Consider the following 57671-nt stretch of genomic DNA (forward strand, 5'->3'; position numbering starts at 1 on the left):
CCGTCCGGGACCCAGCGGATCAACCATGGCGGGAAGCTAGCAGAAACTGCTCCTGACCTGCCAAAACACAGGAGTTAGTTCAGTCAACGGGCCCCTCACCCGGGCGACGTTCTCGTGCACGATGGTGCGTTCGTCGTCGCCGAGCTGGCGGTCGCGCAGGCCCGGGACGACGCGGCCGGACGCCGCGACGAACGCGTGGCAGGCGGTGACCAGGTCCAGGAACTCCACCGACCGGTCGATGTTGCGGATCGCCGGGGCGACGGGGCTGGTCTCCTCGAAGTGCTCGCGGGCCTGCCGCCCGCGTTCGACCTGGGCGTGGTTGACCTGGTGGCGGGCGGTGGCGTCCGACATCGCCCGGAAGGCGACGTCCGGGCGCCGGAGCAGGCCGGTGGTCACCTCGGCGGCGACGTGCTCGTCGCGGGTCAGTTCCTCGACGACCCTCACCTTGTCCGCCTTGGCGACGCGGGCGACGACCGCGGGGCGGCGCAGGAAGTCCGGAGCGACAGCCGCCGCCACCTTGTCCTCCCGGGTCAGTTCCTCCACCGCCCGGACCTTGTCCTCGTCCTTGACCTGCGCGACCACGTCCGGGCGCCGCAGCAGATCACCGGTGACGGTGGCGGCGACCTCCTCGTCCTGGGCCAGGGTGTGGATCGCGCTGACCTTCTCCTGCGGGGTCACGGGCTTGACGACCTGCCGGCCGACCCGCCGGTTCGCCTCGTCCGGCGTCCACCGGGACTTGCCTTCGGGCGGGTTGAGGATCGCGGTGAACCGTTCCTCCTCCTCGGCGATGGACGCCAGGATGACGTGGACCGTGAACGACACGCCCGTCACCCGCCGGTCCTTCGGCCACTTCGATGCGGTCCACCGGGCCTTGTCCACCGTCTTGTAGGACAGCCCGATGTCCTCGGCCAGGCGGAACAGCGACTCCTTGACCGTGAACAGCGAGTCGCTCCGCTCCTGCCCGCCGGCCTCGCGCATCGGCTCGACCTCGAGCGCGTAGTCGCCGACCGTGAACTGGATGCGGCTGGCGGTCTCCACCAGCTTCCGCAGCTCGGCCACGATCTCCGCGTACCGGTTCGCGCTGACACTGCCGACCTTGTCGGTGTCGTTGATCTCTTCAGTCATGGGCTTCTCACCCTCAACCACGGGCCGTGGCACGGCACTTGGGACCGTGGCAAGACGCAGCCCGCCTCTCGACCGAGAGTCGGACCGGAAATCCTAAGATCACAACGATCGACCGAAAATGACCGGCCTCTGATCGAAGATGTGATTCGGGTGCGTTCGCGTTGCGGTCACTGTGACCGTTCGCCGAACGATTCCTTTCGGGCCCGCCAGGCCCTCGTGACGCATCGCCGTGAACAGAAGACCGCGTTCGAACGGCGATCCACCCCCGCGACCCAAGTGCTCCCGCACTCGGGGCACTCGGCTCTGCCGGCGCCACCCAGTTCGGCAGCCACCCGCTTACGCAACCGCAGGTCACGACGCCACCGCCTGGCACGACACGCCGTGGAACAGAACCTTGCCCGAGGCTGAGCGTCCGGCCTCAGCCGACTCCCACACCCCTCGCACGCACGCTCCACAGCCTGCCTGACGCCCTCGGACACTCAGCCAGCCTAGGGCACAAAGCTACTCAAAACCTGGGATCGAAAACAGGCACTCACCCTGCCCGCCCCCGCGGATCCGGCACCGGACAGCCCGCCGATGCCGTCGCCGAGCTCCTCGCCGCGATCACCCGCCGCCAGCGCGAGCACCGCCAGCTCACCGCCGACCGCCTCACCGCCGTCCTCGACACCGGTCTGCTGCCCGCCGAGCTGACCGAGATGGCCCTGTACTACCGGGCCAAGGCCCACAAGGACCTCAGCCAGAACGACGCCGCCCGTACCGGCATGCAGCAGGTCGTCGAAGCCGACGGCCGTCTCGCGCTCAAGGCCCGCCGGGGCCTTGCCAACCTGGCGAGGCTGGCCGGTGACTTCCCCACCGCCTTGGCCGCCGTCCCCACTCTCGGTTGGAAGGGCCGCCACCACCGCGTCCTCGGCGACGTCCACTGGTCCCACGCGGACACCGCCCAGGCCGTAGCCGCCTTCGAAGCCGGCCGAGCCGAAGCCGAGCAGCACGAAGCCGCCGGCGAGCGCGCGATGACGCAGGTCCGCCTTGCCCTCGCGCTGTCCTTCGCCGACCCCGACCGCGCCGATGACGAGCTCGCACTCGCCCACCAGCTCCTCGACGGTCTCGACCAGCGCTCCAACGCCCTCCTCGCCCAAGTCGTTCCGCAGCCGACTTCCCGGTCTCCGCCACGATCCGTACCGCCCCCGCGCGGAACTCCGCGTCGTACGAGCGCCTCTTCCCCGCCATGACCCTCAACTTCCCCTCTGGTCACGACTCCACGCTACGAGGAGAAGGTCACGCCCGATCTCACCTTCGAGCGCACGCGGGTGATCGACTCCCCGACCGTCACCCGCGTGAAGCACCGCGTCCTCCCCGTCGTGGCGTGAACCCCCGCCGGAGGGGGCCTCCTTGGTTCCGGCTTTCGCCGATCACGGGCAACGGTTCCCCCACCCACAGGGAGTGTCACGGGACTTATTGCTCATATACGAATAGAGCGACACGAGCTGTTGCGGCTATTGTGCAGTGGCAACGTCCATAAGGTGATCTTCGAGTCATCGCAGATGATCTCGGCGCCACGGTGGACCCGGGCGCCAGTCTTCGTGGACGCGGAGGTCTCCGTGCTCGAACATTGCGGTTTTCAGCCGGGAGTGGGTGACCGCCCCGAAGGGCGGCCTGGGAGAGGGTTCGGACGGCGAAGGAGGGGGGCCGTACCGGCCAGGCGGCGAGGCATGGTGGGCCTGATCGCGCTGGCGTCGCTGGCCCTGTCCATGGTGGCTGTGCCTCCTGCGGCCGCCGACCCGTCGGACTTTCTCTATGTGGCCAATTCCGATGACGGCACCGTCTCGGTGATCGACACCACCAGCGACATCGTCAGCGCCACGCCCATCACTGTCGGCACGGCTCCGACATGGGTGGCGATGTTTCCCAACGGGACCAAGGCCTATGTCACGAACAGCGGCTCCGACGACATGTCGGTGATCAACACTGCCACCAACACCGTCAGCGCGACCATCGCCGTCGGTGACGAACCCCGAGGGGTGGCCGTCACCCCTGACGGCACGAAGGCCTACGTGGTCAATACCCTCGACGGCACTGTCTCGGTGATCGACACCGCCACCGACAGTGTCAGCACCACCATCACTGTCGGCAACACTCCCATCGGGGTGGCCGTGACTCCCAACGGTGCCAAGGCCTACGTTGCCAACCTCAATGCCAACAGCGTGTCGGTGATCGACACCACCACGGACAGCGTCAGCTCCACCATTGCTGTCGGCGCGAATCCCTCCACGGTGGCAGTGACCCCCAATGGCGCCAAGGCCTACGTCACGAACAACACGTCGAACGACGTGTCGGTGATCAACACGGCCACCGACGCCGTCAGCTCCACCATCACGGTCGGCACTGCCCCCCGAGGGGTGGCCGTGGCTCCCAACGGTGGCAAGGCCTACGTCGTGAACTACGGCTCGAACAGCGTTTCGGTGATCAACACCACCACCGACGCCGTCTCCTCCACCATCACCACCAACATCGGTACCAGCCCGAGCGGGGTGGCCTTCACGGGGGACGGGACCAAGGCCTACATCACCAATACCGGCTCAGACAACGTGTCGGTGATCAACACCGCCACCGACACGGCCAGCCCCACTCTCCTCACCGTCGGCGGCGGACCGCTGGGAGAGGCGGCCTCCCCGGACCAGGGGGACACGGGGGTCACCTTCGAGGTCAGCGCCACCGACGGCCTGACCGTCGCCGTTCCCACATCGGCCACCCTGAGCACGGTCACTCCGGGCGGCACCGCCACCGGACAGCTCGGCCAGGTCACGGTGACGGACGAGCGCTCACTGGCCGACGCCAGCTGGGTGGCCACCGTCTCCCTGACCGACCCCTTCACCACCCCCGGCGGCAGCCCCATCACCGGCAGCGCCGTGACCTACACCCCCGGAGCCGCTATCGACCCGGTCAACGGACCGTTCACCCCGGGAACGGCAGGAACGCTCGCTTCCGCCCGGACCGCGTTCAGCAAGACGAGCGGTTCCGGCAACAACTCGGTCAAGTGGAACCCCACCCTGGACGTCGCCGTGCCCGCAGCCGCGGTCGCCGGCACCTACACCGGGACGGTGACCCATTCTGTGGCGTAACCCCGCGCCCCCACACCGGATCTTCGCTCTGATCGCCGCCGCGGCCCTCGCCGCGGCGGCGATCGCCCTGGGGGCCCTCGCTCCGGCCGGCATCACCTCTGCCGCAGCCGCGGACCCAAAGGGGGACTTCATGGGCATCCGGCTCCTCGAAGCCCCCGTGGCACGGCGCAACGACCCACGCGCGCGGACGTACATCGTCGACCACCTCAAGCCGGGCACCACGATCAAGCGCAAGATCGAGATCTCCAACAAATCGTCCGCCCCCCGCAGCATCGACCTGTATGCAGCCGCCGCCGGCATCAAGAACAACGGGTTCACCTTCGCCCCGAAGCGCACGGCCAACGAGCTGACCCGGTGGATCCGGGTCAGCCCCGCAAGAGCGGACCTGGACCCGCACTCACGGGCCAAGGCCGAGATCACGATCAATGTGCCACGGACCGCGCAGGCCGGAGAACGCTACGCCGTCGTCTGGGCCGAAAGCAGCGCGGCGGCGGACGCCACCCACAACATCGCCAGCGTCACCCGCGTAGGCGTGCGGACCTACCTGGACATCGGGCCCGGCGGAGAGCCCGTCTCCGACTTCAAGATCGAGGAGATGCACGGTACGCGGGACAAACAGGGCCGTCCCGGCGTCACCGCCATCGTCCGAAACCTCGGCAGGCGAGCGGTGGACCTGAACGGGACACTCGACCTTCGTAACGGCCCCGGCGGCATCAGCGCACGCCCCTTCCGTGCACCCTCGGGCGTCACACTCGCCCCGTACAGAAGGGGCACCGTCACCGTCCCCCTTGATCCAGGACTGCCCGACGGCCCATGGAAAGCCAAGCTGACGCTGCGGAGCGGCACAGTGCAACGGACGAGCACAGCAACCGTGACGCTCGCCGGAAAGAAGACCGGACCTCGCACGCTCCTCTACCCCGGTACAGCCGCAGCCGCTGCCTCGGTCGTCGGCGTACTCGCCCTGGCAGGCATCCGACGCCATCGGCGAAACAACCGGTAGGCCGGCTACGCCCACTGCGCTGCATCGCACGGCACGTCGGCGCCCGCTTGAGCGCCTGATCCCCCCACCACTTGCCGCGGCCACAGACACCCTCCCTCAACCTCACGCCCCCGGCGGGCCATGGCCCGCCGGGGGCGTGAGGTTGACGGAATGCAGTGGTGCAGGGTCCGTGAGATCGGCTCAAGACACCGGGACGGCACTGGTCAGCGGTTCCAGATCCCCGTACAGCGCGGCGTGGAGTGCGGCCGCCAGTTCACGGGCCCGTTCCTCGCCCCGCACGCCGTGCATCATGAAGTAGACCGAGCCCGCGTAGGCATCAAAGTCAACCTCGTGTTGTTGAACCAGGCGGGTGATCGCGGCCCGGACAGCAGCGTTCACGACGTCGTCGACAGCGTGGCCAGGGCCCGCGGTGAGCGTGTCCGCCTTCACGGTCCAGCGCACACCTGAAGCTTCCCCTTGATCGTGGACACCTGGAGACTGGGGCCTGAGGTTCCAGAGGAAGTAACACCAGGTGGGAAGCAAGTACACGAAGCGGTACACCGAGGAGTTCAAGGGGGACGCGATCGCGCTCGTCGACTCCTCGGGCAAGACGGTCACCGCGGTCGCCCGGGAACTCAGCATCAGCTCGGAGTCCTTGCGCGGCTGGTACCGCCGGGCCAAGGCCGACCAGGTGAGGGCGCCCCGGGCGAGCTGCCCAGCGCGGAGCGCGAGGAACTGCGGCGGCTGCGCAGGGAGAACCGCGAGCAGCAGCAGACGATCGAGATCCTGAAAAAGCGACCTTAGATTCAACCGGTCAGAGCAACAGTGCAGGTTGAGGGCGGTACAAGTGGCGAGACTGGGTCGGCCGGGGATGTCGGACGAGATGAAGGCCGACCTGTGGCGGCGGTGGAGGTCCGGCGAGTCGATCAGCGTCATTTCGAGAGGGATCGGCAAGCCGCCCGGCTCGGTGTTCACCGTCCTCAAGCACCACGGAGGCTCACGGTCAGGACCTGTGTCCCCGCCGACCCGCAGTCCAAGGGCGGCTCCGAGGCGACGGTGCGGATCGCGAAACGCGACCTGGCGCCCACCGACGTCAACCTCCGGCCGGCGCCGCCGGATTCCTCGTCAAGGACATCTTCCCAGAGGACTTCCTGCACGCCGTACGCGTGGCCGCACGCGGCGACGCCCTCCTCGCACCCTCGATCACCCGCAAGCTGATCAACCGGTACGTCACCCAGTCGCCCCCCACCTCCTGCGGCACTGACAAGCCTCTGGAGGAGCTGACCTGCCGCGAACGCGAGGCCGTCGTCCTGGTCGCGCAGGGCCTGTCCAATGACGAGATCGCGGCCCGCATGGTGATCAGCCCACTGACCGCGAAGACCCATGTCAACCGGGCCATGACCAAACTCCGGGCCCGTGACCGCGCCCAGCTCGTGGTCCTCGCCTACGAATCAGGCCTGGTGACGCCCCACAGCTCCTGACAACCGGCGACGGCTACGTCAAGGTCACCCCCGTGCTCACGCAGACGAACATCCCGCGCGGGCCCTGAGCACCCCGCCGGAGCAGGTCTTCTGGCTACCTGAGCTGGTTCAGGGCCCGAGTCAGATCACGGTTCGCGGACCGAGCGGCGTCGAGCTCGGCCTGCCGCTCCTCCAATGCCTGGGTCAGCTCAACGTTTCGCTCCTGGTTCGTGGGCGGTGGTGCGGAGGGCATCCAGGAGGCCGCGGTGACTGTAGAGGAAGGTGCGGTCGACGCGGGCGGTACGGGCGATGGCCGAGGCGGTCAGTGGGGTTCCGTCGCGTCGGGCGGTGCTGATGGCGGTAGCACGCGGGTGCGGCGGCGTTCGGTGTCGGCCTGCCGACCGTCGTTCATGGCGGTGGTCACGGCTGGCGGGTCCTTGGGCGCCCGCTCCCACGAAGTCTCCGGCCGCCTCCGGTGCCGGGCGGTGTCAGCCTTCGTCTCCGTCGAGCTGGTGGGCATTCAGCTGGATCATGCTGCTGCCTTCGGGGACATTGGCCAGCTGCGTGCCGTCGGCCAGGCTGGAGGCCAGCAGGCTCCAGCCTGACTTCCGGTAGGTGAGGACGTTGCCTTCCACCCGGGCCGGCTTCCAGCCCGCGCGCTCCGATTCGGCCCCCATCTTGGGAAGGGCCTGCTCGGCCTCGCCGGATGTCACGACGGCGATCCAGTCGAGCATGTCCGGGCGTTTCACGCCGTTGGGCGTGGAGGTGGTCATCCCCTTCGCGGGGTCCAGGCCCGCCTTGGTGAGGGCCTTGCGGAAGTCCCCGTCCACTGCGTCCCGGCCGAGGACCGAGCCCCCCTTCCCCGGATCCCCCTTCCTCGGGTCCGCCTTCCCGGAACCCGCGGATCCCGAGGACGAGCCCGGGCCCGCCGGCTTCGGTCCGGCCCCCCGCCCGCAGCGCTGCAACCCGCCAGCGCCAAGACCGCCGCAACGGCCAGCGCCGCAACCGCCGTCGAAGACCTTGCGACTACGCCGACAACACCTGGCCCTCACCGACCCCCAGGCCTTGGGCCTGTCCGGCGGATCATGTGACTACTAGGCTGCGACGATGGATCGCTTGACCGATGTGCCCGAGAGTCTCGCCGAGTCTGCAGATCCGGCCCGAGTGAATGACTACGACAGTTTCGCCGAGGCGTACTCGACGGAGAACGAGAACAGCCTCGTGAACGCGTACTACGAGCGGCCCGGGATGTTGGCCCTCGCCGGAGACGTGGCCGGCCGTCGGATCCTGGACGCCGGCTGTGGCTCAGGCGCCCTGGCCGCTGCACTGCGCGACCGGGGTTCGGTCGTCACCGGCATCGACGCCAGCGCCAGGATGCTGGCGTTGGCAAGACGGCGGCTGGGTGACGACGTGGCCCTGCACGTGGTCGACCTGAGCGACCGTTTGCCGTTCGACGACGGTGCATTCGACGACGTGGTCGCATCGCTGGTGCTGCACTACCTGGAGGACTGGGGGCCGACGCTGGCCGAGTTGCGGCGAGTGGTCAGGCCCGGCGGCCGGCTGATCGCGTCGGTGGACCACCCTTTCGTGGCCTACACGATCCAGGATCCCCGGCCTGACTACTTTGCGACCACCAGCTATGCCTTCGACTGGACGTTCAACGGGCAGTCCGTCCCAATGAGGTTCTGGCGCAGGCCGTTGCACGCGATGACTGATGCCTTCACCACCGCCGGCTTCCGTCTTTCCACCATCAGCGAGCCACAGCCCGACCCAGCCGCCCGTGAGCTGTTCCCCGACGACTTCCATGCCCTTTCGACCGGACCCTGCTTCCTCTTCTTCGTCCTTGAGGTACCGCCGTCGGCTGCGGGCTCGGACGAGTAAGCCAACCGGCGGATCACGAGCGGTGGGTCAGCGGGCGAGGGAGACGGCGAAGGGCTTGAAGCCGTGTCGGCGCAGGATGTGGGGAACCACGAGGATCATGGCCTCGGTGGCGCGGGCTGTGGTGATGTCGCCGAGGTCCTCGATCCATGAGGGTTGCCAGCCCAGGTCGCCGAGCAGGCCGGTGACGGTCTTCTTCGCGTTCTGGTCATCGCCCGAGAGATAGGCGGTCGGTGGGACGGCCAGGGTTTCGGGAGCGGTCATGACCATGAACAGCATGGTGTTGAGGGTCTTGACCACATGGGTGTCGGGGAGGGCGGCCTGGAGTTGCTCGGCGAGGCTGCTGCCGGGATGGCACAGGTCGCCCGGCAGGCCGTCATCGGCGTCGCGGGCGGCGTTGGAGACATCGACGAGGAGTTTTCCGGAGAGCTCGGTGCGCAGGCCTGCCAGGCGGTCCAGGGAGCTCTCGCCGGGCGTCGCGTTGATCACGATGTCCGCGGTGCGGGCGGTGGTGCGCTGGTCGGCGAAGGCGATCTGCGGGGCGAGGCCGGCGGCAAGGGCTGCGGTCCCTTCCGGGTTCCGGACACCGAGGGTGACACGGTGTCCGGCTGCGGAGAGCTTGCCGGCGAGGTTGGTTCCGACGCGGCCGGCGCCCAGGATGCCGATGCTGGTCATGAGGTGGTGCTCCTTGCGGTGTGAGGTGGGCAGAGCGGAGGTGTCGGGTCAGGCGATCGGCGACAGGACCTTGAGGGCGGCGGTGTGGATGCCGGGGGCGGCGGCCAGGAAGTCGCGGCTGCCCGTGTTCCAGGGCTCGCCCGCCAGGTCGGTGACGGCGCCTCCGGCCTCGGAGACCAGCAGGGCGCCGGCGACCAGGCCGGAGCGGACGTCGGAGAACTGCCAGAAGGCGTCCGTGCGTCCGGCCGCGACGTGGATGAGCTGCATCGTGGCGGGAACGGACACGCGTACGACCAGGCCGTTGATGAGCATGGCGGTGACCGAGTCACCGATCCGCCGGAAGGTGCGCTCGTCCTCGCCGGGCCTGGCCTGGCCGGTGCCGACGAGCGCGGCGCCCAGATCGGTCTTGGCGGACACCTTCAGGGGCCGGCCGCCCAGGCGGGCACCGCCGCCGGCGACAGCGGTGTAGGTGTCGCCGGTCAGGGGCAGGTGGACGACTGTGAGCACCGGCTGGTTGTCGCGGACCAGGGTGGCGGTCACGGCCCAGTCCTCCATGCCGTGAACGTGGTTGATGTTGCCCTCGGCGGGGTCGACGACCCACCACTCCCCTGACGGAAGCGCACCGCCTGCCAGCTCGTCCTCGGCCCACTGCGATCCCCGCCGGGCCCGCAGCAGCGGCTCCCGCAGCACGTCCAGCACCGCGTCGTCGTTGGCGTGGATCTCAGCGACGACCTCGTCCAGACTCACGCCCCGGGCGTGCGAGGTGTGGCGCTCGCGCAGCGTGACGCCGGCGGTCTTCACCGCAGCTGTCACGTCGGACAGGAGCGTCGTGTCGGCGGCGAAAGGCATGGCTGTGCTCATGGTGGGCTCCCTGAGTTCGATGTGTGCGGGCGGCTTGTCTCGCGCCTGCACTTCGAAGGTAGGCCCCCCGATCATTAACAACAAGTGCATGCTATTCACTCGTAGAGTTACTGGCATGCAACTGGATCTCAACCTGCTCACGGCCCTGGACGCACTGCTGGAAGAGGGCAGCGTTGCCGGCGCCGCAGCACGCCTCCACGTCACCGCACCGGCGATGAGCCGCTCCCTGGGCCGCATCCGCAAAGCCACCGGCGACCAGATCCTGGTCCGCACCGGCCGCAGCATGGTCCCCACCACCCGCGCACTGGCCATGCGCGCCCAGGTCCACGCCCTCGTACAGCAGGCCCACCAACTCCTGTCCGCGCAGCAAGAACTCGACCTGGCAGCTCTGGACCGGGTGTTCACCGTGCGCTGGCACGACGCCCTGACCGCCGCCTGCGGCACCGCCCTGATCACCGCCGTCCACCGTCAGGCCCCCGGCGTCCGGCTGCGCCTGCCCGCCGAACCCGGCACGGACACCCCCGAGCTGCGCCGGGGTGAGGTCGACCTCGAATCGAGCTCCAGCGCTCCGACGCTCCCCGACATCCGCCACCGCCTCGTCGGCAGCGACCGCCTGGTCGTCGCCGTCCGACCGGGCCACCCCCTCACCGAAGGCCCGCTGAGCATCGAGCGGTACGCGGCCGCCGAACACCTCACCGTTTCGCGACGCGGAAGCCTGCGCGACCCGATCGACGACGCCCTGACCACACGCGGCCTCGAACGACGCGTCGTCGCCGCCGGGCCCACCGCCGCCTTCACACTGCAACTCGCCCTCGACACCGACCTGGTCGTCACCCTCCCCAACGCGGTCACCCGCACGGCTCGGGAACAACTCGGCCTGATCACACTGCCGCCGCCACTCCCGCTGCCCGACGTCCCCCTGTACCTGCTGTGGCACCAGCGCTACGACGACGACCGCGCCCACACCTGGCTGCGAGAGACGGCCACCGAAACCGTCCAGGCGCTGTTTGCACCACCGACCGCCTCACAACAGCCCCTCACCAACCGGACCGTGCAGTGACGGATGTCACCGTGCCAGCCCCTGCTGACCTGGCCCCGGGGGCAGGTGACCGGCCGGCGGTCGAAGTCGATGTGGAAGTCGGACGGAGCACGCCGTGGTGTCGTAGGGGGAGACGACCGGCCGAGGCGGAGGGCGGCAGGCCGCCGTCGGCGGCGGTGCGCCGGCGCAGGCGGCCTGCCGCGTCGCGGCAGTAGTTCAGCACGACGATCTGCCGCAGTGCCTCGGCCTGCGGGCCGGGCCGGTAACCCGGCCCGTGCCGGTGGAGGCGTTCCGGCAGTCGACAGGCGGCAACCGCATCGGTCTTCGAGACAGCCCCGAGCACGCCCGCTGATCACGCCGGCGCACCGGAAAACTCCAAGATCCCCGACGGAGTCAAGCTGAGACGGTCGGGTCGACGGCGGCACTGCTCAGCGCTGCGGTGGGCTCACTGGATCAGGTCGGTGTGCGGATGGTCCGGGGACTCCGGGCAGATGTAGAGCTGCAGGCGGTTGCTCCTGGAGACCTGGACCTCGGGCGGGTTCGCCGCACTGGCGTCGTCGAGCGAGCCGAGGGCTTGGTCCTCGTACGGGACCCAGCCCGTGTTGCTGCTGTCCCATTCGCACGAGGCGATCGTCAGCAGCGGCTCCATCCTGGCGTCGCAGGCGGTGCAGAAGCGGGCGATCGGATCGGTGAGGCCCCACCGGGGCCAGCCGCCGACCTTCCAGCCCGGGGCAACGGACAGCTGGCTCTCGTAGAACGCATCCGGGTAGGGGGCCCAGGAGCTGTCCACGGCGGCTCCGGCCGCCTGCCAGTTGCTCCAGTCCCGCAGCTGCTGCTGCAGTTCCTTGCTCACGTCCATGGGGTACTCGGTGATCTGCTCCGGCGCGAGCACGCACGGCCGCGGTACGTAGCCGTCGTACTCCACGGCGAAAGGGCCGGGCGGCGCGGCGAGGACGTCGGTGACCTCGGCGGAGGACCGCCAGAACAGCGCGGTCGGAGGCTTGTAGTCCGGATCGTGTTCGAAGGGACACCACAGCACCTGGAGCAGGTCGGCCCGGCCGGGCGGCCGCAGCAGGGGTACGTCGCGCACGTACAGCTGGGCCACGGGCACCATGGGGTTCGGACCGTCGTGCCACTCGTGGTCCTCGCCGGCGTACACCCCGTACGCCTCGTACAGGTCGTTCATCTGGTCGTGTGACTCGTCGCAGTGCGGCCACGGCTCGCCGGCGGGCCACAGCAGTGGCCCGCCGACCGAACTGTCGTGCGGTGTCGGAGACCCGGGGCGGGGATGCAACCGGATCGCCGGACGTGCCAGCGGGGCCAGTTGAGGGAAGACCGCGGTGACGTCGACCGGCCGCGGCGGGGTGGTACGGCTCATTCTGGCTCCCGATGGCTCGAATCAGGTGGGGCTAGTTTCCGAGGTTCAGCTGTCCGGTGTTCTTATAGGTGTTGGTGATCTCGACGTCGGGGAACAGCGGCTGGGTCGTTCCGTCCGAACGCTCGATCCTGGCGCTCATCTTGACGCTCTGGGGGATCGTGCTGTCGGCGTTCAGGTAGACGGGCGTCACCTGGTAGAAGATCGCGTCGTTCGGCCCGAGGATGCCACCTTCCTTGACCTCCCTCACCGCCTTCTCGGCCACGGCCTCGTAGGTCCGCATGCTGGGCGATCCGGTGTTCATCCCCACCTGCCAGCAGGGAACGAGATTGCGCAGTCCGCCGTCGCTCTTCTGCCCCTTGCCGCCGAGGACGTTGGGTACCAGATGGCACCGGGCGAGCCCGGCCGTGGACGAGTTGGCCGTACGGAACAGGTCGGCGTCCAGCCAACCGGTGATGTCCTCCTTCGTCGCGTCGGTGCCCTTCTTGGGCGCGATGCCCACACACGTCTGAGCCACGGCTGCCCGCTCACCGGCCGGCCCCGGCGGCCTGGTGTTCTTGTCGATGTGCGCAACCGGATCGGTGGTGTTCTTGATCCACCCGTTGCCCCAGGGGTCCGATCCGGCGGGAGCGTTCTGGCGGCAGACGGCCTGCGGCTCGGCGATCGAACCGGAGATCTCCACCTTGAACTGGTCGTCCTCCACCACTCGCTGGTTCACGAAGCCCTCGGCGAGCTGGGCCTCACCGGCCTGCTTGTCCGCCAACGGGACGTGAGCACGCGCGCAGGGGCTGCCCGGTCCGCCATCCAGCACATCGGTGACCCACCCCCCGCGGGTGCTGTGACGGGGAAGGATCTCGGCGCACTGGGCACCGTCGATTCCTCCTTCGCGGGTGACCGCGAAGGGGAACTCGCCGCAGCTGTCGTCCGCAACGAGGGCCGTGAGGGCCTGGAAGGTTCCGCAGGTCCGAGCCGTCCGGCCGGCCACGTCGCCCTTCGCCCGGGTCAGCGGCTTGTCGCGTCCCCAGCCGCCGAGGTTGGTCTGGGCCCACAGGTAGCCGGCCGCAGCGGCTCCGGCGCCCGCCGGGGTCTGCTGGTCGCTCATCTTGACGACCGGCATGAAACTGGGCACGACGCAGCCGGGCTCGGGCGTGCCCGTGGTGGTCGTGTCCCGGACGGCGTCGTCGCAGCGGATCTTCTCCGGGTTGCTCCAGGAGGCGCTCGGGTCGATGATCTGGGCGCCGGGAGACCACACGAACAACTCGTACGACGTCGTGAAGTCGACCTTGGTACCGGGAGCCGGGGTGGACTCGTAGCCCACGTCGCCGACGAGGACCTGGTCCGGGACTATGAGCTTGTTCGTCCACCGGGGGGACTTGGTGACCTTGCAGCCGGCCGAGCAGGCGGGCTTGAACCGCACGTTCAGGGACTTGACGGCCTTTGTCGCACCGGTCATGGTCACCGTGACGAGTTCGTTCCACGTCGTGCCCTTGGCGGGCAGGACGGCGCTGCTCGACACGTCGAGGGTTCCGGTGCCGACCTCCGTGCCGTTGCTGTCCTTGAGCGTGTACAGCACGGTCAGGCCGCGGACGCAGTAGGTGAAGCGGTTGTAGTACCAGGTCCTGGGGGCTGCGAGTGAGCAGCTGCCCGTGTCGGCGGCGGCAGCCGCGGCCGTCGGCTGCGCTGCGGCGCGGGCCTTCCGCTTGGCCGGGGGCGCCGGCTTGGCGATCGTGGTGACGCAGGCCTGCACGGCCCCCGCCTTGCGCTCCTGGGAGCCGGCGGGCGTGGGCTCGCACTTCTCCCCGGGAGTCATCGTGGCGGGCCGGGTCATGCCGGATGGAACACCGGTCAGGCCGTTCGGGTCGACGCTGCCCGCCTCGCCGGCTGCGCCCGGGGCGGGGACCTGGCCGGCGGCGGCGGTGCCGGTCGCGGTGAGGCTCAATGCGAGGAGGAGACCGGGAAGTATTCGTCTCCAGCGTGGTGAAATCATGTCTTCTCTCGGTGGGAAGCCACCCCGGGCGACATCTGGCCGACTTCGCGATCAGTCGGGCCGAAGTGCCTTCCGTCGCCCGGGGCGATCAATGGAATTGCTGCTGCCGCTGAGGGATCTGATCCCGGAGCGGGTCCGGTACGGCGCTCGCCGGCCCGGGGGGCCGGTCGGCGCGTCGTGCCCGCCGTGTCGGGCCGGCCGACCGACCGGCGGAAACGTTTCATCACAGGCCGAACCACCCCCCGTGGCCCAAGGCCCGAGGCAAACGGGCCGGCGTGACCAGGGGGTGGTCGTGGTGGGTCAGCTGTCAGGCGACGAGGTCGTAGAGCAACTTGGATGCGGCCCCGGCGGCCTTCTCCACGGTTTTGACGACCGGCTTGGCCACAGCGGCGGCTGCGCGTCCGCCGCCGCGGGTGACGAGTCCCAGTGCCGTGCGGCCTGCGGATGAAACGAATTCGCCGCTGGTGAAGCCGTATTCGATACCCGTGGCGATTACGCTGACTCCAGCGGCGACGACAGAGACGCCGAGGCAGACGGCGGCGATGCTGCCGAGAACGGGTGCCGCCGGGAAGAACACGCATGAGACGGTGAAACCTGCTGCCAGGAGTCCTGCGGCCGTGCTCACCTTGTCGGCGGTGTCAGCCCACCACTTGGCGTCGTTCCACCATTCGTCCTTGCCGGGCTGGCTTCCCTTGGGGTTGACCGTGTCGTTGTTCTTCGTGTCGGACGGGTTGCGGTTGGCGTCCCGGTCCTTCTGTGCCTGCTCGGCGGCGACGCGCGCGGCTTCCTTCACTTCTGCCGTCCGCTTGTCCGCGGCGATCTGGCGTGCTTCGGCGGCGGCCGCGGCAGCGGTCTTGGCGTCCCGGCCCGCGGCGAGCTCGGCCTGGTGGGCATTGGCTGCGGATGCCGCGGCGCTGTAGGCGGAGGCCTGTGCGCTGTGGGCCGCGTCGATGGCACGGTTCGCGGAGTTGTTCGCCGCGCGGGAGGCGCTCTGGGCGGTGGCGGCGGCGTCCTTGGCCTTGTTCGCCGAAGCCTGGGCGTCGGCGGCGGACTTGTCCGCCGCGTCCGCGTGCTTGCGGGCCGCGGTCGCGTAGTCGTCGGCCTGCTGCGCCGAGTCCAGCGCCTTCTGTGCCCACTCCTGCGCCTTCTGGCCGGCGTCCCGGGCCACCGCCGCGACCTGGGAGGCGAGTGCCGCGTCCCGCTGCGCCTCCTGGGCGATTTTGGCCGCTGCCGCGATGGCCGCCTGCATGGCGGCGGCGTGGCTGAGGGAGTCGTAGTCGAGCTGGGCGGCCCGGTGCCGGACGGATTCGACGAAGTTCCGGCGCATCCATGCGGGGCCTTCCATGGCCACCTCGGCGTAGGCCTTGGCGTACGCGTCACCGCTGGCCATGACCTTCATGGTCTCGACGGCGTCGTCCTCTTCGACCGCCTTGGCCAGGTCCTCGTCGAAGAACTTCTGGAGGGCTTCCGGCGTGTTCTTGTTGAGCGCGTCGTTGGCGGCCTTGGCGACGACCTTGCCGGGCTTCTCGTGCAGGATCTTCAGGATGTTGACCCTGTTGTCCTCGGCACGTGACCTGATGACGCCGGAGGTGTTGAAGTCCCCTTCCGCGGGGACGCCCCCGGCGAGGGCCTGGACCGCGGCCTTCGCGACGGCCGGCTCGGAGACCTGGGCGATGAAGAGGATGGTCTCGCGGTTGTCCTGGGACTCGGCGAGCCGCCGGTCGATGTCAATCCAGGAGTGGACGTCGTAGTCGGATCCGGCGAGTGCGAAGCGGGCGGCCTGACGGGTCCAGGTGCCCTTGGAGTCCAGCAGTGAGACGGCTGCCTGGCGGCCGAGGGTGGCGGCGACGGCGAGCTCGTCGTTGCCGAGGGCCTGCTCCGCCTTGGCTATGAGGTCCTTGGTGGCCTGTGCGGTCTGCTGTGCCTGCGTGCGCTTGTTCAGGGCGGCCGCGCGTTCGCTCTTGTCCAGCTGGGCGAGCTGCGCGGCTTCCTTCATGCCTTGCAGCTTGTCGGCCGTCAGCATGGCCGCCTCGGCTGCGCGGGCGTTCTTCTCCACATCCAGGGCGTCCGAGACGGCCTGCGTCGCGACGTTGGCCGCCTTGACCGCCTCGTCGGCGTAGGCAGTGGACTTGTTTGCGAAGTCGATGGCCTGGCCGGCGTACTTGACGGCCTCCTCCGCGGCATCGGCGGCCTTCTCGGCGTGTGCGGCGGCGGACTTGGCCGCACTGTTCGCGGCGCGTGCAGCCCGCGCGGCGGCCGAGGCCAGTGCCTGGGCCGTGGAGGCGGCGTTGGTCGCCTGGTTGGCGGCGGAGGAGGCGATCTCAGCCTGGCGCTTGGCCTCGGCCGCCTCGCCCTGCGCGACGCCGGAGGCCTCGGCCGCCTGGGCGGAGGCCTTGGCGGCGGACGCGGCGTCACGAGCCGCGTCGGCGGCGGCCAGGCCGGCGTTCGCGGACTGCTCGGATGCGACGGCCGCGTCGTCGGCCGCCTTGGCAGCGGAATTCGCCTTCGCGGCAGCGTCGCGGGCGGCGACGGCGGCGTTCTTCGCCTCCTCGGTCTTCGTCGCGTCCTTCGACGCGGCGATCGCGGCGTTGTAGGCGCGGGTGGCCGCCGATCCGGCGGCGGCTGCTGCCTGTGAGGCGGCCGTGGCCGCCCAGGACGCCCGCTGCGACGCCTGGACCGCGGCGGAGGAGGCCCGGATGGCCGTCCGGGCGGCGGACGCGGCTCCGCCGGCGGCGGTGGCGGCTTCGCGGGCCGCATCGGCGGACCTCCGGACGTCGTCCCTTGCCTTCTCGGCTTCGGCCGCGGCCGTCTCGGCCTTCTCCTTGGCCTTGCTCGCGGCTGTCGTCGCACGCGCGGAGGCCTCGACGGCAAGGTCGGTCTGCTCCCGGGCGCGTGCGCTCTCACGCTCGACGACGGCGACCAGCTGGGCGATGGTGGCGGCCTCCTGGTCGCGGGCACGTGCGATGTGCTGGCCGGTGTCGAGGTACCACTGCATGTCGTCCGCGGTCCCGCTCAGGGCCCGGTTCGCGTATTTTTTGAGCTCCGGGCCGGCCGTGGCGAGGCTGCGGACGATCTCCACCCGCATGTCCTCCAGCCTGGCGTTGTACTGGCCGGTGAGCAGGAACTGCTCCAGCGCCTGGTCCGTGCCGGCGGTCAGTGCGGCGTTGCCGTCCCGCTTGACGCTCTTTCCGCCGCTGGCCATGACGGAGAGGGTCGATACCCGCATGTCCTCCGTGACCGAGGAACGGAAGCCGTCCTTGACGAACGCGGACACCGCCTCGTCCCCGCCGTTGAGGGCGGCGCTCACGTCCCGTCGGACGCTCTTGCCCCCGTAGCCCAGGTAGGTGAACGCGGCGACACGGTTGTCGATCCGCGTGGCCTTCGGCAACTGCTCGGTGAGGAAGGTCGTGATCTCCCGGTCGGTGCCGGCGAGTGCGTAGGCAGCTGCTTCCTTGGCCGAACGTCCGCCCAGGATCCACGCCTTGACGGCCTTGGCCCGGTCCGTGTCCGGAAGCGCCAGCGCGTCGCCGGCCGGGGCGGCGGCGGCGCGGGTGGCTGCCCGTACGGGTGTGGTGAACAGCAGGGGAGTCGACACGGCGGCGGCACTCGCCGCGAGGGCGGTGGTGAAACGGCGCCGGCTCCAAAACGTTTCCTGCACAGGAGAACCTCTCTGATTCCGATTCCTCGCGGTCGAGGTCGAATCCCGTCCCGGGAATATCTCACCGGAACGGCGATGACCCGACCTTATGCAGCACAAGCGCCCGGAACATACCCGACCGGAACCCGACCGGCACCGTGTCCGAAAGATGGCTGAATCCCGCCCTCAAGTTTTCGAAAAACCGCTGCAACCCTTTCACGGCGTGACACAAGTCACCCCCTCGATGGGGGATATGTCCCGTTATGGAGTTATTTATTCTCTTGGCTGAATGCCGTACGGCTTGGTTTCATTCGAAAGATCGCCAGCCAGTGCGCAACGCCACTGAATTCACATTTCGATGGCGTCAGGCAGCCGTGACCGGGGGGCACGAGAAGCTGGGCGAGCCCCTTCCTTCATTGCGCACTCACGCATGCTCGCGAACACCTTGGATCGACACTAAGGATGAAGATGAAGGCACGTAGTGCAATCCTGCGAATCGTCGGTGCAGCTGCGGCTGCAGGGGCTCTGACCTGGGTCGCAGCCACGGGAGGGGTGACTGGCGGATCCTCCACGGAATCCATCGCCACGAAGGCGGTCGCCGATGAGGGTCCGGGTTATGCCATCGAAGACTTCGCGTACCCGAACGCCGACAAAATCCTCGCCGAACAGAAGATCAAGCTCAAGAGCGGAGACGGGCACATACTCCTCGCCGAATGCACGGGCGCGCCGGAGTTGATGGAGGTCTTCTCGCACAAGAGCGAGAAGGTGTGCTTCCGGGTCACCGGAGACAAGGGCTACCTGAGCTTGGAGATCCCGGCGGTCTTCGGAGTCAAGGGAAACAATTACGCTGCGCGGGTCGAGATGTCTGCCGGCACCGAGCAGAAGACTTTCACCGTCGACAAGAACACCTGGACCGCCGTGGGTGAGACCGCGGACGAGCAGGGCCGCGATTTCATGCTTCTGGAAATCAGGACCTCCAAGTAGCCGTAGGGGCCGCCCCCGGGCATGCCGAGCACGAGTACCCGGCGTCCTCGGCTGCTTTTCCCGGCCCGCATCCTGCGGGCCGACGACTCGCCTGGCCGCCGCCGCCACCCCAGGGCCCGGCCGGGCCCTGATCCCTCGCACACCTAAAAAGGATCTTCATGTCCGTACATGGTTCACGCACCGCGTGGGCTGCCGCCGTGCTTTCCGCCGCTGTGGGCAGCGGACTGGTCGCCGCGGGCCCCGCCGCAGCCCTCGGCGGCAGCGACGCTCCGGGCACCGGCTACGCCTTCGCCGCCAAGCTCAACGTGGGCGACAAGGCGGCCTGTTCGGGCGCGCTGGTCGACGCCCAGTGGGTGATCACCGCCGCGTCCTGTTTCCGCAACGGCTCCGCGCAGGTGCCGGCCGGCAAGCCGGCCCTGAAGACGACCGTCACCGTGGGGCGCACCGACCTCACGCAGTCCACGGGCACCGTGGTCGAGGCCGTGGAACTCGTTCCGCACGCGGACCGTGACCTGGTGATGGTGAAGCTCGCCTGGCGGGTCGTCGGAGTGGACCCGGTCAAGGTCGCCACCACCGCCCCGGCGATCGGGGACCGGCTCACTTCGCTGGGGTTCGGGCGGACGAAGACGGAATGGGTCCCGAACAAGGCGCACACCGGTGCCTTCACCGTGGCCTCCGTCGCGGGCGGCACGCTCGGACTGGACGCATCGGGCGATGCGGTGGTCTGCAAGGGTGACACCGGCGGCCCGGCCCTGCGCCAGACCGACGGCGGCCCGGAGCTGGCGGCGGTCAATTCGCGTTCCTGGCAGGGCGGCTGTCTCGGCACGGATGCGTCCGAGACCCGCACCGGGGCGCTCGACGTCCGTGTCGACGACGTGGCCGCCTGGGTGGACCAGGTCCGCAAGACCATCCCCGCGGTGCGTCTGGCGTCCGTGGTGCCCAACGTCACCAAGGTGATGGGGACGGGCGACTTCAACCAGGACGGCCGTACGGACATCATCGCCGTCACCACCGACGGCAACCTGCACACCTTCGCGGGCCGGCCCGACGGCACCTTCGAGTACGGTCGCCCGCTGTGGCGGGCCGACGGCAGCTGGGGTCCCGCCAAGAAGATCATCGGTGGTGACTTCAACGGCGACGGGTTCACCGACATCGCCTCCGTCTGGAGCGACGGCGCTCTGCGCCTGTACGCGGGACGGCCCGACGGCAGCCTGGCCGAGGGCAAGGCGATGTGGGCGGACGCGAGCACCAACTGGGACGCCATGCGCCAGCTCGAACGGTACCGGGCGGCGGGCTCCAACCGGGACGGGCTCCTCGCCGTCTGGGGCACGGGTGACGCGAAGGGGTCTCTGCACGCCTACTCCACCACCCCGGACGGAGTGCTCACCAGCCAGAACCGCACGATGTGGCCCGACAACACCTGGCTGGGCATCCAGAAGATCACCACCGGTGATTTCAACAACGACGGCCGCGACGACATCGTCGCCATCGGCTCCGACGGCGCCCTGCGCCGCTACAGCGGCAACGCCGCCGGCGGCCTCGACGCCGGTGTCTCCATGTGGCCCGACACCAGTTGGAACAACATGCCCGTCCTGCTGTCCGGTGACTTCAACGGCGACGGCAAGAACGACCTCGGCGGTCTGTGGAGCGACCAGCAGCGCTTCAACTTCTACAAGGGCAACGGCCAGGGTGCCGTCGCCGGGGGCACCCACGCCTGGCCCTCTCCCCTTCCCCTGCCCGCAGGCGGTCAGATCCGCAACGCGAACAGCGGCAAGTGCCTGGAGATCGTCAACTCCAGCAAGGACGACAGTGCCCCCGCCCAGCAGTGGAGCTGCGGCGCGCAGGCCGGCGCGAAGTGGGAGTTCCGGCCCACGGCCACCGCGGGTGTCTACCAGATCGTGAACGTGAACAGCGGCAAGTGCCTGGAGATCGTCAACTCCAACAAGGACAACGGGGCCCGTGCGCAGCAGTACACCTGCCACGACATCCCCACCATGCTCTGGACGATCAAGCAGGCCGGCAGCACCGTCAGCCTGAACATCAGCAACGTCAACAGCGGCAAGACCCTGGAAATCAGCAACTCCAGCAAGGACAACGGCGCACCCGCCCAGCAGTGGGAGCACTCTTCCGACCCGTCCTTCGCCACCCAGAGCTGGTACCTGTAACCGGTCCTGCTCGCAGCCCGCTACGCACCCGTCGGCCGGCCTTCCCCGAATCAGCGAGAAGGTCGGCCGACCGCAGGTGACCACACGGTACGGCTCCCCGGCTTCACACGCCCTGCCTTTACCCAAATTCCCACTTGCACATTTCGCAAGAATCACCCGGATCGAAAAATGGACGAAAATGAAGATGCGTAGCACGATTCTGCGAATCACCCTCGCAGCCGCGAGTGCAGGCGCTCTGGCCTGGGTCGCAGTCACAGGCGGGATGAGCGGCGAATCCGCTGCGGAAACCCTCGCAACAAGGTCGATCGCCGACGAGGGCCCAGGATATGCCGTGGAAGACTTCGCATACCCGAACGCCGACAAAATCCTCGCGGAACAGAAGATCAAGCTCAAGAGCGGAAACGGCACATCCTCCTCGCCGAGTGCACGGGCGCGCCCGAGCAGATGGAGGTCTTCTCACACAAAAACGAGAAGGTCTGTTTCCGGACGATCGGAGACAATGGCTACCTGAGCCTGGAAATCCCGTCAGTATTCGGAATCAAGGGAAATGCATACGCCTCGCAGGTCAACATGACCACGGGCGCCGAGCAGAAGACGTTCACCGTCGACAAGAACACCTGGACGGCCGTGGGTGAGACCGCGGACGAACAGGGCCGAGATTTCATGCTCCTGGAAATCCGCACCAGCAAGTAGCCCCGGCGTTCGCGAGGCCATGCCCGCGCGCCCCGTCTTCGAAGGACACAACGTGTCTGCAATCCGTCCGCGCGCCGCGCGGATCTCCGGCCTGCTGGCCACCTCGGCCTTGCTGTCGACCGCCCTGATAACCGCCACCCCCGCCGTCGCGGTCTCCGGCCCCGAGCCTGCAGCCGACGCGCATCCCTACGCCGTCCGGCTCAACATCGGCGACGAGGCCACCTCCCGTGCTTGCACCGGCGCCCTGGTCGACCGCTACTGGGTCCTGACCGCCGCGAGCTGCGTCGCCACCACCCCGGGAACCGCGGTCTCGGCCGGCAAGCCGGCCCTCAAGACCACCGCGACGCTCAGCGACGGCAAGACGGTCGAAATCACCGAGGTCTCGCCGCGCACCGACCGGGACGCCGCCCTCGTACGACTTGCCACCCCGGTCACCGGGATCACGCCCGCCCCCCTCGCCGGCGCGGCCCCGGCGACCGGTGCCGAGCTGCGGGCCGCCGGGTTCGGCCGTACCAAGAGCGAGTGGGTGCCGGACAAGCTCCACACCGGCACCTTCACCCTCGACTCCGCCACGTCCACCACCCTCGCCGTCACCGGCAAGGGCACCGACGCGATCTGCAAGGGCGACACCGGCGGCCCGCTCCTGAACGCCTCCGGCCAGATCGTCGCGGTCAACTCCCGCTCCTGGCAGGGCGGCTGCTTCGGAACCCTCGCAACCGAGACCCGTACGGGCGCGATCTCCACCCGCACCGACGACCTCGCCAACTGGCTGCAGGAGGTCCGCTTCACGACCGCCTCGATCCAAAACGCACTGAGCAACCGCTGCGCGTACGTCGGTTGGCGCACCCCCGACAACGGAGCCCAGGCTCAACAGGTCGACTGCGACCCGCAGTACGCCGACCAGCTCTGGAAGCTGGAGCCGGTGCAGGGTGGCTACCAGATCCGCAACCACTACAGCAACCGCTGCCTCATAGTCTCGTGGCGCACTCCTGAGAACGATGCGCCCGTGACGCAGTTCGACTGCCACCCGGAGTACGCCGACCAGGTGTGGAAGCTGGAGCCGGTCGCCGGCGGCGGCTACTCCATCCGGAACTCGATAACCGACAAGTGCATGTACGTCTCGTGGCGCACGCCGGAACGGGGCGCACCGCTGACCCAGGTCGGCTGCGACTCGCAGTACGCCGACCAGGTCTGGAAGTTCTGAGCGACCTGACACATCGTCTGGCTGCCGGGCCGGTCCCGGCCGGGCGGCCAGACGGCCCGGCCGGGTCTTCTTCTGCTCGGCCGTCAGGCCGAGCACGGCTTGCCTGACGCTGGAAGTCCCCGATGTCCACGGCTACCGGACCAAGGGCCACCCCGTCAGAGCCGGCTTCACCGCCAAGGCCGACAGCGAGAAGTCGAGCCCATCACCGACTGACACAGAGCACTCGGCATTGCCGACACCCGAGTTTGTGCACCAGGCCCAGTCCACTGCTTTAAGGAAAGCCCACATGTCTGCTTCCCGTCCGCGCCCCGCGCGGATGACCGGCCTGCTCGCGACCGCCACCGCCGTTGCAGCCGGTCTCGCATCCGCCGGACCCGCCCAGGCCCTCACGGGCCCCGAGGCCCCGGCCGGCCAGTACGCCTCGGTCGTCCAGCTGAACGTGGGCGACGAGGCCAACAGCCGTGCCTGCACCGGTACCCTCGTCGACGCGCGTTGGGTGCTGACGGCCGCGAGCTGCTTCGCCGCCACCCCGGGTGCGGCTGTCCCGGCCGGTGCGCCCGCGCTGAAGGCCGGCGTGGTGCTGAGCAACGGGCAGGGACGTCAGGTCGTCGAGGTCTCCGCGAGTGCCGCCGACCGCGACCTGGTCCTGGCGCGGCTGAACGCCCCGGCCGCGGGCATAGCCCCGGTCAGACGGGCGGGCAGTGCTCCGGCGGCGGGCAGCGACCTGACCGCTGCAGGCTTCGGGCGGACGAAGACCGAGTGGGTGCCCGGCAAGCTCCACACCGGCGCATTCACGGTCGGTTCCACCGACGTCACCACCCTGACCATCAGCGGCAAGGGCACCGACGCGATCTGCAAGGGCGACACCGGCGGCCCGCTCCTGAACGCAGCCGGCGAGCTCGTCGGCGTCAACAGCCGTTCCTGGCAGGGAGGCTGCCTCGGCACCGCCCCCACCGAGACCCGCACCGGCGCCGTCTCCGCACGCACCGACGGCCTCGGCCAGTGGATCGACCAGGTCGTCGCGCCGCGCGGAGGCGCCCAGGTGACCCTTCTCGCCGGTGGGGGCGGCACCATGTGGTCGCAGTCCGGGGACCTCGGGTACGGCGAGTACGGCGCGTCGTGGGGCAAGGCCGACGGTCAGGACGTCTCCCGGGTGAGCACGGTCCGCCACGGGGACACGGTCCGTGCCTACGCCATCGCGGGCGGCCGCGTCTACGGCCAGGACCTCGACCTCGCGACCGGCAAGTGGTCCGGCTGGGGCCAGGTCCCCGGCGACGCCGCCGGAGCGAAGGACATCTCCGCCGCCCTGGTCGGTGACACCGTCCACGTGCTGATCGTCGGCTCCGAGGGCAACCTGTACCAGCAGGCCGCCGACTACAAGGCGGGCCGCTGGAACGACACCTGGACCCCGGTCGGCGCGGTCGGGCTCTCCCACATCACCAGCGCGGTGTCCGGCACCACCGTGCGTGTCCAGGGCATCGGCGGCGGCGAGGTCTACGGCCGCGACTACGACACCCGCACCGGCTCCTGGTCTCCCTGGGGCGCGGTCCCGGGCGGCGTCAGCGGCGCCGTCGACATCGCCTCCAGCACCGTCGGCAACAACGTCCACGTCCAGATCATCGGCTCCGACGGCGGCATCTGGACCCAGTTCGGCGACTACGACGCCGGCCGCTGGAACGACGCGTGGACCAAGGTCGGCGGCTCCGGACTCACCCGCATCAGCAGCATCCCGTCCGGCAACAGCGTCGAGCTCTACGCCGTCGGCACCAACGGCAAGATCAGCAACGCGTCGATGAACACCGCCACCGGCTCCTGGACCGCCTTCAACGAGGTCCAGGGCGGCCTCTCCGGGGCTTCCGACGTCGCCGCCGCGGTCGCCGTCGCCCCCTCGAAGGTGACGCTCGCCGCAGCGGCCGGCAGCACCCTGTTCAGCCAGAACGGCAAGCTGGACACCGGCGCCTTCGGCGCCCAGTGGGCCAACGTCGGCGGCGCCACCATCTCCAACCTCACCGCAGTGGAACACGGCAACGTCATCCGCTACGTCGGCATCGCCGGTGGCAAGGTCTACGACCGCACGTACGACGCCCGCACCAACACCTGGGGCGACTGGACCGACATCCCCGGTGACGCCGGCGGCGTCAAGGACGTCTCCGCCGCCATGATCAACAATGTGCTGTACGTCCAGATCATCGGCTCGGACGGTAACCTGTACACGCAGACCGGCGACTACAACGCCGGCCGCTGGAACGACACCTGGACCCCGGTCGCCGGAGCAACGGGCCTGACCAGCATCACCAGTGTCAAGGCCGGCCCCTTCGTCCGCCTCTACGGCATCAACGGCGGCAAGGTCTACGGCCGCGACTTCGACAGCCGCACCGGCAACTGGACCGTCTGGGGCGAGCTGCCCGGCAACCTCACCGGCGCCAAGGACATCGCGGTCTCCGACATCGGCCACACCGTCCACGTCCAGGCCATCGGCTCCGACGGCGCGCTCTACGCGCAGACCGGCGACTACCTGGCCGGGAGCTGGAAGCCGACCTGGAACAAGATCGGCGGCAGTGGCCTGACCCGCATCACGAGCGCCTCCGCGGCGAACAACGTCCACGTCTACGCCACCGATGCGGGCGGCAAGGTCCAGAACACCACCCTCGACACCACGGTGGGCTCCTGGACCGCCTGGCGTGCGATCCCCGGCACTCTCACCAGCCCGACCGACATCACCGCCACCACCACCAAGTAGAACGCCGCTCATCGGCGGCCCGCCCGTACCACGGTCACCACCGTGGTACGAGCGCGGCCGCTCCCCGCGGCCCGGGGCGAGCCGGAAGCGCCGCCACGCCCGGGGCGCCTCGCGCGACACCGCCGGACGCCCCCCGGACACGGCTCGACGAGCGCAACTCCAAGTCCGGCCGCCCCTCGCCGCCAACAGCCGGCACAGCACGATCCGTACGCGCCGCAAACCGCAGCTCCACAGCGCGGCAGCCACGAAGCGACGGACCCGCCGCCCAGAGCCAGCCGCAACCGAGCCTCTCGCCCACTCGCGCACCTACTGTAATCCCGTCAATAAGGATGCTCCCCATGTCTGTTCTCCGCCGCCCGGCGCGGATGACCGGCCTCGTCGTGACTGCGACCGCGATCACCACCGGCCTCGTCACCATCGCCCCGGCTCATGCCCTCACCGGCCCGGAAGCCCCGTCCGGCCAGTACGCACCCGTCGTGAAGCTGAACATCGGCGACGAGGCGAACTCCCGTGCCTGCACCGGCACGCTCGTCGACCAGTGGTGGGTCGCCACCGCCGCCAGCTGCTTCGCCGCCCGTCCGGGCGAGCAGGTCACCGCAGGAACGCCCGCTGTACGGGCCACCGTCACCCTGGCCAACGGCGAGACCCGCGCAGTCACCGAAATCGCCCCCCGCGCGGAACGCGATCTGGTCCTGGCCCGTCTCGTGCTGCCGGCCAGGGACACGGCCACCGCCAAGGTCTCCGCCACGGCCCCCGCAGCCGGTACCGACCTCAACTCCGCCGGCTTCGGCCGTACGAAGACCGAGTGGGTGCCGGGCAAGCTGCACACCGGCACGTTCACCCTCGACTCCGCGACCGCCACCACCCTGGCGATCACCGGCAAGGGCACCGACGCCATCTGCAAGGGCGACACCGGCGGCCCCCTCCTCAACGCTGCGGGTGAACTCGTCGGCGTCAACAGCCGTTCCTGGCAGGGAGGCTGCCTGGGCACCAACCCGGCCGAAACCCGTACGGGCGCCATCGCCGCCCGCACCGACGACCTCGCCCAGTGGATCACCAAGACCATCGAACCGCGGCGTTCCGCAGCTGCGAACGAGGCCGGCGGCACTGACCAGGTGCGGTGGGCCGACTGGGACGGTGACGGCAAGCCCGACTTCATCAGCATCGCCGACAACGGCAACGTCAGCGTCTGGCTGAACCGCGGCCCCAACGCCTGGCAGGGCATCGGCAGGGTCGCCACCGGCACCACCACCGACCGCTCGCGCGTACGCCTCGCCGACTTCGACGGTGACGGCAAGGCCGACTACTGGGTCATCAACCCCAACGGCTCCGTCAACGTCCACATCAACCGCGGAGGCGACATCGGCGACGGCTGGCAGAACCTGGGCATCGTGGCGTCGGGCGTCACCACCAATCAGGACCAGGTCCGCTTCGCCGACTGGGACGGTGACGGCCGTTCGGACTTCCTCGCCATCCTCGACAACGGCAACGTCAACGTCTGGCTGAACCGCGGCCCCAACGCCTGGCAGGGCATCGGCAGGGTCGCCACCGGCACCACCACCGACCGCTCGCGCGTACGCCTGGCGGACTGGAACGGTGACGGCAAGGCCGACTACTGGGTCATCAACCCCAACGGCTCCGTCAACGTCCACGTCAACGCGGGCGGCGACGTCGGCGGCGGTTGGACCAACGTCGGCCAGGTCGCCTCGGGTGTGACCACCGAACACAACCGCATCCACTTCGCGGACTTCAACGGCGACACCCACACCGACTTCCTGCTCCGCGGCAGCGGCAGCAGCACCGCCTACAGCGCCTGGATCGGCAACGGCCGAGTCAACGGATGGGAAGGCCTCGGCCAGATCGCCAGCGGCGTATAGCCACACCAGCCCGCCACCCTCCGGCAGGCACAACTGCGGCCGCCCGGTCCATACCGACCGGGCGGCCGCAGTCATCTCCAACCTCGCAAGAACCCGTTGTTCCATCGATCGTGGGACTGGCGGGCCGAACAGAAATGGTCGGCCATCCGTCCGCTGCTGCCGACCGCGACACGGACCAGATCGGCGACGGTGGGTCCGGTGGGGCGCAAGCGAGGAAATAGGCCCCGCGAAAGCCGGGACGCCCCAACCCCAACCCCACCACACTCGCCGCTCCCAAGCCGTTGACCAGCACAAATACCGAAGTCCGGCTGGAGTATCAGGGGCATCGAGCCGGACAGAGCCGCTGAGCGCGGCCCCTGCTGTGATCCCGAAAGGGAGCGACTCAGCTGGTTCAATAAGAGGATGACATCCTTCCTCTTCCCTGGTGATCTGGTTGCTCTCAAGCGCCGCCAGATCCGCGTCTACAACCGGCTCGCCCTGCGGCCTGCCGTTGGGGCGGCGGAGCTGAGGCGCGAGCTGATCCGGCTGTCCTGCCTGATCAGTTCCCACCCCTATTGGGAGGAGCACGGCTGGAGCACAGCGGGTCGGGTCGAGCTGTTCCGGGTGGCCGAGAGCGGGTCGGACGGAGTCGGGGGGCTGGTCCTGCGGTGAACCGTCAAGGAGTTCACCGTGTCCGGACAAGGGTCGCAGCCGTCATGAGCGAGCTGGAGGCCCGCCAGAGCCGGCGGGCAGCGTAGGCCTGGCCAGGCCGGCCGGCTCTGATCGTGGACGACACTGGCTTCCTTCGGCGGCGGACCGCATCGTCGACTGGGGGTGGGCCCCAGGGATTCGGGGGTGGAGGCTCGCCCAGGAGACAGGTGGGGCAAGGCGCGGTGGACGGGTGACCGGTGCCCGATCCGGGCCTCACCGGTCACCAGGCACGGCATCGAACCCCGGCGCAGTGAGCGTGAAGTCGCGATATAGGCCAGTAAGGTGGCTCCATGATGGTCAAACCGACCGGGGCTGACGGGGAGAAGGTGTTCAGCAAGCTGACACCTGGCCGTCGGCAGCAGACCAGGATTCGTGCCGCCCAGCTTGGACTGGACCTGCAGGATGCCGTCACGCAAGCCATCCGCGAATGGTTGGCTGATGACGGTGACCGCGAGCCCGTCGCCACTTCCGGCGCCACGAACTTCAGCACCTTCCTGCCCCTCGGGCTCGACGAGGAATTCAGGAACGCGGCGAGTTCCCGCCGGGTTGCCTTGACCCAGGGGCTGGCTCAGGCGATCGACGGATGGTTGAAGAACCACCCCCCGTCGAAAAGACCACGCAACGCCGGCTCCCCCACTCGCCTCATCGTCTGCAACCAGAAGGGCGGCGTAGGGAAGACAGCGGTCTCCGCCGGCCTCGGTCAGGCCATCGCCGAACGAGGCGGGCGCGCCCTCTTGGTGGACTTCGACCCGCAGTGCCATCTCACCAGGCAGCTCGGTCGCGATTCCTACGACATCGAAGAGCCCAGCCTTGCCAAGCTCATGCTCGGCGAGGAGAAGAAAACGAAACTGAGCGACCTCATCGTGCCGGTCGAGCACGACATGTTCGGCGGTCGGCTTTTCCTCCTTCCCGGCTCCGCGTACGCCTTCCTGCTCGACGCGAAGCTGGCCACAGCTCCCAACCTGCGCATCAGGGAGACCGCCCTTGAGCGCGAACTGATGAAGATCGAAGGGGAGTTCGACCACATCATCGTCGACTGCCCGCCGAGCCTGGGCTACTCCATGGACAACGCTCTCTACTACGGCCGGGCGCGTGAGGACGAGGCCGAAGGCGAGCAGAGCGCGTCCGGAGTGGTCATCGTGGTCCAGGCAGAGGACTCTTCTGCCGACGCCTACGACCTGCTCATCAGCCAGATCAAAGACCTGACTCAAGACATGAATCTGCGGCTGGAGCGGCTGGGGATCGTGGTCAACCTGTTCGACCAGCGCCGTGGCTACATCGCCACGTCCTCCCTCGACCAGTGGCGGGCCCTTGGCACGCCACCGGTCATCGGTGTGGTGCCCGATCTGAAGGAGCAACGGGAAGCAGTGCGCGTCAAAGAGCCGCTCCTGGTGTACTCACCCGATTCCCCCATCTCCAACGCGATGCGTGCCCTCGCAAGAGAGCTCACCGCATGAGCAAGGCGGCCAAGCTGGGCGGCGGCGCATCCTTCGCTGCCGCGGCCGAGGCTGATACCGGTGGGCTGAGCGCCCGCGGGCGCGCCAAGGGAATCGCGGAGGGCCGCCTCCCGGCCTACTCACTTGTCCGGCTCTCGTCGGCCGACGTCTCCCCCACTCCGCTCAACCCTCGTGAGAACTTCGGCACGCCCGGGGAACTCACGGAGTTTGGTGAAGAGCTCAGGAACGCTCAGCTCGCCGCGTGCGTCGTCGTCACGCGAGCCGCATATCTGGACCTGTGGGCCGATCACGCAGATGAGATCGGCGCCGCCCAGTACGTACTCGTCAACGGAGAGCGGAGGTGGCGAGCCGCCCGCCAGGTCGAACTGGACAAGCTCGACTTCGTCATCCGCGATGAATTCGCTGAAAGCCGCGAGGTCTTCCTCGAGAAGCTGCTGAGCGAAAACCTCGACCGCAAGGACTTCGACCCCATTGAGCGGGCCAGAGGTGTCCAGCAGCTCGTAGATGCTTGCAGCGAGACGCGCGAGCACGGAGCACAGGCCCGGGCCGCCAGGCAGCTCCACAAGTCGTCAGCCTGGGTCACGCAGCAGCTGAACATCCTGAACCTGCCTGCCGAGATCCGCCGCATGGTCAGTGCGGGCAAGATCCCCACCCGAGACGCCTCCTGGCTCGGCGCTCAGTACAAGGACGCACCAGACCTGACGGCCCAGGAGCTACTCACGCTGCTGGAGCAGAACAAGGCTGCAGAAGCCCGGAAGAAGGAGGATCAGAAGGCCATCCTTCGCGCAGCCGGACAGTCGGCCGCCCCCATCCCCTCGCAGAGACTGGCAAAACCCAGCACGCCGGCCGCGGCCCCCGACACCGTGTCCGTACCTCCGGAATCAGCCCTCGGAACGTTCAACGCGGTAAGCGTTGCCCCCGTCTCGGAACCTCCTTCACCCGTCCGGTCGACGACAGGCCAGGACACGCTGGACCTGCGCCGGCGGCTCGGAGCGACGTCAAAGGAACAGGCCGGCCGAATCGCGAGCATCCTCAGTCCGGAGGAGCTCATTGCCCTGGTCGAGGAACTCGCCGCCCTTATCTGAACCCCACAATCGAAAGCTGGGCCGCCCTTCGGCCGGCCCAGCTTCGTCTCACCCGGACGCTCGCTCAGCACTACGCGCTACCGTTGGCAGCGAACGTTCAGCGCGTTTAACGTGGCCCACATCTCCCCGGCCCGCAGCTCGGCCGTCAACTAATACGGCTCCATCACCGTCGACCACGAACGCGAACTCGCCCAGCTCGACGACAAGGGACACCGGCCCCTACGGACTGTCGCCACCGGCGATTCCGGAGCCGGGCCGTGACTGCAGCCGGTGTTGCCGACGGGTCACGACGTGCAGCCGACTGCCTTCTGGGCCGCGGGGTAGTAGGCCTTCATGAAGTCGGTCAACGCTTGGCGGCGCTTCGTGGCGTCGTCGCGCTTGGGGTAGAAGCGTTCGGCCTGGACGACGAACTTGCGGGCCTCACCCTGGTAGGTACACGCCGCCACCGCGACCACGTTGATGTCGCTGACACGGGCGTCGTCACCCACCGCGATCTTCGTCGCGCCGGACACCTGCCACTCCCTGCGCACAGCGGGGTCCTGATCCGCCGCAATGACCTCGCCCTGGACGCTCAGGATGCCTTCCTTGTCGACATCCACATAGCAGTGCGGGGCGCCCGGCCTGGAAAGAGCCGTCGACTGCTCCACCTTCTCCCCCGGGAGGAGCAAAGGCTCAAGGACGGCGGGAGCCACCGGGACGCCGCAGACATCACTCGGCATCGCGTACTGCGAAGTCTCCGAGCACCCTGCCACTGCGAGCAGGACGGCCGTGGCGGCGACCGCCGCCATGCGGCGCCTCACCGGGCACCCGCCAGGCCCTGGGCGCGCTTGTTGCCGTTCATTGCTGCGAGGTCGATCTCGTTCTCCAGGGTGTAGGCGTCGTTGCTGTGATTGGGGTTGGCCTTGGCCCACTCCTCGGAAAGGGTCTTCAACTGGTGCTCGCGGAGGAGGAAGACGTCCCTGTTGTTCTCCTGGAAGCCCTTTTCGACGCGTGCCTGCTCGTCGAGCTGCCACTGGTAGGCGAGTGCGTCGACGCCTCGCTGCGCGATGTCGCCCACGACCGGAATGAAGTTCGCGGCGGCTCCGAAGCCGTGATAGCCCCACTTGGCATCCCAGGAGGGGTCGTCCTTGTCGGTCTTCAGGGCCTGGTATCGGGCCTCTTCGAGGAAGCCGACCGTATTGCCCGCCCGTTGCAGGGTCTCCTTCGGGTCCCCGGGATGATCGCCGTGGATGTCCTTGATCATCTCGCGGTTCATGGCCTCGTTGAGCATGCCGTAGGCGTCCTGGTCGCGTGAGAGCTGCTTGCTGACCTCCAGCAGCTGCCCGCGGTCCAGCAGCCTGGGGTCACCCGAGGTGGCCGAGAGGGTGCTGGCCGAGTGATGGACGACGTCGCTGTGGGCGGAGAGGATCTTGGCCATGTCGTCGCGCATCTCCGGGGGGAAGTCGTCTCCCCGCTCGGAGAGGTACTTCAAGGAGCGGTCCAGGACCTGGCGGTGCTCGGGGGTGAGGTCATCCGGATGCGCGGTTGCGTTGTTGGGGTCGACACCGGTTGCGGCCGCGACCAGGGCATTGCCCGTCGCCTCGCGGGAGGAGTTGCCGTCCTTGCTGTTCAGGGGGGTGTCGTCGAAGGTCTGCCGGTCGCCGAGCACGTACTGGGCGTTGTCGGTGGGCTGGGTGGTGTTGAAGAACTCCGTCGCCGCGTTGGGACTGGCCGCCAGTCCGGTCATGAAGCCGGTCATGGGGTCGCGGCCGAAGTCCTCGCCGATGAAATTCATCTTCGGCACCGGCGGGACGCCGCCGTTCCAGTAGTTCGCCGGGAGCTTCATCTTCTTCTCGGTGGCCACCAGCGCGTTGCCGTAGTCGTTGAGGAAGCGGTTGTCCCAGTCGCCGCCCCGCATGAGGTTGCTCATCACCTGGTAGCCGTAGACCTGGCTGCCGCGCGTCTGGATGCGCTCCTCACCCAGCTTGACCATGTCGTTCTCCCAGGCGCGCATGGCCGGGCTGTCGGACTGGGTGGCGCCGGCCAGCGTGAGGGAGAGGTTGCGCTGGAAGTCGCCGAACTGATCGTGGCGCGAGCGCTGCAGCGCGCCGCCGTCGGAGGGATCGGCCAGGTCGGCCCAGAAGTCGAGCAGGCCGCGCGGGCCGATGGTGGTGGCGAGGGTCTCCTGGAAGAGACGGTCGTCCTTGTACTTGGCCAGGTCGGCATTGAGCTTGTCGAACTCCTCGGGGGACATGTCGTCTCCCTTGGTCTTGAGGAGCTTCGCGATCCGGTCCGCGTCCTTCATCGCGTCTGCGGCGCGGTCGCGGTCGTAGTAGGCGGCGTCGGAGAATCCGTAGGGGGTCTGGGTGACCAGCATGGTCAGGGCCTTGGCCGCCGTGCTGTCACTCTCGGTCGCCCCTTCCAGGATCCGCTGTACTTCATCGCGCAGGGCGGTCGCGTCGGCCTCGGTGTGCTCGGGCACGGTGTGACCCTTGGCAGCGCGGTCGGGGTGGATGTTCATCGTGACGGTGAAGCCGCCGTTGCCGGTCCCGACCACGGTGAGGTTCTTCTCCAGGCCCCGGCGTATGGCCTCGTTCAGCCTGGCCTTGTAGTCGACGAGCTCGCCGTGCGTGTCCCGCAGGATGTTCCCGATGCTGCTGGCCTCGGTCGCGGCGTCGGCGAACTCCTTGGCGGTCTTGCCGATGAACGCCTTGGTCACCGTGGCGTTCACCCCAGCCCAGTTGGCCTTGGCGGCCTTGCCGCCGAGATCGGCGCGGGCGTCGTGTTCGAGCTCCCACAGTTTCGTCGCCATGGCGGTCCAGTCGCCGACGGCCGTGGCCAGTTTGGAGAAATCGGCGAAGCGCAGTGCGTCCAGGTCCATCAGTGCTGCGCCCCTTCCTCGAAGCCCTTGTCCAGCTCGGCGAACTTGAACTGAGTGGCGAGCCAGTACTCATCTCCGGCGTGCGCGTTCTGCGTGTAGTCGAGATGGTTGGATATGTGGGCGCACGCATCCTGAAGCGTGCCCACCTGGTCGTGCCACTTGTCCGCGACGGTCGACAGCGCGGCTCCCAGAGCGAAGTCCTGCTTCAGGGAACCGGCCGCCTCATGCGTACTTGCCTTGGCGTGATCGCCGTCCGTACCGAGCCTCTGGCGGAGCTTGAACGCCGCGTCACCCACGGCCGCAAGATCCTGGTGGTCCATCTCCAGATCCCCCTGCGGCCCCGGACCCCCGCCACCCGGCTCAAGCTGGTTGAGGCGCATCGCCGTCTGCCGATCGGACGCGGCAGATTTCAGCTCCGCCCATTCTTTGCCAAAAGACACCGAACCCCCATGAAAGCGTCTCGCTTAGAACAATCGACAGCCCAGGCTATAGGGCTTGTGAGCGACGACTTCAAGCGCGTGGAATCGCACGCCTGCCGGATGTCCACCTGCGCGGCCCCGGCGGGCTCGCCGTGCCGCACCGGCAAGCGCAAGGTGGCCATCCAAAGGTGGGGCACCAACGGCAACGCGGGCCGGTCGGCCATGTCCACTCGTGAGCCATACCCTCCATCACCGAGTCGGTGATCGTCGAGTTGGTCTGCTTGGAGACCTCGGCGCCATAGACCTCGGCCAGGCGGGCCTGGATCCCGCCGTGAGCGAGACCCTTCGCCGAGAGCGACGCTGCTGCAACAGACCGCCCTCACCCGTCAGTTGCAGGCCCTCGGACGGCGCGGCCATGTTCTCGCTGGTCACAGGTGCAATCCTCCGTGATCGGAGTTGCACCGTTTCTTTTACAGTCCCGTTCCTGGTGGAGGGTCTTGGGACTGTACTCGCTCCCGCCCAGGCGTTGCTGAAGGTAGTCCAGGCCGAACTCACGGGCTGCAGAGGCGTAGGGGCCTACTCTTCCAGATGCCGCTTGTCGCCCGGCTTCCGGCGCCCAGGGCGGCGGTGTAGCAGTCACACGCGAGCCTACCCATCCAGATGATCACGCCGCAGAGGAAGCCTCACTCGACCGGACGACACCTCACACGTGCTTGCTCGCATCAAGGTGGGCGAATACCACCACATTATCCATGTAGTCCCGGGCTTTTCGATCATAGGTGCCACCACAAGTGATAAGACGCAGCTCGGGCCTTGGAGAATCAGAATAGACCTGACGGTCGGGAAAGTGAGCCTTACTAAAGGAGTTCACGGAATCGACCATGAAAGTGACGATAATACCGTCTGCGCGAACGACGTCGATCTTGTCCCCTGCTTTTAGCTTACTTAGATACACAAATACTGCAGGGCCTGTCTTCGTGTCGAGGTGGCCCACAACGATCGATGCACCAACCTCTCCCGGCGATGCAGCGCCCTGATACCAGCCAACGAGATTGGCGTTTCCGGGAGGCGGCGCGCCGAGCTGCCCAGAAGAGGTCAACGACAATTCTGTGAATGGCGCGTCGACACCGATCCGTGGAATGAGGAGCCGCTTCGGCATGGAGCGAGGCAACGTCGGCACATGTGCATACGAATCACTGTGCGCCGGAGCGGGCGCGACCACGGCGGGCTGGGACCGCTGTGCGGGCACAAGCGGAATGCTTGGAGGCTCAAGGGTGAGCAGTGCGCCCACCCCCACGGCCACCGCTGGCCACGCCATGGCACGCCAAAAGGGACGCACCGAGTGTGTGGTACGTGACAGCTTCGGCGGCAGCGAGGGCTGGACGGTCATCGAACCGGGACTTCCGTAAGAGAGGCAGTGGATTTTTCAAACAAGCGCGGCCGCCACCATATGGCGGCGGCCGCAGTGACGCCGGATCAGTTCACAATTGCACCCGACGCTGCGCGTCGCCGTCGCACAACGTAGGCTCCCAACGGGATGCCACCGAGCAGCAGTGCTGCAGCTGCCGCTGCCGCTGCCGAGCCGCCTTGCCCCGCCGCCAGGCCTCCACCGCCAGCGTGGACACCACCAACCGGCTTCGCCTGCGCCGGCTTCGCCTGCTTCGCCTGCTTGGCCTGCTTCTCCTGCTCGCGCTTCTCCTGCTCCGCCTGCTTCGCCCCCTGCGCCGGCTTCGCCAGCTTCCCCTGCTCCGGCTTCGCCTGCTTCTCCTGCGCGAGCTTCGCCTGCTTCTCCTGCTCGTGCTTCGCGTGCTTCGCCTGCTTCGCCTGCTCGTGCTTCTGGCGCTCGGGATTCGGCGACTTGCTGGGCCCGTCCATTCCGGGCTGCCTCTCCGACGACTTGGGGTGCTTGCCCTGGCTGTCCAAAGAGCCGACGTCCGAGCCCACTCGCCCGTCTAGGGCCAGGGCACTGACGGCGGGAGCCGAAAGTGCGAGGGCGGCAGCAGCCACGGCGGATGAGGCGAATAGGGCGAGGGGCGTGCGCATGCGGGGTCCTTTCGCGACTACTACGCAAACCGGCACGGCACCGGCTTTCGGTGCGCAGTAGCGATGCTCCCACCTTTATCAGAAATGCCACTTTAGGTGACCGGGGATCGCCCAATGCATCTGCGGTTTAGCCACCACGTAGGCCTTCCGAGTGTCCACCAAATGGACTTGTGCGAGGCGCTGTCAGGTCGAGCGAGGGATTCGCCTGCGGCGTGATCACCTGACTCGCCACGCTCGTGGGAGGGCTTGTCGTGGAAACGTCGTCGTACCCGGGTTTCCGGTTTCCGCCAAAGGTCAACTCCCACTGCATCTCGCTGTGCCACGGATTCGGGGCAAGGGCTTCACCCGGCGCGGAACCCCGGACACCGAACTCGCCCCGGGCTTGGTGCAACGCGGCTTCACCGCAAGCGCACGAACCGCTGTGGTCACCGACGTCACCGTGATCCCCACCTGGAGGAACCTCGGCTCTCAGCGCTCCGAGATGGCTTCTCCCGCCGGATGTTCGGCCTGGGAGACCTCCGCCCATGCGGACGCCCAGCTGGTCCTCACCTCACTGGAATACGACTCAAACTCACAACCTGCCTTTCACGGCCGGGATCCAGGCATCCATGGGCGCGATCGGGGACTCGTATGACAACGCCCTGGCGGAGGATCTGTGGATGCTGATCAACACCGAGTGCATCCGCGGCCGCTTCGCTGAAGTCCGGTCCGGTTCGCCCCGGGCGCCGAGCGCGTCCAGGACTGCGCGGTGCAGTCGGCGCCACAGGCCCGCCTCGGTCCACACGGTGAACCGGCGATGGGCCGTCGCGGGCGACACACCGAACGTCTCTGGCAGGTGCCACCAGGCGCACCCGCTGGTCAGCACGTACGCGACCGCAGTGAACACGGCCCGCTCATCACACGGAGCAGTCCCGCCGCCCTGCGGACGGGACTTGAACGACGGCAGCAACGGGCCTGCCAGTTCTTGGATGCGGCGGCACGGCTTCACCCGCAGCGGCCTGAGCGACGGCCGTATCGGGCTTCACCTCACACCCGACCCCCGCGAACCCCTCAGCCTCGACGTCAATTCGGTTCAATATCTGAACGGACTTTCCGACTCATAAGACGGTGCAGACGGCGAGGATCCATACTCACTCGCTCCCGACTACCCGCCATTTACTAATATGCGACTTCCAGTTCGCAGCGGCGCGAAGAGCTTCGTCCTCCCTGGCCCAGCCGTAGAGGTCGAGCGTGGTCTGCACGTATGTGTGTCCGAGGCGGCGGGAGACCACCCACTCCGGGATGTCGGCCAGCAACAGCGCGATGGCGTGGCTGTGGCGAAACCAGTGTGGTGTCCACGGCGCGGGCCCGATCTTCTTGCGCAGGGCGACGGTCTTGTCCCGCACCGTTCCGTCCCGCAGGGCGGCCAGCAGTGGGGGCCTGTCCAGGTTCACCAGCAGCGGCGAATCCGTACCGATCTCCATCCCCAATTCTGCGGCCCGGCAAGCGAGATGGGCGAGGTAGTCGGCGAACAGTTGCTCCAGATCAGTGCCGATGTGGATCTGTCTCGGGCGGCGCATCATCTTCACCCTCGCCCCGTTAGGGTCGCCCTCGCGTGGCACGATCTCGACATACGGCGTGCCACCGAGGCCGATGACGAAGTCGCGGATCCGCAGGGCGAGAGCCTCACCCAGGCGTATTCCAGTCTCCGCGAGCAGGGCGAACAGCAGCCGGTCGCGCAGGTTCCCGTCCCACTCCCCGCTGGACGCGTCCGGTCTCGCGCAGGCGTCCAGGATCGCCTGGATCTCTGCCGGCATCAGCAGCGGCGGCCGCCCGCGATGGCGCTGCCGCCGGACGGGGACCAGCGGTGACGGGCCTGGTGCAGTGCAGGCGTCCAGGTACGCGAGCAAGCCGCGGGCCGGGGTTCGACACGATGTCCCGTGTCGCAGCCGACCGGCGACCGGCACCGCAAAGGCTGCCTCCTGCCAGCGGTAGAAGGAGATCAGCGCGGCCAGTCTCGCCTCCAGTGTCTCCGGCGCCGGCGCTTCGTGGGGCTTGACCAAGGTGTGCTCGACGGTGCGGCCGTTGCGCAGCCAGGACAGGAACCCGGTGACCGCCGGGATCCCGGCGTCGCGCCACTTCGTGGTTTCGTCACGCTGCTCCAGGAACGTCCACCACTGGGCCAGCGAGGTGGCGTAGCCGCGGACGGTGTTCGGCGACCACAGTGGGCGATGGGCCTCCAGCCACTCCTCGACCGGGGCGACCGTCCGGTACTTCTCATCGACCACGGTCCACGTCCGCTGCCCGCTAGAGGGCTGGACCGCCAGACTGTGTGCCACTGATGCTCTTCCGTCTCATTGAAGAACGCCCGTTGATAGCAACTCATCAACGACGCAGAAGACTCACAGTCACGCTCGTCGCAGAAATTGAGGAGAGGTGCTCAAGCCCTGTTGACAGCGGAGGAGATGCGCACGCTGAACGTCTGCGGCAGGTCGTGTCCCGTCCTCTGGGACCTGGCCCCGATCCGAGTTGATATGGATCATTCACTCTTCGTCTCACGTGATCTGCAGATCGTTCCACTCGTCGGCATCCGCCCCGGCCTTCCGGATCCAGCTGCGCTGGGCCTCGTGGTGCACGCCGAGATCGTCTGTCATGCGACGGATCACAAGCATCGGCTCAGTGGTGCGATACATTCGCACCGACCGCTCACGCAATTCGAGCGGATACTTCCTTCGGGAAGGCATCGTCTGGGCTTTGCTCATGAGCGCGTATCACTATCGCTTTCCAGGAACGCAGGGCTGTCCCATGCTTGAGGACAACGTCTGGCTCCTCCAACGGCGAGCCGGGCACGCAGCCGTAACCCGGCTCGCGGCCACCATCGCCGAAATGCCGGCCGCGCCGTCCAGGGCACCGGCTCTGCGGCCCCTCCCCCACCGGCCCGGTTCCCCTCACTCTGAACTCGACCTTCACCGAAGGACTCAGCCGTGACCGACGCCCGTACCAAGCGCACACAGACCCTCGTCGCTGCTGCCAAAGCGAAGTCGCAGGCCAAATTGGAGGCCGCGGAACAGGCGATCCGTGATCTCATCAAGCGCAGCGAGCCGATCACCTTCCAAGCCGTCCAGCGCGAGGCCGGTGTCTCCCACGCCTTCCTCTACGGCCATCCCGACCTGCGCGGGCGCATCGAACGCCTGCGGGCTCAAGCCCATCCGATTCCCGCACCGGCCGCACCGGCCGATGACCGGAGCACCCTCGTGCTTACACTGACCAGTCAGATCACCCGACTGAAGAAGCAACACCGAGAAGAAGTACAGGCTCTGCGGGACGCCCTGGAACAGGCCCATGGCGAGAACCTCGACCTTCGCCGCGAACTCGCCCGCCGCAGTGGCAGCACCACACCGCAGGCCCAGGCCGGCATCCCCTGCTGACCACGCCATATCAATGGAGGGACGAGTTCCGCTGCTGACTGCCTGGGACGGACCGCGACGCCGTTGACCGATACCCGGGCATCGATCTCTCGGGTGAACTGCCGCCCGGCCCCGCCGGACCGGACCAGGGCCCTGGCCGAGGGCCAGACAGAGGCCCTGTGGCGGCTGGACGTGATGCTGCGGGAGAAGGCACTCCGGAAGATGCTGTACGAGTCCGCGGCTCAGGTGGACGAGGCGCTGTGCCTGAACGTGGAGGACCTGTACCCGCAGGACAAGCTCGGCAAGGTCACCGCCAAAGGCCGGGCGCCCGAGTGGATTCACCGCCAGGCCGGCACCGCCCAGCTGCTGCCCTGCCTGATCGCCGGCCGCAAGCGCGGGCCGCCGTTCCTGACCGGCGTCGCCTCACGCGACCCGGCTGCCCGTCGCCACGCACCCCGCTGACCGCGAACTCGGCCAAGGAGGATGGACCGCACGGATTTCCGGCCGGCTGAGCGCGTCTCGGGGGCGTCTCAGCAGTCGCTGTCCGCGCGGAGATCGAAAACGGCTACCGACGGACCTTCAGCGCCGGCACGGCGCCCGTATCCGCTGTCTGACGAGCTCGTGCACGGTAGGTGGTGAGAGACGTCGAAGCCTTCGGGTGGCTTGGTGGTCACATCTTCCGTGCCGAGTTCAGGTCCGTGGTCTGCTGGTGGGACAGCAAGCCGGCGACGGCTTGGATGATGGTTTCACCCATGTGCTCGCGGCGGCCGAGGTGTCGGGCCAGAGCCCACCTGGTTCCTCCGGTGGGCGATGCCGTGCTCCACCCGAATTCGTGGCGAGGAATGCGCCTTGCGCCGCCGCTCGTGCGTCTCCCCGTACCGGTCCGGCGCGCGGCCGTCGCCATCCGTGACGGGGGTCTTGACCGCGTTCCGGCCGGTCTTGCTGGAGATGAACTTGTTGCGGTCCTTGCGGCCGACGGCGGGACGCCGGATCCCCGGATCTCCGTGCCGCCGATGACGCCCGTCTTCCCGCCGGCGCCGAGATGGCCGACGACCTCGGCCAGAGTCCGCAGCCGCAGGCCGGTGCCCAGGGTGTATCCGCCACCCGCGAGCAGCGGCCGCACCTCACCGATGGCCCGGGTGATGGGCCCCGGGGGATCAGCCATGACATCCCCGGGGCCCGGCTTGTGGAGTCGCATTGTTCAACGACGGTGCGACTCCGGTGTCACGCGGGTGCCGACTGCGGAATTTCGGGGGCGTCGGCTTGGGCTTGATCCGCTTTGGCGGACATCGGAGATCAGGGGCTTCGGTCCCGGACGGATGATGCCCATCATGGAGAGCATGGGGAAGAAGCCGCGTCCTCGCCGCTCGTTCACGCCGGAGTTCAAGGCCGGGACAGGACCCGAGCCAGTGCGCAGGGCTCGTTCCCGCCTCAGCGTGCGTTGCGCGTAATCGCGGGGTGCGAAGCCTGCTCAATTTCTGCTCCGTCCACGAACGAGGCTCCCCGACGGAGGAGCTGAGAGTCAGATCTCTCGCTCAACCGCCGGGGAGCCTTGTGCGTTCGACCGTCAGTCAGTCGGCCCGCTGAGAAGACTCAGCTGTTGCCGGGGACGGTGTGTGGCGGGATGGCTGCTGATGCTGTCCCGCAGGCTGGGTCAGCCGAAGCAGAAGGGTACCGTGTCGCCGCCGTCGCAGTTGGTGGGGTCGTTGTCGACGATGTCGACGTCGCCGTAGACGTTGACCGTTCCGCCGGCGTTGTGGTAGCCGCCGGCAGGCTCATCGGAGGTGTTCTTGGTGATTTCGGTGTCCGTGAGGTTGACGGTGTATTCGTCCTGGTACACCCCGCCGCCCCGGTGGCCCTCTCCGGTGGCCTGGTTGTGGGTGATCTCGGTGCGACGGATGGAGACGTCGTCGTTGATCCAGATGCCGCCGCCGTCACCGTTGGTGGCGATGTTGTCGCGGATCACGGATTCGTCGATCGCAGTGTCGGCGAAGAGGTACAGGCCGCCACCGTCGTTGTCGCTGGTGTTGTACTCGACGATGCTCCGGCGCAGGTAGAGCGAGTCGCTGTCCTGGTAGACGGCACCGCCCTCATAGGCATGGTTGCACGAGAGGAGGCTGTCCTCGATGTCCGTGACGCCGTCGTCGTTGTAGACGCCGCCACCGTTGTAGGTGGTGTTGTGGCTGATCTCGCTCTTGCTGATGGTGGTGGTTCCGCCGTCGTTGTCGATTGTGCCGTAGCCGTACTCCTGGTCGCCGATGTTGTTGGTGATCTTCGACTTGGTGATGGTCAGCTTGCCATCGTCGTTGTAAACGGCGCTGCCGTCCTCGGCGCTGTTGTTGCTGAGCGTGCTGCGACGGATGTTGGTGATTCCCTCGTTGTAGATCGCACCACCGTCGTAGTCGTCGTCTGTGGAGTTGCTGTCGAGGGTGACGCATTCCAGGTCGAGACGGCCCGCATCGTCGACGTAGATCGCGCCGCCGTTGCTCTCTTCCGGGTCGTACTCATCCGCCTTGCCGCGAGAGATGGTGAGGTCGCGCAGCTTGAGGTCGCCGCCGTTGTCGACGTAGAAGATACGGAAATCGTCTTCGGCGTCGACGGCGCGAGTGATGGTGGAGCCGTTGCCGTAGATCGTAATGGGCTGGAAGATCTTGGGCAGCCCGTTACCGTCGTCATTGGTCGTCAGGGTGTAGGTGCAGTTCTTCGCCAGGCGAAGGGTCCCCCCGCCGGCCTCGTTCGCATCCTCGATCGCGTCGATCAGCTGATTGGGGTCGCAGTCCACCGGCGTGCCCTGCTCCTCCTGCTCCTCACCATGCCACCCCTGATGACCAGCACCGTCCGCTTCCTTGCGGGCCCCCTCCTTGTCGCCGTACTCCTGGCCGCCGTGCTCCTTGCCGGCCTCCTCCTTGCCGCCCTGCTCCTGGCCGCCGTGCTCCTTGCCGGCTTCCGCCTTGCCGGCCTCCTCCTGGCCGCCGTGCTCCTGGCCGGCCTCCTCCTTGCCGCCGTGCTCCCGGCCGCCGTGCTCCCGGCCGCCGTGCTCCTTGCCCTCCGGTCCCCTGCCGCCCTCTTCCTTGTGGGCCTGTGCACCATCAGGCCGCGGGCCACCCTCTTCGCCGTTACCTCCACGCGGAGCGGCGGCAGAGGCCACATGCGCCGCCGCGCCAGCGGCTGCCGATGCTCCACCGGCGCCGCCACCGACCACGGTGGCGAAACCAGCAGCCATCAGAACCGCCACCCGCCAGTGACGACTCAGTACCGCAGACCGTGAACCGCGCTGCTTGCCCATGCCCTCTGATCCAAACATCTGACGCACTCTCTCCTCGATGTGGCACCTGCCATCTCCCCGCCGACCACGGGGAGGTGAGCCACATAGGAACACATAAATCGGGGCCTATCCGGGCAAATACGGACAATCGGAGTGTCGGTCGCTCGGGGAGTCATCGCCCCGCGGTTGTGAAGTGCCCCCGAAACCAACCCCGATCACCGCCCCGCCCTGGGGGACGGACCGGGTGGCGTGGGCCGGCGAGCCAGCCGGCCCACGATGCGGCAGAGGCGAACACGCCCTGGTGGCACGCCCGGCAGGCCCTGACCACACGCCCCGCGGCAGGTGCGTCATGCCGGCGCCCACCATTATCAACGGGCCCTGGATCCGTCTCTTCTATGTCTGAAACGAGCACGACCGTGAGCGTTCCGCTTTGTTGATGCATTGCTATCAACAGGAGTTCTTCGACAAGACGGAACGACATCAGCGGCGCACAGTTCGGTGGTCCAGCCCTCGGGCTGGAGGTCCCGCCTTCCGCTGTGGTCGCGTGGCCCCCTCCGCGGCAATGCGACCTCGCCGGCCCGGCCAGTCCCAGGTGAGGCCGGCCCGGTACTCGTACTCACAGTCGATCGGACTCTTGAAGTGGCAGACGGTGCAGTCGACGGGGGTTGTGGAAGTCGGTGATCCAGGCGGCGATCCTGACGCGGGCCTCCGCACGGCTGGTGAGGGTGTACTGGTGGACGCAGTCGACTTTGAAGGCGCTGTTGAACGCCTCGCTCATGGCGTTGTCGAAGCACGCCTCCTGCATCCCATGGACCGCGTCACTCTCGGCCCGTGGCAGCGCCGGCGATCCTCCTCGGCGTTGAAGCCGCGGCGTACGAAGTCCGCGGCGGTCGGCCTCGTCCCCGGCCGGGTCGGACACCGCCCCGTCCCGCTGACCGTGTGCGGGATGCCGTACTCGGGCCTCCGATCGCCGATGACCCGCGGCCACCGACGCCGCGGCCGCCGCAGCTACTTCGCCCAGAGGACCACGCAGCGTTCGAGGACGTCACATTCCATCGACAACTGTGTGCTCTCCTTGGCCGGCTCCGCGTTCCGCCGCCGCGGCCGGGCCGGCTCCTGCCGCTCACTCTCCGCGAACGCGTCACCCCCGCCCGACCGGCGGGCCCGCAACCAATGCCGTGTCGTCAGCGCCGAGTTCCTTCGGCACAGGGGTGATCGACTTGCCCGTCTCCGTCGCGGTACGTACAGCGTCCTCATAGACCGCATCCTGCATGACCTGGGCGAACACCGCGACAGCCCGGGCGAGTTGGCTGTTGGCCGACGGTGGCCGGTACTTGTGCCGGTCCTTGCGCAGACGAACCCTCCCTCAACAGGCGGGGCCGGGACCTCGTACGCACCGCATTGGAGGGTGAACCTCCAGCAGGACATCGATCTGGGCTTCCGGAGCACGTCGTTGCCACGAGGTCTCGCGCCGATTCCGCCCTGCCAACCCTGCCTGGGCGTGTGATCGTTCGACTGTCACGCCGGCTGCGTAGGAGACGTCCGGGGTGGCCAGGCAAGCATGCAGGTCAAGGCTCAACATCTGTGAGACCCAGGACGCCGCCCGAGAACGACAGATGAAGCGCATCGCGGACCGGTCGGTCGGGGACCGGTCGACCGGGGTGCGATCACCGATGCCCTGTCGCGGCTGGTGAGCGCGGGAGACCCGTAGGGCTGAGACCGCGCAGCGCCCGTGACCTATCGGTTTCGATCTTCGTTCCTGAGATACAAGTGATCACGCCCCTTGTAATCCGGGAAGGACCCAGGTGTCCGGGAAGTCAGTGATGCCCTCGCATGGCGCCGAGTTCCGGCGACGGCGCCCTCAGCTGGACCGTTGCTGCGGATTCCTTCGCCGCCGCCCTTCTCGGGGTGCACATCGATCCGCCGCAGGACTGTTACGGGGACGGCAGGCTGATCTGGCGAGCCTGGCCGCCCCAATTGCACGACATTCATGATCCGTAGCGGAATCTGTAGGCGGGGGAGGCCGGGGCAGTGTCCCTTTGGTCCGTCATCGAGTAGTCGGGGAGAGCAGCGCCCAGGCTGCCCGCTGTGGCCGATGGCCGGAACGAGGCGAATCTGCGGTTGCGGTGTCGTGGGGCGGGTTGGCGAGGCGGTCGTGTGAGTGTGATCTGGCGGACGAGTTGCTGGAAGCAGGCCAGCGCGGCAATGGGAGGAAGGGTGGCCGCCGCCTGCGCAGCGAACGTTCTGGGTGCCTGAGCCACGCAGAGAAACGTGGCAAGTGTGGAGAACAACAGGACGACGGACCAGGAATGAACGGCCCGGCGTTGGTGCAGGGCGGCCCGGAGGATGGACAGGGAGGCGACCATCCAGGGCCCGTAGATCAACAGGGGCCACCAACTGGCCACGTCGTGCGCGGTGTGCGGTCCGGCGCTGTGGCGCAGGGCCCCGCAGATGGCCAGACCGCTGAAAATGCTCACCAGGGCACCGATGAGGGCGACCAGCACGGCGGTGAAGAAGCTGCCGGTTCGGAGGAGATTCACCACCGACGTCCTCGCCGGGATCCGACGGTGCCCGTTGGGGGACGCTGTTCGCGGCCGTGGGCTGGCTCCCTGGGACAGCCCGGTGGCAAGGCCGACGATGCTGTCCGTGTCACCGGTTTCCTCGAAACCGACTCGGTCGACCAGCTCTGTCTGACTCGGCCCCATGGCCTCCTGAAAGAGATGGGCCAGTTCCTCTGCCGGGCCGTTCACCTCGCCCAGCCCGAGGAGCGGCTGCCCGTGGGCAGCATGGTTCTCGTGGTCCGGCCCCGGCCAGAACGCGAGGGGATCCGGCAGCGGATGGCAACCGTACTGCTCATACACGGGACATCTGCCCGGAGCGCTCGCCGGCCGATGCCTTGAGCGGTGCGACGCACTGCGACCGTCGGTTGCACTCGTTCCGGATCCTGCTCATCGCGTCCAGGAAGTCCTCGAAGGCCGAGGAGGAATACTGCAGCTGGACCTCCTGCCCCTCATGTTGAAGCGTCGCACTCTTGCCCGAGTCCCAGCCTGTTGGCTTGTATCTCCATTTCCCTGCTGTTGCGGCCCAAGTGCGACCGTTGCATTCGCCGCTTTCTGCGTTCTGCAACAAAATTGCCGAGTGCGTCATAGTCCACTCAACGCTTCAGGAGCTGGGGAGGGTATGCTCCATCCAGGTGACGATGGTGAAGCAATGCGTGCCAACCAGATAATTTATCTGTTCCACGCTCTCCGGGACGCATCGGACCCGTGATCCGCACCCCGTCCGCACAGCAGTCTTCTTGTCGGCTCCAGGCACGGGATATGGAGCACGATCGGGTTCCGCGGCAGGCGCCTTCCGCTGCAAGCACATAATCGGAGGTCAGCCGATGCCGCGCACCGGGGGCGCTCCACAGTGCTCACGCGCGGCCGCGCACTACCCGTGCGGGCCGTGCGGATCGAACGCCAGCATGAATCGTCCGGCTCGCCTGATGCATAAGAGCCAGTAATAACAGGATCTGGCTGCCTGTTCTCCTGGCCGGCGCGAAGACCGAAGTGGAGATCACGGGGATTCCTGAAACATATTTCCTCAGGGGCGGTTACTGAGCGGCCGTCGAGTCAGCCGACGTCGGCCATCACACCGTGAAGCGGTATTCGAATTCCGCGCGAGATCCAGGAACTGATCGAGCGGTCCGGCGGCCGGATCGGGGCCGACCGGATCCACGCGAAAATCGTGGCGCTGGGCTCACCGGCACCCTCGGATACCACTATGGCCGGAGGATCCGTACTTGTGTCCCAGCCAGCGCCGTCAATCTCCGTCCCACTAAGAGGACTTCGCCGAGCCCGAGGGCGCCTGCCGGTCTTCACCGACGAGGTCAACAAGAGCCGCCTTCTCCGCTCGTGGACCCGGGGCGGCACCGTGGCCGGTCGAAGCGGCCAACACAGGCACTGGAAAGATGCAGCCGAAGACTGCCGAAGCAATCCGGCCAGGCGATGACCCGCCTGATCCGGTCCGGCCTGATCATCTTCGACGGCATCGGCTTCCTGTCGGTCTCCGCAGACGCCGCCGAGGGCTTTCTTCCGTTCCGGCAACTTTCACCCGTCCGGCTTCTACGAGATCACGCCGAAGGCCCTTGCCAGGCCACCTGCCACCGCACCAGCCCCACCGCAGACTTCGCAAAGATTCACCCTGACGAGCCAAAGACAGCAAGGCAGCACCTGGAGAACCCGCGCCACCGGCAGAACCATCGGTCCACCACACGAAAAGCAACCCTGACCAGCGGAAAGCCGGCACGTCCACACCAAGCGGGGGGATGGTGGGCATCTACGAATGGCTTACATGCGGCAGTCACCGGACAGGCCATTCATCGGATGTGATGCCTAACATCTTTAATAAGCAAACCGGTTCGGCAAAGATCGGGAGACGCCATGTCCAGACGACGTCGCCGATTGGCGATCACCTGCATCGGTACGGTCACGGCCGGACTGCTCGCCGTCGGCGCTGCACTCACGGTGCCCGGGCAGGAAGAGCCCGAGGGCTCCGACGTCGCCATGGGCGCCTATCTCGACTACGGGCCGCTCGGAGTGGCCCAGATCCCGAACCTGTCGCGCTGGCTGGGCGGCAAGGAGATTCGGGTGGGGCACACCTACCTGCCCGGCGACCAGTGGGCCGGGATCGAGGGGAACGTGAGCTTCCTCAAGGACTGGGCGCAGTGGCGCCAGGGCGACGAGAACCGGATGTTCGTCCTCAACGTTCCCATGCAGGAGCACAACGAGGACCGGGTGTCCGACGGCCAAGTCGCCCTGCTGCTCAAAGCGGGTGCGCAGGGCCAGTACGACGGGCACTTCAAGAAGCTTGCCGAACGGCTGGTGGAACTGGGCGTGCCGGACACCATCCTCGTGCTCGGTTGGGAGATGAACGGGGTCACCTACACCCACCGCTGCGGTCCCGACCCGGAGAACTGGAAGGCCTACTGGAAGCGCATCGTCAATACCATGCGGTCCGTGCCCGGACAGAAGTTCAGGTTCGATTTCGCCCCGAGCCGGGGTACGGACGCGATCGGCTGGACCGAGTGCTACCCGGGTGACGACGTGGTCGATGTCATCGGAATGGATTCGTACGACCAGGAGCCCGGCCGCACCTTCGACGAGCAAGTCACCCAGCCGTACGGGCTCCAGCAACAGGTCGACTTCGCGAAGGCGCACGGAAAGCCGATCTCGTACCCGGAGTGGGGACTGTTCCAGCAAGGGGACAATCCCGAGTATGTACGTCGCATGCTTGAGTGGATCGAGCAGCAGAAGCCCCTTTACCACACCATCACTGACTACTGTCCGCACGGCGTATGGCAGTGCGCGCAGAACCCGCAGTCGGCGAAGGCCTTCCGCGATGCCCTGCTGCCCGCGACGCACGACTCGGTGGTCCCCTCACCTGCCGTGCTCCCCCTGGTCATCGGAACGCCCGAACAACTGAGCCCCCACGTGCCCGGTCCCGTGTCTCCCACGCCTCCCTCACCGACGGTTCGGACGCCCTGAGGGTTGTCCCGTTATTGCTGTTCACGAGTGAGATGATCTTGGTGTGGCGCCTGCCGACGCGGCCCCCGCCTCGGACGTGAGTTCTGCAGGAGTTTGGCTCGCAGCGGGGCTGTGTCCGGAAGTCCGATGTCGTCCGTGATGGCCAGGGCCTGGGTCCAAGCGTGGTGAGCGGCGTCGGGGTGGGCTGCGGCGTGATGGGTGTCGCCGAGGTCGGCGAGGCTGGTGGCTTCGTGGAAGCGGTCGTCGGTCTTGCGGACGAGGTCGACAGCGTGCCGGTAGCAGTCGATGGCGTGCTCGTACCGGCCGAGGTGATGATGGATGTAGCCGAGACTTCTCCAGGTCCTGGCCTGGCCGTTGAGGTCCCGGATTTCCTCGACGAGTGCGAGGGCCTGCAGGCTGTAGGAAAGTGCCGTCGACCGGCCGTCGCCGAGTCTGACGAGGTTCCGGCCGATGTGGTCGAGAGCGCCGGCTTGTCCGAGCCGGTTGTGTGCGGCTCTGTAGTGAGCGAGGGCCTGGCGGGCGTGGCCGAGTGCCTTGCGGTGCTCGCCCCGGTCCGCGGACATCCTGCCGAGGTGTTTGTGGATGCGTGCCTGGCCCGCGTGGTCGTCGAGTTCCCTGAACAGGTCCAACGCGAGTGCGTAGTGGGCGCGGGCGTCGTCGGGGCGGTTCAGATGTGTCCGGGCGAGTGCGAGGCCGCGGTGGGCGTTGGCCTCTCCGGTCTTGTCGTTCCGGCGCAGTGCTGCGCTCAGGGCGGCCGTGTGAGCGGCGGCCAGCGCGGGCCAGCGTCCCTGCCGCTTGAGGAAGGTGGCAGTGACCGTTGCGAGCTGCCAGGTGTGGGTCTCGAAGCCGGCCGGAGCCTGCTCGATGGCGGCGAGGACGACGGGGTGCTCGGCGCTGAACCAGGCCAGCACCTCGCGGCGTTCCAGGAGTTCCTCGGCAGCGGTTCCCGGTTGGGCGGGGGCCACGCTGATCGGGTCCCTTCTGCGGGCCAGGAGCGCGTCGGCGGCGTGGGCGGTGTGCAGGTAGTGGTCGAGCATGCGGTGCACGGCCGATCGCCGGGTGCCGTGGCTGTCGTGTGTGGTGACCAGTTCGGTGGCGTAGGTACGCAGCAGGTCGTGGAAGGCGTATCGGCCCGGGGTGTGTTCGGTGAGGAGGTTGCCGCGGGTCAGTTCGGTCAGCAGGGCGCCGGTGCGGGCACGTGACAGACCGGCCAGGGAGGCGGCTGCGGGCAGGGTGGTGTGGGGTCCGGGGTGGAGTCCGAGGAGCCGGAAGAGCCGGGCGGCGTCGGCGCTCAGCGCCCGGTACGACGTGGAGAACACGGCCCGTACCTGGCTGGCCGGGTCCCCGCCGTCCAGGGCGTCCAGGCGGCTGCCGGCTTCACGCAGTTCGTGGGCGAGGGCGGTGAGCGGGAGATGGGGCTGGGCGGCGGCGCGGGCGGCCGTTATCGCCAGGGCCAGCGGCAGCCCGGTGCACCGGGTGACGATCTCGTCGACGGCGGCGGGTTCGGCTGCGGTCCGGTGGGCGCCGAGGCGGCTGGTCAGCAGGCCCCTGGCCTGTGCGGGGGTGAGGAGGTCCACGGTCAGCAGATGGGAGCCTTCGGTCGCGGCCAGGCCGGTGAGGCGGTTGCGGCTGGTGACGAGGACCAGAGAGCCGGGCGCGCCGGGCAGGAGCGGGCGGACGTGTTCGGCGTCGCGGGCGTTGTCCAGCACCACGAGTACCCGTCGGCCGGCCAGCAGACTGCGGTACAGGCCTGCTTGTGCTTCCAGGCCGTTCGGGACGCGGGCCGGGGGCACCCCCAGGGCGTCCAGGAACCCCCGGACCGCCTCGGCCGGGTCCACCACGGAACCCCCTGGGTCGAATCCGCGCAGGTTCGCATACAGCTGCCCGTCGGGGAAAGCGTCCCGTACGCGGTGGGCCCAGTGCACGGCCAGTGCGGTCTTGCCCACCCCGGCGGTGCCGGACACCGCCGAGATCACCACTGCGGCAGGCCGCGCGGAGGGGGCCTCGGCCGTGCGGGGCAGGAGGCCGTCGAGCTGGGCGAGTTCGCTCTTGCGGCCGGCGAAGGCCGCGACGGACAGCGGCAGCTGCGCAGGGATCGTACTCAGCTGTGCCGGGTCTTGCGGCTGCGTGGACTGGACAGGGGCGGGGACGGCGTCCTGTTGCAGTACGGCGGCCTGGATGTCCTGCAGGTGCCGCCCTGGGTCGATTCCCAGCTCCCGGGCCAGCCGGCTGCGGGTGCGCCGGTAGTGGTCCAGGGCTTCGGCGGAGCGGCCGCAGCGGTGCAGTGCGAGCATCAGCTGCCCTGCCAGATGTTCGTCCAGGGGGTGCGCTGCGGCGCGTGCTGACAGTTCGGGCAACAGGGCGACGTGCTCGCCCAGGCGTAATCGCACGTCGCTCCAATCGAGTTGAGCCGCCCGGCGTTCCTGGACGAGCGTCTCGCGCATGGCGTTCAGCCAGGGCGTGTCCAGGGCGGCAAAGGGTTCCGCGCGCCACAGCCGCAGGGCCTGTTCGAACAGGGCCGCGGCGCGGGTGTCGTCACCGGCGGCACGGGCCTGTGCGGCAAGGTGGCGGAAGGCGTGCATGTCCACGGTCACGGAGCGGGCGGTGGTCAGAGCGTAACCGCCCGGCTGCCGGGCGATGACTGCCTCGCCGGTGGCGGCCAGGGCCTGTCTCAGCCGGGAGAGATAACTGCGCAGGGTAGGGACGGCCTGCCGTGGAGGACGGCTTCCCCAGACCCGGTCCGTCAGCTGATCGGTCGTCACCAGATTGCCGACATCGACCAGTAGTACCGCCAGCACGGCCCGCTGGCGTGCATGCCCGAGCACCACAGACCGGCCATCGATGCTGGCCTCAACGCTGCCCAGCACGCTGAATTCCACCGTCATCCCGACCGCACTCCCCACGAGGCCGCAACTCGAACGCGTCTTCATTACCCGGCTCGGACGGTCCGATTCAACGATTGTCCAACGTTTGTCCGTGGTCGGCTTGGCACCGTGATGCGACGCACTCGCGGCGACCCATTCAGTGTGCGGATGCCGGCACGTCGGCATGGGGCGTCTTCCCGACCGAAGGAGCAGAGGCAAGTGACCAGGAAAACGAAGAAGACACGCGCCGCCCTGGCAGCCGTTTCGGGTGCGCTGCTGATCGCGTCGGGCACGGTCGCCACCGCGACCGAGGCCAACGCGGTGCAGCCCGGAGCGAACGTCGACGCCCGTATCACGGCCACCGCGGCCGCGGGCAGCTACCACCAGATCGTGAACCTTGCCTACAACCAATGCGTGGAGGCGCCGCGCGGGGCCCTCAACGTGAGACTCCGGCTCGCCGACTGCAACGCGTTGTCCGCCGCCCAGAAGTGGGCCTTCGTGGCCGCGCCGGCCGCCTCCACGTACTACCTCGTGAACCAGGCGGGCGGCTACTGCATGGAAGTCAACGACGGCACGGCGAACCCCGGCGAGACAGTCGACGAGTACTACTGCAACGGGACCGCCTCGGAGCAGTGGGTGCAGAGCTTCCGCATCGTGAACGGAATCGTCTACCAGCAGTTCATCCACTCGGGCACCTCCATGTGCCTTGACACGGTCAGCGGCCCCGGCAGCCAGCTGATGCAGTGGAACTGCGATCCCGGCAACGACGCCCAGACCTGGCTCGTGAGGTAGCATCCCTCGCCTCTCCGTCCCGCCGGGGCCGCCACCCGCACGGAGGCGGCCCCGGCGGCTGCGTGACGGCGCCCCGTGGTTCGAGGTGGAGGACGGGGACCGCTTCTTCGCCCGGCATTTGAAGTGACGCCGGGCCGTCAGGTCGGCAGCAGACGGTATGCGGTGTCGGCCAGGCGGTGCCGGGGTCAGTCCTCCGCCTCCGCCAGGGGCTCGTCCGGGTCGGCGGCCATGGCCAGTTGGGTGATGTCGCAGCCGTCCGGGGTGCGGACGTCGATGCGGTACAGGCCCGGGGCGGGGGCGGTTGCCGTTGCGGTGGCCACGCCGTCCTCCCAGGTCAGGGTGAGCGGGGTCGGGCGGGTGGGGTTCTCCAGGTCCGTGAGGCGGCAGGTCAGGCCCGAGAGGGTGTCGACGTCGGTGAGGTGGAGCTTCCAGGGACGGCCCGCCTGGACCAGGTCCGGGGCGCTCAGGCCGCAGCCGGCTTCGCCCTGGGGCGGGCCGGGGTTGATGTCGTCGCGGACGATCTCGGTGACGGCGTCGAGGGCGGTCTGCGCCTTGGCGACGTCGCCGTGCTGGAGCGGCAGGTGGGTGATGATGTCGGTGAGGATCGCCGACTCCTTGTAGACGGTGCCGTCGCCGTACACCTGGAAGTACCGGACGCGGTCGTGCCGGTCGAGGATGAAGGTCCCGTCGGAGTTCTGCCGGGCGCCGTCCAGGTGTGCCTCGACCTTGCCGTCGGTGATCGTCAGGTTCTGCCAGGTGGGCTGGTTGATGCCGACGACCGAGCGGTGGCCGGGCAGGGTGATGCTCTTCTGGCCGTGGTGGAAGCGGGCCGCGTTGCGCGCCAGTTCGGCGTCGCCGCCGATGGCCGCGACGTCGCTCGGTGCGAGGTGGCGTACGTCGTCCCCCGCGCGCAGGCTCCGGTACTGCGGCAGCAGGTCGTGGAGGCCGGGCATCGTGGCGCAGATGGCCCGGAGTTTGCGGTGCGGCAGCCGTACGGGGGTACCCCGGCCGGTGGCGAGGATGACGGCCGCCTTGACCGAGCCCCGGAAGGGCGTGCCGAGGGTGATGACGCCCCGGGTGTCGGCCTGGAGGTCGCTGTCGTAGCCGGGGTCGAGGGCCGCGCGGGTGACGAGCCCGCCCATGGAGTGGGCGACGAAGACGAGCCGTCCCTCCCGCTGGTCCTGGCGGTGGCGGCGGGCCCGGGCGTGGGCGGGGTGGCGGCGCCAGTCGGTCAGGTGCAGGCGCGCGGCGTCGGCCAGGAGACGGCCGTTGGTGGCGACGGGCAGGCGCCAGTCGTAGGCGAACTCCAGGATCGCGGCGTCGTCTGCGACGCTGGTGCGGATCGTGTCGACCAGGTCGGTGTACGGCTCGCTGCCGGCGAGGTACGGGGTCCAGGCGGAGTGCTTGAGGAGGCCGGTCGCCTCGATGCGGCCGGTCTTGCCCGCCAGCTCGTCCTCGGTCATGGCCAGGGACTTCAGGCCGGAGGGCGTGGTCCAGGCCTTCAGCAGCCAGGAGACGCCGCCGAGGCCCCAGACGTCCTTGCCGGTGCTCGTGTCGCGGAGGGTGCTGCCCATGATCCCCGGTACGACGACCACCGCGTCCTGGGTGACGTAGTCGGGTAAGTCGTCTGTGCCGTGCCGGTGCTGGGGCTGCTGCGTGTTCATGGCAGTGAAGAATAGGGACCGTGGACGGGCAGCGGGGCGAGATCGGCTTAGCCGATGCGGTGGAGGAGGCTGCGCTGCCGGTGGTGGCGGCGCAGCCTGCCGGCACCTTGTACGTCCTGCCGATGGAGGACGGGACCGAGGCGCTGCGGCAGGCCCTCGGCGCGCAGCTGGAGGCGGTGGCGCTGTGGTGGGAGCGGCCGCCTCCGGCCGGGCCCGGATTCGTGAAGGTGGCGCCCGCGCAGCCGGTGACCAGCCGTCATGACGTGGAGCGCTTCCTGGAGACGTCGGGGATCCGGGACGCGGAGGCGGACGTCCCCGTGGTGCTGTACGTGTCGGGCCACGGCCTCACCTCGGGCGCGGCCAAGCACTTCGCGGTCCTGCAGGACACCGAGACCCATCGGCTCCTGGCGACGGGGCTGCGTACGACGGAGATCGCGATCGCCGCGCTCGACTCGCACGCCCGGGACGTCCTGGTGATCGTGAACATGTGCGAGTCCGCCGACGTGGGAGGGGAGCTGCTGGAACTCTCACGGAGCCTGGACACCGCGCGCACCACGCGGGCCACGCTGAACGTCCTGACCACCGCGGCGCCCAAGATGCGGGTGATGGGCGGGGAGTTCGCGCTCGTTCTGCGCCGGGCCCACGAGTGGCTGCGTACGGCCGGCGGGATCACCCGCCCGTACCTGACGATGGACGAGTTCAGCCGGGCCCTGTACCAGGCCTCGCTGGCGGTCGGCGCGGAGCTCGGCCGGAGCCTGTCACTCGACTGCCGCCCGCTGATGGGCGGCAAGCTGCACGTGGCGACCGCCGCGCTGCCGAACCCGGGCCACCGGCCGGAGCAGGCCGCGGTGGAGGAGAGCCGGCGGGAGGTGGCGGCGACCCTGGAGGACCTGGGCTACTGGCTGGAGAAGGCCAGTGGCCGCACCGGCGCCGACGACACCGGCTGGTACTTCTCGGGCCGGGGGCGCCTGAACGCCTCGGTGGTCTCCTTCCTGGAGGGCGCGCCGGGGGTCCTCCTCGTCACGGGCATCACCGCGAGCGGGAAATCGGCGATCCTGGGCCGTGCGGTGACCTTGAGCGACGCGACGTTCAGGACGTCGGCCCTGTTCGCGGCCGCCGTCGGCCACTGCCCGCCGGACACCGTCCCGGACGAGGGGGCGGTGACCATCGCGGTCACCGCGCAGAACCGGGAGCCGCTGGGGCTGCTGACGGTCATCGCGAAGAAGCTGGGGGCCGCGGCGGACCCCTCGGGCAGGGACCAGCTGAGCCGCTGGCAGTTCGGGCTGCGGAGGTTCCTCGGCTCGCCCGGCCCCATGGTGACGGTCGTCGTCGACGCCCTGGACGAGGCGACCGACCCGGCGGCGGTGGTGCACCAGGTCCTGGTACCGCTGGCCGGACACCTGTCCGGCGCCGCGCCGTCGTCGCCCGTACGGCGCGGGGTACGGCTGGTCGTCGCCGTCCGCAGCAGCGATGGCGCCGAGGGCCTCGTCCCGGACGGCGGCGGCGGCGGCGGCGGCGGCGGCGGCGGCGGCGGCGGCGGCGGCCGGGAACTGCTGGGCCGGCTGCGGGATGCGTTCCCCGGGGCGGCGGTGCTGCGTACCGACGACGAGGACATGGGCAAGGACGTCGAGGGGTACGTACGGGCCCTCCTGGACGGGGAGGCCAACTGGGCGGGACACGACCTGGCCGAGGTCTCGCGGACGGTGGCCGAGGCGGTGGGGCGGTCCTTCCTCGACGCCCGCGTGGCGGCGCAGCAGCTGCGCACCGAGGGGCCGCGGCTGCAGGCCGACGCCGGCTGGCTCGCGCGGCTGGGCGAGGGCACGACGGGACTGCTGAAGGACGATCTGGCGAGGTCGGCGGAGGACGGCCTGGGGGCGGACGAGGCGCTGGCGCTGCTGCGCGCGACGGCGTTCGCGCAGGGGCGCGGCATCGCCTGGGGGGAGGTGTGGCCCGCTGTCGCGTCCGCCGTCCACGGGGAGGCCCTGCGGGATGCCGATGCCAAGATCCGGGTGCTGCTGGAAGGCCGCCTGACTGGGTATCTCACCCGTGACGTGGAAGAGGATCAGCGGGTGTACCGGCCGGCGCACGAGCGGCTGGCCGCTGTCCTGCGCGCCTGGCCTGTGGGCGGCGCGGCACCTGGTGGGGGGATGGGAATGACGGATGGTCAGGATGAGCCTGCCGATACGACTGATAAGAATCATGGGGCTGGCGGGGCTGATGAGGTTACGGGGACCGGCGCGCCGGGGGACGCGTACGAGGACAAGTACAGGGACGACGATGCCGCCGTGCACGCCCGCATCGCGCGGGCGCTCGCCGATCTGGCCGCGCCGCACACCGGCGGCAGCGCCGCCGGCACCGCCCCGCACCCGTACGTACGGCGGTACCTCGCGCGCCACGCCCGTCTGGGCGGGGTCCTGGACGACGCGCACGTGCCGGCCGACGTACTGCCGTGGCTGACCGGCAGCCCGATCCGCGGGCTGCTGGGCCCGGGCCGGGGGCAGGAGGGCCGGCTCTGGCTGGAGGCGTGGGCCGCGGTCGAGCCGTACCTGCACCGGGCGGACCGGGAGGACCACCCCTCGCGCCTGGCCAGCCTGCACCTGGCGTACACGGCGCTGCGCCATCCCGGCCTGCCGCGCCCGCGTACCCCCGAAGAGGCGGCGGGGCCGCTGGCGGTGCTGTGGTCCCAGTGGACGCCGCCCGTGAACGTCCTGGCCACCCTCGACGCCACCGTCCGTTCCCTGACGGCGCTGCCGGCACCCGACGGGCGCCCCGCCCTCGCGGCGGGCGACGACGACGGCGGCATCGAACTGATCGACGCGGTCGAGGGAACGGCGGTCCGCGAACGGATCGGCGCCCACGAGGGATCCGTGCGCCACCTGCTCCTCGCGCCGCGCCCCGCGCAGTCGCCGCTGCTCGTGTCCGGCAGTACGGACGGCACCGTCCGCCTCTGGGACCCCGCGACCGGCCGCCTCGTCGACCAGGTCCACCGGCCCGGCGGGATCTGGATCGCCGACGTGTGCGCGTACCGCGACAGCGGGCACGAGCTCGCGGTGCTCTGCGTCAACGGGGACGGAGTGGTGGTCTGGTGGAACGAGCGGATGGGCCCGCTGGAGCTGCTGACCCTGCCGGGGGACACACCGCGTACGGCGGCCACCGCGCTGGCGGCGGTGGAGGAGGCGCCCGGCCGGCCGTTGCTGGCGATCGCCGACGGCGCTTTCCTGGCGTTCCGGGACACGGCGGCCGAGGTGGAGGTGGCGCGGTTCGAGTTCCCGGGCGACGTACGCGTACTCGCTCCGACCACGCGGCCGGGGACGGTCGCGGCCGGCCACGCGGACGGGAGTGTCACCGTCTGGGGCACCGGCGGACCGCTCGCCACCCTCACCGGCGCCGGCGAGCCGGTGAGCAGCCTGGCCGCCCTCGCCCTGGGCGAACGCCACCTCCTCGCGGCCGGGACGGGCAGCCGCATCGCCGTATGGGACATCTCCCGATGGGACACCGCCGCGAAGGAGCCTCCGGCGCTGCTCGGCGGGCACACCGCCGCCGTGACCGCGCTCAGCCCCGTCGCCTCCCCGGATTCCGGGATCCTGGCGTCGGCCTCCACCGACGGCACGCTGCGCCTGTGGAACCGGGAGGTCCTGGAGCGCGCGCTCGCCACCGCCCGTACGCCTGCCGAGCCGGCGCCGACGGGCGGGGCGCTGGCCCTGCCGGAGCCGGGGGACCTGCGCGGCCCGTCCTGGTTCGCGCTCGGCGGCGGACACCCGCACATCGACGTGCGGGACATCGGCACGGGGGACGCGGTCGCCCGGATCGACACCGGCCG

At 68.8% G+C, this 57671-nt stretch carries 38 protein-coding genes and 5 pseudogenes (1 of these 43 running past the window's edge); 22 read left to right on the top strand and 21 right to left on the bottom strand.

The annotated features are described in order from the left end of the window. Positions 1-36: 36 nt before the first annotated feature. Entirely contained in the window at positions 37-1125 is a 1089-nt protein-coding gene (locus ABTY04_RS28635) for a DUF6192 family protein (protein WP_352216290.1), read from the bottom strand. Between the two features lie 488 nt (positions 1126-1613). Further along, the gene (locus ABTY04_RS28640; protein ID WP_352216291.1) at positions 1614-2261 is read right to left on the bottom strand and encodes a hypothetical protein; all 648 of its coding nucleotides are present in this window, start codon (positions 2259-2261) and stop codon (positions 1614-1616) included. 573 nt (positions 2262-2834) lie between these two features. Here ABTY04_RS28640 and ABTY04_RS28645 point away from each other — a divergent pair. The 5 genes and pseudogenes from ABTY04_RS28645 to ABTY04_RS28665 form a co-directional block, all read left to right on the top strand. Further along, positions 2835-4244 (top strand): beta-propeller fold lactonase family protein, encoded by a 1410-nt coding sequence (locus tag ABTY04_RS28645; RefSeq protein WP_352216356.1) that lies wholly within the window; start codon positions 2835-2837, stop codon positions 4242-4244. Between the two features lie 130 nt (positions 4245-4374). Continuing rightward, positions 4375-5244, top strand: a complete 870-nt coding sequence (locus tag ABTY04_RS28650; protein WP_352216292.1) for a peptidase — start codon at positions 4375-4377, stop codon at positions 5242-5244. A gap of 862 nt (positions 5245-6106) precedes the next feature. Next, positions 6107-6163, top strand: a pseudogene (locus ABTY04_RS41225) (hypothetical protein); the annotation flags it as partial. Positions 6164-6222: 59 nt separating this feature from the next. Next, positions 6223-6381, top strand: a pseudogene (locus ABTY04_RS41230) (IS21 family transposase); the annotation flags it as partial. Further along, positions 6327-6704: pseudogene (locus ABTY04_RS28665) on the top strand (response regulator transcription factor); the annotation flags it as partial. The pseudogenes ABTY04_RS41230 and ABTY04_RS28665, both read left to right, overlap by 55 nt. A gap of 467 nt (positions 6705-7171) precedes the next feature. On the opposite strand, the gene ABTY04_RS28670 reads toward ABTY04_RS28665, so the two are convergent. Continuing rightward, entirely contained in the window at positions 7172-7513 is a 342-nt protein-coding gene (locus ABTY04_RS28670) for a hypothetical protein (RefSeq protein ID WP_352216295.1), read from the bottom strand. 277 nt (positions 7514-7790) lie between these two features. On the opposite strand from ABTY04_RS28670, the gene ABTY04_RS28675 reads away from it, so the two are divergent. Beyond that, complete coding sequence (locus ABTY04_RS28675; protein ID WP_352216296.1) at positions 7791-8564, top strand: class I SAM-dependent methyltransferase; 774 nt, start codon at positions 7791-7793, stop codon at positions 8562-8564. 27 nt (positions 8565-8591) lie between these two features. Here the strand turns inward: ABTY04_RS28675 and ABTY04_RS28680 are convergent, their stop codons facing one another. Together ABTY04_RS28680 and ABTY04_RS28685 are read right to left on the bottom strand one after the other, a co-directional pair. After that, positions 8592-9236 (bottom strand): NADPH-dependent F420 reductase, encoded by a 645-nt coding sequence (locus ABTY04_RS28680; protein ID WP_352216297.1) that lies wholly within the window; start codon positions 9234-9236, stop codon positions 8592-8594. A 48-nt stretch (positions 9237-9284) separates the two neighbouring features. Then, a complete protein-coding gene (locus ABTY04_RS28685; protein ID WP_352216298.1) occupies positions 9285-10097 on the bottom strand; it encodes an inositol monophosphatase family protein in 813 nt (270 codons plus the stop codon). Positions 10098-10212: 115 nt separating this feature from the next. On the opposite strand from ABTY04_RS28685, the gene ABTY04_RS28690 reads away from it, so the two are divergent. Next, complete coding sequence (locus ABTY04_RS28690) at positions 10213-11157, top strand: LysR family transcriptional regulator (RefSeq protein WP_352216299.1); 945 nt, start codon at positions 10213-10215, stop codon at positions 11155-11157. 424 nt (positions 11158-11581) lie between these two features. Here the strand turns inward: ABTY04_RS28690 and ABTY04_RS28695 are convergent, their stop codons facing one another. From ABTY04_RS28695 to ABTY04_RS28705, 3 genes are all read right to left on the bottom strand, one after another. Beyond that, positions 11582-12514, bottom strand: a complete 933-nt coding sequence (locus tag ABTY04_RS28695) for a YwqG family protein (RefSeq protein ID WP_352216300.1) — start codon at positions 12512-12514, stop codon at positions 11582-11584. A gap of 31 nt (positions 12515-12545) precedes the next feature. Continuing rightward, entirely contained in the window at positions 12546-14450 is a 1905-nt protein-coding gene (locus ABTY04_RS28700) for a hypothetical protein (RefSeq protein WP_352216301.1), read from the bottom strand. A 355-nt stretch (positions 14451-14805) separates the two neighbouring features. Beyond that, complete coding sequence (locus ABTY04_RS28705) at positions 14806-18156, bottom strand: ALF repeat-containing protein (protein ID WP_352216302.1); 3351 nt, start codon at positions 18154-18156, stop codon at positions 14806-14808. Between the two features lie 441 nt (positions 18157-18597). Between ABTY04_RS28705 and ABTY04_RS28710 the strand changes: the two genes are divergently transcribed. The 9 genes from ABTY04_RS28710 (at position 18598) to ABTY04_RS28750 (ending at position 31030) form a co-directional block, all read left to right on the top strand. After that, positions 18598-19119 (top strand): hypothetical protein, encoded by a 522-nt coding sequence (locus tag ABTY04_RS28710; RefSeq protein ID WP_352216303.1) that lies wholly within the window; start codon positions 18598-18600, stop codon positions 19117-19119. A gap of 158 nt (positions 19120-19277) precedes the next feature. Beyond that, positions 19278-21284, top strand: a complete 2007-nt coding sequence (locus ABTY04_RS28715) for an RICIN domain-containing protein (protein WP_352216304.1) — start codon at positions 19278-19280, stop codon at positions 21282-21284. A 570-nt stretch (positions 21285-21854) separates the two neighbouring features. Next, a complete protein-coding gene (locus ABTY04_RS28720) occupies positions 21855-21977 on the top strand; it encodes a hypothetical protein (protein ID WP_352216305.1) in 123 nt (40 codons plus the stop codon). 52 nt (positions 21978-22029) lie between these two features. After that, positions 22030-23181 (top strand): trypsin-like serine protease, encoded by a 1152-nt coding sequence (locus ABTY04_RS28725; RefSeq protein ID WP_352216306.1) that lies wholly within the window; start codon positions 22030-22032, stop codon positions 23179-23181. Between the two features lie 286 nt (positions 23182-23467). Next, entirely contained in the window at positions 23468-25921 is a 2454-nt protein-coding gene (locus tag ABTY04_RS28730; protein ID WP_352216307.1) for a trypsin-like serine protease, read from the top strand. A 338-nt stretch (positions 25922-26259) separates the two neighbouring features. Next, positions 26260-27798, top strand: a complete 1539-nt coding sequence (locus ABTY04_RS28735; RefSeq protein WP_352216308.1) for an FG-GAP-like repeat-containing protein — start codon at positions 26260-26262, stop codon at positions 27796-27798. A gap of 402 nt (positions 27799-28200) precedes the next feature. Next, the gene (locus ABTY04_RS28740) at positions 28201-28449 is read left to right on the top strand and encodes a DUF8825 domain-containing protein (protein WP_352216309.1); all 249 of its coding nucleotides are present in this window, start codon (positions 28201-28203) and stop codon (positions 28447-28449) included. Between the two features lie 332 nt (positions 28450-28781). Next, positions 28782-29945, top strand: coding sequence for a ParA family protein (locus tag ABTY04_RS28745; protein ID WP_352216357.1), 1164 nt, complete (start codon positions 28782-28784; stop codon positions 29943-29945). Then, positions 29942-31030, top strand: a complete 1089-nt coding sequence (locus ABTY04_RS28750; RefSeq protein ID WP_352216310.1) for a ParB/RepB/Spo0J family partition protein — start codon at positions 29942-29944, stop codon at positions 31028-31030. Before ABTY04_RS28745 ends, ABTY04_RS28750 begins: the two co-directional genes overlap by 4 nt. Before the next feature lie 284 nt (positions 31031-31314). Here the strand turns inward: ABTY04_RS28750 and ABTY04_RS28755 are convergent, their stop codons facing one another. From ABTY04_RS28755 to ABTY04_RS28765, 3 genes are read right to left on the bottom strand one after another with little or no spacing between them, the layout of a single operon-like run. Further along, positions 31315-31818, bottom strand: coding sequence for a hypothetical protein (locus tag ABTY04_RS28755; protein WP_352216311.1), 504 nt, complete (start codon positions 31816-31818; stop codon positions 31315-31317). Between the two features lie 8 nt (positions 31819-31826). Beyond that, positions 31827-33890 (bottom strand): hypothetical protein, encoded by a 2064-nt coding sequence (locus ABTY04_RS28760; protein WP_352216312.1) that lies wholly within the window; start codon positions 33888-33890, stop codon positions 31827-31829. Further along, positions 33890-34330, bottom strand: coding sequence for a hypothetical protein (locus ABTY04_RS28765; protein WP_352216313.1), 441 nt, complete (start codon positions 34328-34330; stop codon positions 33890-33892). The genes ABTY04_RS28760 and ABTY04_RS28765 overlap by 1 nt, the downstream gene beginning before the upstream one ends. A 9-nt stretch (positions 34331-34339) precedes the next feature. Here ABTY04_RS28765 and ABTY04_RS41235 point away from each other — a divergent pair, with 9 nt between their 5' ends. After that, on the top strand, positions 34340-34573 hold the full coding sequence (locus ABTY04_RS41235) for a zinc finger domain-containing protein (protein WP_502996740.1): 234 nt from the start codon (positions 34340-34342) through the stop codon (positions 34571-34573). Here ABTY04_RS41235 and ABTY04_RS28770 read toward each other — a convergent pair. The 5 genes and pseudogenes from ABTY04_RS28770 to ABTY04_RS28790 form a co-directional block, all read right to left on the bottom strand. Beyond that, a pseudogene (locus tag ABTY04_RS28770) lies at positions 34536-34667 on the bottom strand (IS256 family transposase); the annotation flags it as partial. The gene ABTY04_RS41235 and the pseudogene ABTY04_RS28770 sit on opposite strands and share 38 nt — an antisense overlap. A gap of 345 nt (positions 34668-35012) precedes the next feature. Continuing rightward, on the bottom strand, positions 35013-35699 hold the full coding sequence (locus ABTY04_RS28775; protein WP_352216314.1) for a class F sortase: 687 nt from the start codon (positions 35697-35699) through the stop codon (positions 35013-35015). An 86-nt stretch (positions 35700-35785) separates the two neighbouring features. Then, complete coding sequence (locus ABTY04_RS28780; protein ID WP_352216315.1) at positions 35786-36352, bottom strand: hypothetical protein; 567 nt, start codon at positions 36350-36352, stop codon at positions 35786-35788. A gap of 760 nt (positions 36353-37112) precedes the next feature. Then, positions 37113-37340, bottom strand: a pseudogene (locus ABTY04_RS28785) (transposase); the annotation flags it as partial. Between the two features lie 142 nt (positions 37341-37482). Beyond that, positions 37483-38619: a tyrosine-type recombinase/integrase gene (locus ABTY04_RS28790; RefSeq protein ID WP_352216316.1), complete on the bottom strand. Its 1137-nt coding sequence runs from the start codon at positions 38617-38619 to the stop codon at positions 37483-37485. Between the two features lie 696 nt (positions 38620-39315). On the opposite strand from ABTY04_RS28790, the gene ABTY04_RS28795 reads away from it, so the two are divergent. Then, entirely contained in the window at positions 39316-39759 is a 444-nt protein-coding gene (locus ABTY04_RS28795) for a DUF6262 family protein (RefSeq protein ID WP_352216317.1), read from the top strand. 93 nt (positions 39760-39852) lie between these two features. After that, the gene (locus ABTY04_RS28800; protein WP_352216318.1) at positions 39853-40200 is read left to right on the top strand and encodes a hypothetical protein; all 348 of its coding nucleotides are present in this window, start codon (positions 39853-39855) and stop codon (positions 40198-40200) included. 1192 nt (positions 40201-41392) lie between these two features. Here ABTY04_RS28800 and ABTY04_RS28805 read toward each other — a convergent pair. From ABTY04_RS28805 to ABTY04_RS28815, 3 genes are all read right to left on the bottom strand, one after another. Further along, complete coding sequence (locus tag ABTY04_RS28805) at positions 41393-43024, bottom strand: hypothetical protein (RefSeq protein ID WP_352216319.1); 1632 nt, start codon at positions 43022-43024, stop codon at positions 41393-41395. A gap of 595 nt (positions 43025-43619) precedes the next feature. Next, entirely contained in the window at positions 43620-43808 is a 189-nt protein-coding gene (locus ABTY04_RS28810; protein ID WP_352216320.1) for an integrase core domain-containing protein, read from the bottom strand. A gap of 1183 nt (positions 43809-44991) precedes the next feature. Continuing rightward, positions 44992-45864 carry a DUF2637 domain-containing protein gene (locus ABTY04_RS28815; protein ID WP_352216321.1) on the bottom strand — a complete coding sequence of 291 codons (873 nt, stop codon included), beginning with the start codon at positions 45862-45864 and terminating at the stop codon, positions 44992-44994. A gap of 1563 nt (positions 45865-47427) precedes the next feature. Between ABTY04_RS28815 and ABTY04_RS28820 the strand changes: the two genes are divergently transcribed. Continuing rightward, complete coding sequence (locus ABTY04_RS28820) at positions 47428-48531, top strand: glycoside hydrolase family 26 protein (RefSeq protein WP_352216322.1); 1104 nt, start codon at positions 47428-47430, stop codon at positions 48529-48531. A gap of 11 nt (positions 48532-48542) precedes the next feature. Here ABTY04_RS28820 and ABTY04_RS28825 read toward each other — a convergent pair whose 3' ends face one another. Continuing rightward, a complete protein-coding gene (locus ABTY04_RS28825) occupies positions 48543-51416 on the bottom strand; it encodes an AfsR/SARP family transcriptional regulator (RefSeq protein ID WP_352216323.1) in 2874 nt (957 codons plus the stop codon). A gap of 198 nt (positions 51417-51614) precedes the next feature. Here ABTY04_RS28825 and ABTY04_RS28830 point away from each other — a divergent pair, with 198 nt between their 5' ends. After that, positions 51615-52187, top strand: coding sequence for an RICIN domain-containing protein (locus tag ABTY04_RS28830; RefSeq protein WP_352216324.1), 573 nt, complete (start codon positions 51615-51617; stop codon positions 52185-52187). A 185-nt stretch (positions 52188-52372) separates the two neighbouring features. On the opposite strand, the gene ABTY04_RS28835 is transcribed toward ABTY04_RS28830, so the two are convergent. Next, entirely contained in the window at positions 52373-53851 is a 1479-nt protein-coding gene (locus ABTY04_RS28835) for an esterase/lipase family protein (RefSeq protein WP_352216325.1), read from the bottom strand. Between the two features lie 20 nt (positions 53852-53871). Here ABTY04_RS28835 and ABTY04_RS28840 point away from each other — a divergent pair, with 20 nt between their 5' ends. Further along, positions 53872-57671 carry the 5' portion of a WD40 repeat domain-containing protein gene (locus ABTY04_RS28840; RefSeq protein WP_352216326.1) on the top strand. Its footprint extends 814 nt past the window's final position, so only the first 3800 of its 4614 coding nucleotides appear in the window; it begins with the start codon at positions 53872-53874; its stop codon lies off the right edge, out of view.

The organism is Streptomyces sp. NPDC097981 (assembly GCF_040302565.1).
Lineage (GTDB): Bacteria > Actinomycetota > Actinomycetes > Streptomycetales > Streptomycetaceae > Streptomyces.

Bases quoted from the DNA above. Each gene is read 5' to 3' on its own strand.
- ABTY04_RS28635 (WP_352216290.1), bottom strand. From the start codon at position 1,125: ATGACTGAAGAGATCAACGACACCGACAAGGTCGGCAGTGTCAGCGCG.
- ABTY04_RS28645 (WP_352216356.1), top strand. From the start codon at position 2,835: ATGGTGGGCCTGATCGCGCTGGCGTCGCTGGCCCTGTCCATGGTGGCT.
- ABTY04_RS28650 (WP_352216292.1), top strand. From the start codon at position 4,375: ATGGGCATCCGGCTCCTCGAAGCCCCCGTGGCACGGCGCAACGACCCA.
- ABTY04_RS28675 (WP_352216296.1), top strand. From the start codon at position 7,791: ATGGATCGCTTGACCGATGTGCCCGAGAGTCTCGCCGAGTCTGCAGAT.
- ABTY04_RS28680 (WP_352216297.1), bottom strand. From the start codon at position 9,236: ATGACCAGCATCGGCATCCTGGGCGCCGGCCGCGTCGGAACCAACCTC.
- ABTY04_RS28685 (WP_352216298.1), bottom strand. From the start codon at position 10,097: ATGAGCACAGCCATGCCTTTCGCCGCCGACACGACGCTCCTGTCCGAC.
- ABTY04_RS28690 (WP_352216299.1), top strand. From the start codon at position 10,213: ATGCAACTGGATCTCAACCTGCTCACGGCCCTGGACGCACTGCTGGAA.
- ABTY04_RS28695 (WP_352216300.1), bottom strand. From the start codon at position 12,514: ATGAGCCGTACCACCCCGCCGCGGCCGGTCGACGTCACCGCGGTCTTC.
- ABTY04_RS28710 (WP_352216303.1), top strand. From the start codon at position 18,598: ATGAAGATGAAGGCACGTAGTGCAATCCTGCGAATCGTCGGTGCAGCT.
- ABTY04_RS28715 (WP_352216304.1), top strand. From the start codon at position 19,278: ATGTCCGTACATGGTTCACGCACCGCGTGGGCTGCCGCCGTGCTTTCC.
- ABTY04_RS28720 (WP_352216305.1), top strand. From the start codon at position 21,855: ATGACCACGGGCGCCGAGCAGAAGACGTTCACCGTCGACAAGAACACC.
- ABTY04_RS28730 (WP_352216307.1), top strand. From the start codon at position 23,468: ATGTCTGCTTCCCGTCCGCGCCCCGCGCGGATGACCGGCCTGCTCGCG.
- ABTY04_RS28735 (WP_352216308.1), top strand. From the start codon at position 26,260: ATGTCTGTTCTCCGCCGCCCGGCGCGGATGACCGGCCTCGTCGTGACT.
- ABTY04_RS28740 (WP_352216309.1), top strand. From the start codon at position 28,201: ATGACATCCTTCCTCTTCCCTGGTGATCTGGTTGCTCTCAAGCGCCGC.
- ABTY04_RS28745 (WP_352216357.1), top strand. From the start codon at position 28,782: ATGGTCAAACCGACCGGGGCTGACGGGGAGAAGGTGTTCAGCAAGCTG.
- ABTY04_RS28750 (WP_352216310.1), top strand. From the start codon at position 29,942: ATGAGCAAGGCGGCCAAGCTGGGCGGCGGCGCATCCTTCGCTGCCGCG.
- ABTY04_RS28755 (WP_352216311.1), bottom strand. From the start codon at position 31,818: ATGGCGGCGGTCGCCGCCACGGCCGTCCTGCTCGCAGTGGCAGGGTGC.
- ABTY04_RS28760 (WP_352216312.1), bottom strand. From the start codon at position 33,890: ATGGACCTGGACGCACTGCGCTTCGCCGATTTCTCCAAACTGGCCACG.
- ABTY04_RS41235 (WP_502996740.1), top strand. From the start codon at position 34,340: ATGAAAGCGTCTCGCTTAGAACAATCGACAGCCCAGGCTATAGGGCTT.
- ABTY04_RS28775 (WP_352216314.1), bottom strand. From the start codon at position 35,699: ATGACCGTCCAGCCCTCGCTGCCGCCGAAGCTGTCACGTACCACACAC.
- ABTY04_RS28780 (WP_352216315.1), bottom strand. From the start codon at position 36,352: ATGCGCACGCCCCTCGCCCTATTCGCCTCATCCGCCGTGGCTGCTGCC.
- ABTY04_RS28805 (WP_352216319.1), bottom strand. From the start codon at position 43,024: ATGGGCAAGCAGCGCGGTTCACGGTCTGCGGTACTGAGTCGTCACTGG.
- ABTY04_RS28810 (WP_352216320.1), bottom strand. From the start codon at position 43,808: ATGCAGGAGGCGTGCTTCGACAACGCCATGAGCGAGGCGTTCAACAGC.
- ABTY04_RS28820 (WP_352216322.1), top strand. From the start codon at position 47,428: ATGTCCAGACGACGTCGCCGATTGGCGATCACCTGCATCGGTACGGTC.
- ABTY04_RS28825 (WP_352216323.1), bottom strand. From the start codon at position 51,416: ATGACGGTGGAATTCAGCGTGCTGGGCAGCGTTGAGGCCAGCATCGAT.
- ABTY04_RS28835 (WP_352216325.1), bottom strand. From the start codon at position 53,851: ATGAACACGCAGCAGCCCCAGCACCGGCACGGCACAGACGACTTACCC.